Source organism: Luteimonas deserti (genome assembly GCF_013425765.1).
Lineage (GTDB): Bacteria > Pseudomonadota > Gammaproteobacteria > Xanthomonadales > Xanthomonadaceae > Luteimonas > Luteimonas deserti.
On sequence record NZ_JACCJZ010000020.1, the window covers coordinates 164,821 to 222,491 of the forward strand.

The 57,671-nt window shown below is 69.9% G+C and carries 44 protein-coding genes and 1 pseudogene (2 of these 45 only partly in view); 32 read left to right on the plus strand and 13 right to left on the minus strand.

The genetic code is table 11. The annotated features are described in order from the left end of the window. The 4 genes from H0E82_RS13345 to xylA all read left to right on the plus strand — a co-directional run. Window positions 1–280: the 3' end of a non-ribosomal peptide synthetase gene (locus tag H0E82_RS13345; RefSeq protein ID WP_180545946.1), read on the plus strand. 3,641 nt of this gene lie to the left of the window's left edge; only the last 280 of its 3,921 coding nucleotides appear in the window; its start codon lies off the left edge, out of view; the stop codon is at window positions 278–280. Between the two features lie 93 nt (window positions 281–373). After that, complete coding sequence (gene dhbA, locus H0E82_RS13350; protein WP_180545947.1) at window positions 374–1,129, plus strand: 2,3-dihydro-2,3-dihydroxybenzoate dehydrogenase; 756 nt, start codon at window positions 374–376, stop codon at window positions 1,127–1,129. 1,350 nt (window positions 1,130–2,479) lie between these two features. Further along, window positions 2,480–3,991 carry a xylulokinase gene (xylB, locus tag H0E82_RS13355; protein ID WP_180545948.1) on the plus strand — a complete coding sequence of 504 codons (1,512 nt, stop codon included), beginning with the start codon at window positions 2,480–2,482 and terminating at the stop codon, window positions 3,989–3,991. Window positions 3,992–4,074: 83 nt separating this feature from the next. Then, window positions 4,075–5,409 (plus strand): xylose isomerase, encoded by a 1,335-nt coding sequence (xylA, locus tag H0E82_RS13360; protein WP_180545949.1) that lies wholly within the window; start codon window positions 4,075–4,077, stop codon window positions 5,407–5,409. Between the two features lie 83 nt (window positions 5,410–5,492). On the opposite strand, the gene H0E82_RS13365 is transcribed toward xylA, so the two are convergent. Beyond that, window positions 5,493–6,554 carry a LacI family DNA-binding transcriptional regulator gene (locus H0E82_RS13365; protein ID WP_180545950.1) on the minus strand — a complete coding sequence of 354 codons (1,062 nt, stop codon included), beginning with the start codon at window positions 6,552–6,554 and terminating at the stop codon, window positions 5,493–5,495. A gap of 131 nt (window positions 6,555–6,685) precedes the next feature. Between H0E82_RS13365 and H0E82_RS13370 the strand changes: the two genes are divergently transcribed. The 4 genes from H0E82_RS13370 (at window position 6,686) to H0E82_RS16865 (ending at window position 12,983) form a co-directional block, all read left to right on the plus strand. Continuing rightward, window positions 6,686–8,857, plus strand: a complete 2,172-nt coding sequence (locus tag H0E82_RS13370; protein WP_425600353.1) for an alpha-glucuronidase family glycosyl hydrolase — start codon at window positions 6,686–6,688, stop codon at window positions 8,855–8,857. Window positions 8,858–8,919: 62 nt separating this feature from the next. Beyond that, window positions 8,920–10,857: a sialate O-acetylesterase gene (locus tag H0E82_RS13375; protein WP_235974356.1), complete on the plus strand. Its 1,938-nt coding sequence runs from the start codon at window positions 8,920–8,922 to the stop codon at window positions 10,855–10,857. A 99-nt stretch (window positions 10,858–10,956) separates the two neighbouring features. After that, a complete protein-coding gene (locus H0E82_RS13380; protein WP_180546566.1) occupies window positions 10,957–12,678 on the plus strand; it encodes a glycoside hydrolase family 43 protein in 1,722 nt (573 codons plus the stop codon). Beyond that, complete coding sequence (locus H0E82_RS16865; RefSeq protein ID WP_235974314.1) at window positions 12,675–12,983, plus strand: hypothetical protein; 309 nt, start codon at window positions 12,675–12,677, stop codon at window positions 12,981–12,983. The genes H0E82_RS13380 and H0E82_RS16865 overlap by 4 nt, the downstream gene beginning before the upstream one ends. 576 nt (window positions 12,984–13,559) lie before the next feature. Here the strand turns inward: H0E82_RS16865 and H0E82_RS13390 are convergent. Next, window positions 13,560–14,777: an endo-1,4-beta-xylanase gene (locus H0E82_RS13390; protein ID WP_180545952.1), complete on the minus strand. Its 1,218-nt coding sequence runs from the start codon at window positions 14,775–14,777 to the stop codon at window positions 13,560–13,562. Window positions 14,778–15,410: 633 nt separating this feature from the next. Further along, window positions 15,411–16,454, minus strand: a complete 1,044-nt coding sequence (locus H0E82_RS13395; RefSeq protein ID WP_180545953.1) for an endo-1,4-beta-xylanase — start codon at window positions 16,452–16,454, stop codon at window positions 15,411–15,413. Window positions 16,455–17,375: 921 nt separating this feature from the next. On the opposite strand from H0E82_RS13395, the gene H0E82_RS13400 reads away from it, so the two are divergent. From H0E82_RS13400 to H0E82_RS13420, 5 genes are all read left to right on the plus strand, one after another. Continuing rightward, window positions 17,376–17,543 carry a hypothetical protein gene (locus H0E82_RS13400; RefSeq protein ID WP_180545954.1) on the plus strand — a complete coding sequence of 56 codons (168 nt, stop codon included), beginning with the start codon at window positions 17,376–17,378 and terminating at the stop codon, window positions 17,541–17,543. Window positions 17,544–17,744: 201 nt separating this feature from the next. Further along, window positions 17,745–19,244: an MFS transporter gene (locus H0E82_RS13405; RefSeq protein WP_180545955.1), complete on the plus strand. Its 1,500-nt coding sequence runs from the start codon at window positions 17,745–17,747 to the stop codon at window positions 19,242–19,244. Continuing rightward, complete coding sequence (locus H0E82_RS13410) at window positions 19,241–20,290, plus strand: glycoside hydrolase family 43 protein (protein WP_180545956.1); 1,050 nt, start codon at window positions 19,241–19,243, stop codon at window positions 20,288–20,290. Before H0E82_RS13405 ends, H0E82_RS13410 begins: the two co-directional genes overlap by 4 nt. After that, window positions 20,280–21,107: an aldose epimerase family protein gene (locus H0E82_RS13415; protein ID WP_180545957.1), complete on the plus strand. Its 828-nt coding sequence runs from the start codon at window positions 20,280–20,282 to the stop codon at window positions 21,105–21,107. Before H0E82_RS13410 ends, H0E82_RS13415 begins: the two co-directional genes overlap by 11 nt. 240 nt (window positions 21,108–21,347) lie before the next feature. Then, window positions 21,348–22,061 (plus strand): DUF2628 domain-containing protein, encoded by a 714-nt coding sequence (locus tag H0E82_RS13420; protein ID WP_235974315.1) that lies wholly within the window; start codon window positions 21,348–21,350, stop codon window positions 22,059–22,061. A 260-nt stretch (window positions 22,062–22,321) separates the two neighbouring features. Here H0E82_RS13420 and H0E82_RS13425 read toward each other — a convergent pair whose 3' ends face one another. The 4 genes from H0E82_RS13425 to H0E82_RS13440 form a co-directional block, all read right to left on the minus strand. Beyond that, window positions 22,322–22,621, minus strand: a complete 300-nt coding sequence (locus H0E82_RS13425) for a hypothetical protein (protein ID WP_180545958.1) — start codon at window positions 22,619–22,621, stop codon at window positions 22,322–22,324. Then, entirely contained in the window at window positions 22,611–24,962 is a 2,352-nt protein-coding gene (locus tag H0E82_RS13430) for an FdhF/YdeP family oxidoreductase (RefSeq protein ID WP_180545959.1), read from the minus strand. Before H0E82_RS13430 ends, H0E82_RS13425 begins: the two co-directional genes overlap by 11 nt. Next, window positions 24,959–25,846 carry a formate dehydrogenase accessory sulfurtransferase FdhD gene (fdhD, locus tag H0E82_RS13435; protein ID WP_180545960.1) on the minus strand — a complete coding sequence of 296 codons (888 nt, stop codon included), beginning with the start codon at window positions 25,844–25,846 and terminating at the stop codon, window positions 24,959–24,961. Before fdhD ends, H0E82_RS13430 begins: the two co-directional genes overlap by 4 nt. Window positions 25,847–25,930: 84 nt before the next feature. After that, the gene (locus H0E82_RS13440) at window positions 25,931–27,742 is read right to left on the minus strand and encodes a DUF885 domain-containing protein (protein WP_180545961.1); all 1,812 of its coding nucleotides are present in this window, start codon (window positions 27,740–27,742) and stop codon (window positions 25,931–25,933) included. Window positions 27,743–27,974: 232 nt separating this feature from the next. On the opposite strand from H0E82_RS13440, the gene H0E82_RS13445 reads away from it, so the two are divergent. The 10 genes from H0E82_RS13445 (at window position 27,975) to H0E82_RS13490 (ending at window position 42,831) form a co-directional block, all read left to right on the plus strand. Next, entirely contained in the window at window positions 27,975–29,606 is a 1,632-nt protein-coding gene (locus tag H0E82_RS13445; RefSeq protein WP_180545962.1) for a TldD/PmbA family protein, read from the plus strand. 216 nt (window positions 29,607–29,822) lie between these two features. Further along, window positions 29,823–31,457: a TldD/PmbA family protein gene (locus tag H0E82_RS13450; RefSeq protein WP_180545963.1), complete on the plus strand. Its 1,635-nt coding sequence runs from the start codon at window positions 29,823–29,825 to the stop codon at window positions 31,455–31,457. A 12-nt stretch (window positions 31,458–31,469) separates the two neighbouring features. Further along, a complete protein-coding gene (locus tag H0E82_RS13455) occupies window positions 31,470–32,804 on the plus strand; it encodes a TldD/PmbA family protein (RefSeq protein ID WP_180545964.1) in 1,335 nt (444 codons plus the stop codon). Between the two features lie 623 nt (window positions 32,805–33,427). Then, entirely contained in the window at window positions 33,428–34,126 is a 699-nt protein-coding gene (locus H0E82_RS13460) for a DUF4159 domain-containing protein (protein ID WP_180545965.1), read from the plus strand. A 31-nt stretch (window positions 34,127–34,157) separates the two neighbouring features. Next, window positions 34,158–35,159, plus strand: a complete 1,002-nt coding sequence (locus tag H0E82_RS13465; RefSeq protein ID WP_180545966.1) for an AAA family ATPase — start codon at window positions 34,158–34,160, stop codon at window positions 35,157–35,159. Between the two features lie 14 nt (window positions 35,160–35,173). Then, on the plus strand, window positions 35,174–36,070 hold the full coding sequence (locus H0E82_RS13470; protein ID WP_328797074.1) for a DUF58 domain-containing protein: 897 nt from the start codon (window positions 35,174–35,176) through the stop codon (window positions 36,068–36,070). A 3-nt stretch (window positions 36,071–36,073) separates the two neighbouring features. After that, entirely contained in the window at window positions 36,074–37,255 is a 1,182-nt protein-coding gene (locus tag H0E82_RS13475) for a BatA domain-containing protein (protein ID WP_180545967.1), read from the plus strand. Next, window positions 37,252–39,528: a DUF4175 domain-containing protein gene (locus tag H0E82_RS13480; RefSeq protein ID WP_235974316.1), complete on the plus strand. Its 2,277-nt coding sequence runs from the start codon at window positions 37,252–37,254 to the stop codon at window positions 39,526–39,528. Before H0E82_RS13475 ends, H0E82_RS13480 begins: the two co-directional genes overlap by 4 nt. Then, on the plus strand, window positions 39,525–41,336 hold the full coding sequence (locus H0E82_RS13485) for a carboxypeptidase regulatory-like domain-containing protein (protein WP_180545968.1): 1,812 nt from the start codon (window positions 39,525–39,527) through the stop codon (window positions 41,334–41,336). The genes H0E82_RS13480 and H0E82_RS13485 overlap by 4 nt, the downstream gene beginning before the upstream one ends. Before the next feature lie 547 nt (window positions 41,337–41,883). After that, entirely contained in the window at window positions 41,884–42,831 is a 948-nt protein-coding gene (locus tag H0E82_RS13490) for an aldo/keto reductase (RefSeq protein ID WP_180545969.1), read from the plus strand. Window positions 42,832–43,247: 416 nt separating this feature from the next. Here the strand turns inward: H0E82_RS13490 and H0E82_RS16870 are convergent. The 3 genes and pseudogenes from H0E82_RS16870 to H0E82_RS13500 all read right to left on the minus strand — a co-directional run. Beyond that, window positions 43,248–43,865: pseudogene (locus tag H0E82_RS16870) on the minus strand (MBL fold metallo-hydrolase); the annotation flags it as partial. Continuing rightward, on the minus strand, window positions 43,828–44,124 hold the full coding sequence (locus H0E82_RS16715) for a hypothetical protein (RefSeq protein ID WP_219338548.1): 297 nt from the start codon (window positions 44,122–44,124) through the stop codon (window positions 43,828–43,830). The pseudogene H0E82_RS16870 and the gene H0E82_RS16715, both read right to left, overlap by 38 nt. 228 nt (window positions 44,125–44,352) lie before the next feature. Beyond that, complete coding sequence (locus H0E82_RS13500; RefSeq protein WP_235974317.1) at window positions 44,353–45,303, minus strand: peptidylprolyl isomerase; 951 nt, start codon at window positions 45,301–45,303, stop codon at window positions 44,353–44,355. Between the two features lie 122 nt (window positions 45,304–45,425). Here H0E82_RS13500 and H0E82_RS13505 point away from each other — a divergent pair, with 122 nt between their 5' ends. Beyond that, complete coding sequence (locus tag H0E82_RS13505; RefSeq protein WP_180545971.1) at window positions 45,426–45,797, plus strand: PadR family transcriptional regulator; 372 nt, start codon at window positions 45,426–45,428, stop codon at window positions 45,795–45,797. Further along, window positions 45,794–46,735, plus strand: a complete 942-nt coding sequence (locus H0E82_RS13510; RefSeq protein WP_180545972.1) for a sensor domain-containing protein — start codon at window positions 45,794–45,796, stop codon at window positions 46,733–46,735. The genes H0E82_RS13505 and H0E82_RS13510 overlap by 4 nt, the downstream gene beginning before the upstream one ends. A gap of 101 nt (window positions 46,736–46,836) precedes the next feature. Here the strand turns inward: H0E82_RS13510 and H0E82_RS13515 are convergent, their stop codons facing one another. After that, entirely contained in the window at window positions 46,837–47,490 is a 654-nt protein-coding gene (locus H0E82_RS13515) for a C40 family peptidase (protein WP_180546569.1), read from the minus strand. A gap of 138 nt (window positions 47,491–47,628) precedes the next feature. Next, window positions 47,629–48,177: a C40 family peptidase gene (locus H0E82_RS13520; protein ID WP_180545973.1), complete on the minus strand. Its 549-nt coding sequence runs from the start codon at window positions 48,175–48,177 to the stop codon at window positions 47,629–47,631. Between the two features lie 87 nt (window positions 48,178–48,264). On the opposite strand from H0E82_RS13520, the gene H0E82_RS13525 reads away from it, so the two are divergent. The 5 genes from H0E82_RS13525 to hutG all read left to right on the plus strand — a co-directional run bounded on the left by H0E82_RS13525 (window position 48,265) and on the right by hutG (window position 53,534). Beyond that, window positions 48,265–48,744 carry an FKBP-type peptidyl-prolyl cis-trans isomerase gene (locus H0E82_RS13525; protein ID WP_180545974.1) on the plus strand — a complete coding sequence of 160 codons (480 nt, stop codon included), beginning with the start codon at window positions 48,265–48,267 and terminating at the stop codon, window positions 48,742–48,744. Between the two features lie 73 nt (window positions 48,745–48,817). Then, window positions 48,818–50,056, plus strand: coding sequence for a DUF418 domain-containing protein (locus H0E82_RS13530; protein ID WP_180545975.1), 1,239 nt, complete (start codon window positions 48,818–48,820; stop codon window positions 50,054–50,056). A 13-nt stretch (window positions 50,057–50,069) separates the two neighbouring features. After that, on the plus strand, window positions 50,070–51,317 hold the full coding sequence (locus H0E82_RS13535) for an NAD(P)/FAD-dependent oxidoreductase (RefSeq protein ID WP_328797038.1): 1,248 nt from the start codon (window positions 50,070–50,072) through the stop codon (window positions 51,315–51,317). Further along, window positions 51,314–52,696: a glutathione-disulfide reductase gene (gene gorA, locus H0E82_RS13540; protein ID WP_180545977.1), complete on the plus strand. Its 1,383-nt coding sequence runs from the start codon at window positions 51,314–51,316 to the stop codon at window positions 52,694–52,696. The genes H0E82_RS13535 and gorA overlap by 4 nt, the downstream gene beginning before the upstream one ends. 31 nt (window positions 52,697–52,727) lie before the next feature. Beyond that, window positions 52,728–53,534 carry an N-formylglutamate deformylase gene (hutG, locus tag H0E82_RS13545; RefSeq protein WP_425600346.1) on the plus strand — a complete coding sequence of 269 codons (807 nt, stop codon included), beginning with the start codon at window positions 52,728–52,730 and terminating at the stop codon, window positions 53,532–53,534. Window positions 53,535–53,612: 78 nt separating this feature from the next. Here hutG and parE read toward each other — a convergent pair whose 3' ends face one another. After that, entirely contained in the window at window positions 53,613–55,502 is a 1,890-nt protein-coding gene (gene parE, locus H0E82_RS13550) for a DNA topoisomerase IV subunit B (RefSeq protein ID WP_180545979.1), read from the minus strand. 300 nt (window positions 55,503–55,802) lie between these two features. Between parE and H0E82_RS13555 the strand changes: the two genes are divergently transcribed. Together H0E82_RS13555 and pyrG are read left to right on the plus strand one after the other, a co-directional pair. Further along, window positions 55,803–56,099 carry a hypothetical protein gene (locus H0E82_RS13555; RefSeq protein ID WP_180545980.1) on the plus strand — a complete coding sequence of 99 codons (297 nt, stop codon included), beginning with the start codon at window positions 55,803–55,805 and terminating at the stop codon, window positions 56,097–56,099. A gap of 137 nt (window positions 56,100–56,236) precedes the next feature. Further along, window positions 56,237–57,671: the 5' portion of a CTP synthase gene (pyrG, locus tag H0E82_RS13560; RefSeq protein ID WP_180545981.1), read on the plus strand. The gene runs 269 nt beyond the window's last position; the window shows 1,435 of its 1,704 coding nt (coding positions 1–1,435); the start codon lies at window positions 56,237–56,239; its stop codon lies off the right edge, out of view.

The window sequence follows — 57,671 nt, forward strand, 5'->3', positions numbered from 1 at the left end:
CGGGGCCGTGCTCGACGGCGTGGTGCGGGCGGTCACCGACACCAACCGGCTCGTGCGCCTGCATCACCATGGATATTTCGACGGCGCTCTGCTGCATGTCCGCGCCGGACGCGACCACGCCGACCAGCCGCAACTGCAGTCGGCGCTGTGGGCGCCGCATGCGGCGCAGGTCGATTCGATCGAACTGCCGTTCCTGCATGCCGAGCTGACCGGCCGCGATGCGACCGCGCGCATTGCGCCGTTGCTCGATGTCCGGCTGGCGATGTTCGACCCCATGTAGGAGCGCGCTCCTACAATCGCGGTGGGGCAGGCGCATCGCGAGACCGGGCGTGCCTCCCACTCCCCACCGCCATCACCGATCCGGGACATCCGCATGCAACTCACAGGCTTCGACGGAAAGATCGCCCTCGTCACCGGCGCCGCCGGTGGCATCGGTGCAGCGGTGGTGCGGGCCTTGCGTGACAGTGGCGCGGTGGTCGTTGCGAGCGATCGCGTCGCGCCGTCGTCCGAGCACGGCGAGCATTCGTTCGTGCTCGACGTCACCGACGCGGCCGCGGTCGATGCCCTGGTGGCGCATGTCGAAGCGGACCTGGGGCCCATCGATGTCGCCGTCAACGTGGCCGGCGTGCTGTCGACCGCACCGGTGCTGGAGCTCACGACCGACGAATGGCGCCGCACGTTCGCGGTCAACACCGACGGCGTGTTCCATGTCTCCCAGGCGCTGGCCCGGGTGATGGCGCCACGGCGCCGCGGTGCGATGGTCACCGTCGGCTCGAACGCCGCGGGCGTCCCGCGCCAGAACATGGCGGCCTACGCGGCATCCAAGGCCGCGGCGGCGATGTTCGTGCGCTGTCTCGGCCTGGAACTGGCACCGCTCGGGATCCGTTGCAACATCGTCGCACCGGGCTCGACACGCACGCCGATGCAGACCGGCATGTGGACCGACACCGGGGGCGAGGCGCGCACGATCGCCGGCACGCTCGAAACCTTCAAGAGCGGCATCCCGCTGGGCAAGCTGGCCGAACCCGGGGACATCGCGAACGCGGTGATGTTCCTGCTGTCGGACCAGGCAGGCCACATCGCGATGAGCGATCTCTACGTCGACGGCGGCGCCACGCTGCGGGCTTGAAGCGCGCCGGGCGCCTGGCTCCGTGCCCGGACACGGCTCGCGAGCGGCCATCGTCCGCTGAGTGAGCAGTCCGCGCGGGCGGATCGGCCGGCAACGGTGATGCCGCCAGTGACCCATGGCATCGGCCGCAGTCTTCGACAGCACCCGGGGCGTCCGCCTCCGCGAACAGGCGCTTGCCCGGTGCAGCCCCGATGCGGATCCCGCAGAACTGGCCCTCGACCTGGGCGCTCGGCCTGATCCTGTGTGCGGCCCGCCGCACTGGCGGGGAGGGGATCGGAGACTCGCCACGGAGCAGCGGCATGCGGCGAGCCCCTGCCTCGAATTGCGCGACCTTGGCGCGGAGCGGGTGCGCAATTGCCAGCCCAGCGCTCGGCACACGGGGGATCCTGCGTGGCGAACCCGGCCGTTGGCGCCGCGGGACTCAGCGCCCCCGACGCCGCCCGACGCGCCACAGGCATTGCGACGTGAGCATCGCCTGGCGACCGCGCGTCGTGATCCTCCGCTTCCCCTGTCTGCTTGCATGCGGGTGTCCGTATCGACCACCGCATGGAGGCGGGTGACGGTTCGCGCCGGGTCACGTCGGATGGATACTCCAGGCGGGGCTTCGCGACGATCAGGCTGCGCGCGTGCGCGAGGCATGTCCGGGCTGCAGCGTCGGAGGGCGGCCGCCGCCGCGGTACGTTGCCTGCTGCACCGTCGCTTGTCCGGCGCCTGGCCGGAGACGACACACATGCGAGGGCGGCCTCGCCGAACCGGGTGCGGCGGGCCCGATGGATGCTGCCGCCTCCCGTCCGTGTCCAGACGCGCTGCCTGCGCCAGTGGTCTGCGCGCGAGCAAAGTTCGCCGTCATCGGACGGGCCGTGCGCCCACGCTGCGCACCCGTTGCGGTCGCGCACGACACATCCGGGTGCGCGGATCAAGCGCTGGTTTCAGGGCCGATGCGGGGCGTGGCGATTTCCTGACCACGCGTCGCGACGCCGCTGCTGGCGCGGCATGCCCGCGCTTATCCACACCTTTGTCATCACGCCATCCACAGTGCATGTGGACAGCGGGATGCAGCAATGTGCAGCGTCTGGCGTCAAGTGTCGTGCCGCGGCCGGGTGTCCGCGCCGCGGATACGATGGGCGCACATGGCTTTGCGCATTTCCGGGCGAGGGTCGGCACGTCGATGCAACGCGTTCGGGCTTGGAGATTCCGCACCGCAGCAAGCATCTTCCGACGTAGCTGCTAGAGTGCGGAGACTGTCTTTTTCGTCCCGCATCGCGCCATGTCGCCAGTCGTCCTTCCGCAGTCTCTTTTTTTTGTGTCGCGAAATGTTAGCGCTAACTTTTCCGTGTCCGGGGGCTGCGCATGACGGTGGTCGCGGGGCTCGATGCGGGCACCCAGAGCGTCAAGCTGGTCATCTACGACGCGCAGGCGCGCTCGGTGATCGCGGGCGCGAGTGCGCCGCTCGAGCTGGCCAGCCGCGACGACGGCAGCCGGGAGCAGCATCCCGCGGCGTGGGTCAATGCGATGCGCGCCTGCTTCGGGGCGATCGATGCGGGCGTGCGGCGCCGGATCGTCGCGATCGGGGTGTCGGGCCAGCAGCACGGCTTCGTGCCGGTGGACGCTGCCGGTGACGTGCTTGCGCCGGCCAAGCTCTGGTGCGACACCAGCACCAGCGCCGAGTGCGAGCAGATCATGCAGGCGGCAGGCGGCGCGGCAAATTGCATCGCGGAGGCGGGCAATCCGATTCTCGCGGGCTATACGGCGTCCAAGCTGCCGTGGACGCGCCGGCATCGGCCGGACGTGTACGCCCGGCTCGCGACCATCCTGCTGCCCCACGATTATCTGAATTTCGTGCTGACCGGCGAGCGCTACTGCGAACACGGGGACGCATCGGGCACCGGCTGGCTGGACGTGCGCACGCGTGCCTGGTCGGCGGCCATGCTCGCGGCAACGGATGCGGAGCGTGACCTCGGCGCCTGCCTGCCGCCGCTGGTGGAGGCGGATGCCAGCTTCCCGATCACCGCGGCCATGGCCAGCGCGCTCGGGCTGTCTCCACAGGTGCGCATCTCGGCCGGCGGCGGCGACAACATGATGGCCGCGATCGGCACCGGCTGCGTCGCGGAGGGACGGCTGACGATGAGTCTCGGCACCTCGGGCACGCTGTTCGCCTACGCCGACCGGCCGATCGTCGACGACGCCGGCGCGTGGGCCGCGTTCTGTTCGTCCAGCGGCGGCTGGCTGCCGCTGATCTGCACGATGAACTGCACCGTGGTGACCGAACACGTCGCGCGCATGTTCGGCTTCAGCACGCGCGACGGCGATGCACGTGTCGAGGCGACACCGCCCGGCGCCGACGGCCTGACCTTCCTTCCGTTCCTCAATGGCGAACGCACCCCCGATCTGCCCCTGGGCAAGGGCGTGCTGGCGGGGCTCGCCGCGCACAACATGCACGAGGCCCACCTCTATCGCGCGGCGATGGAAGGCGCCACCTTCAGCTTGCGCTACGGCTACGACGCGTTCGTCGGCGCGGGGATGGGCTTCGAACGCATCGCGCTCACCGGCGGCGGTGCCAACAGTGCCGCATGGCGGCAGATGGTGGCCGACGTGTTCGACTTGCCGGTCGACGTGCCGGCGCAGGTCGAGAGTGCCGCCTTCGGCGCGGCGCTGCAGGCGCTGTGGTCCCTGCAGCGTGCACAGGGGGATTCGAACACGTTGGCCGAGGTCGCCGCCGCGCACGTCGCGGTCGATCCGGCGCTGGCCTCCACGCCGGATCCGGAGCGCGTGCGCAGGTACGCACCGGCATACCGGCGGTTCCTGCGCCATCTCGATGCAGCACGCCCGGTGTACGCCGCAGCAGCGGCATCCTCCGCGTAGCCGACCGTCCGTCCCGGCACCGTGGACATGCCCGACCACGCAGCCGTATTCCGCATTCATTCTAGGCCCACACGAGACCCGACATGAGCAAGCACCCTTTCATTGGCGCCCGGGAATACTTCCCCGGCATCGGCAGCATCCCCTTCGAGGGCCGCGGCTCCGACAATCCGCTGGCCTTCAAGGTCTACGAGGGCGATCGCCGCGTCGGCGGCAAGACCATGGCCGAGCACCTGCGGTTCGCCGTCTGCTACTGGCATACGTTCTGCAACTCGGGCCAGGATCCGTTCGGCCCCGGCACGCGCCGGTTCCCCTGGGAGACGGGCGCTCCGCTCGCAGCCGCCGAAGCCAAGCTCGACGCCGCGTTCGAGTTCTTCACCAAGCTCGGTGTGCCGTACTGGTGCTTCCACGACATCGACCTGGCGCCGGATGCGGACGACATCGGCGAGTACGAGGCGAACCTCAGACACATGGTGGCACTGGCAAAGGAACGCCAGCAGGCCACGGGCATGCGCCTGCTCTGGGGCACGGCGAACCTGTTCTCGCATCCGCGCTACATGAACGGTGCATCGACCAATCCGGACTTCGCCGTCGTCGCGCGCGCGGCCGTGCAGGTCAAGGCCGCGCTCGAGGCGACGGTGGAACTGGGCGGCGACCACTACGTGTTCTGGGGTGGCCGCGAAGGCTATGCCAGCCTGCACAACACCGACATGAAGCGCGAACTCGCGCACATGGCGCGTTTCCTCACCATGGCACGCGACTACGGCCGCAGCATCGGACTTAAGGGCAATTTCCTGATCGAGCCCAAGCCGATGGAGCCGATGAAGCACCAGTACGATTTCGACAGCGCGACAGTCGCCGGCTTCCTCAAGGAGCACGGGCTGGAGAAGGATTTCAAGCTCAACATCGAGGCCAACCACGCGACGCTGTCGGGGCACACCTTCGAGCACGATCTGCAGGTCGCCAGCGATCACGGGCTGCTCGGCAGCATCGACGCCAACCGCGGCAATCCGCAGAACGGATGGGATACCGACCAGTTCCCGACCGATCTCTACGACACCGTCGGCGCGATGCTGGTGGTGCTGCGCCAGGGTGGCCTGGAAGGCGGCCTGAACTTCGACGCCAAGCCGCGCCGAGAATCCACCGACATGGAGGACATCTTCATCGCGCACATCGGCGGTATGGATGCGTTCGCGCGCGGTCTCGAAGTGGCGCACGCGTTGCTCGAAAGTTCGCCGTGGGAGCAGTGGCGCAAGGAGCGCTACGCGAGCTTCGATTCCGGTGACGGCCAGGTCTTCGAGCAGGGCGGCCTGTCACTGGCCGATCTGCACGGGATCGCCGCGAAGGCCGGTGAGCCGCAGCAGCGCAGTGGCCGCCAGGAGGCCTTCGAGAACCTGCTCAATCAGCACCTGCTGCGCTGAGCGACACTATGCCGGTCCGGGTCGCCGACGCAGCAGCCCGGGAACGGCCCGCGACGTCGGCGGGCCGGCCCGGCGGGCAGCGACTACTTCGTCGCGGACGGACGCGCGACCGAGGCGCGCGCGATCAGGCGGTGTGCGATCACGTGGTCGGACAGGATCCGCGTGGTGCTGTCGTTGCGGCGGATGCCGCGCACCAGCACTTCGATCGCGGTGTTGGTCATCGCCTCGATCGGCTGGTTGATCGTGGTCAGCTCGGGCCAGACCGTGGTCGCGGCCGAGCTGTCGTCGAATCCGACGACCGACAGGTCGCGCGGCACATCGAGGCCGCGCCGGTGGGCGACCGAAATCGCCGCGGCGGCCATGTCGTCGTTGCTGGCGAAGATCGCGGTCGGCGGCTTGCGCAGTGCGAGCAGCGTCTCGGTGGCGGCCAGCCCGGAGCGGTAGGTGTAGTCGCCCTGCTGGACGAGGCCTGCGTCGAGCGGGATGCCGGCCTCGGTCAGCGCCGCCTTGAAGCCCTCGAAACGCCGCGCGGTGGCGCTGAGGTAGGTGCCGCCCTTGATGCAGGCGATACGGGTGTGGCCGTGCTCGATCAGATGCCCGGTGATTTCCTTCGCGGCGCGGAACTCGTCGACGCGCACGCAGGAGATGTCGTCGCTGAAGCGTCCCGACGCGATGGCGACCACCGGCACGCCCGCGCGCACGAATTCGGTCACCGCCGCCTTGGATTCGCACAACGGCGGCGGCAGGATCACGCCGTCGACGCGCTTGGCGAGCGCGCGCGCGGCCTTGCGCTCGGCATCGGCGTCGAGTTCGTCCCAGTAGTCGATGACCAGCTGGATGGCCGTGCCCGAGGCCACGCGCAGCAGACCCAGCAGCAGTTCGCGCAGATACGCGCCGCTGGGGTTGGTGTACACCAGCGCGATACGCGTGTGCTGGGCGGCAGCGAGCGAACTGGCCGCGAGGTTCGGCGTGTAATTGAGTTCGCGCACCGCGCGCATCACGCGCTCGCGCGTGCTCTCGCGCACCTTGCCCTGTCCGTTGATCACCCGCGAGATGGTCATCGGCGACACGCCGGCGAGCTCTGCGACTTCGGCGATGGTGACGCCGCGGGTCTTGCGGCGCACCGATTTCTTGGTCTTCTCCAACGTCCGTTCCTTCACTCGCCAGGCGATGGGCCATGCCCGTGGTACGCGGCGGGCCCATGCGCATGAAAGCCGGTTCCGGGGAAGGAATCCATATGCCGAAGATGTTACCGCTAACTCCTGCGACCGGCGAGATGCGCCGGCCGCGCGCCGTCCGGTTCGCGCTGTCGTTGCTGTTTGGGATCACGTTGCTCGCCGGCGCGCCCGCGCTGCAGGCCGAGGACGGCTACCAGCTGTGGCTGCGTTACGCGGCGCCCGGCGCCGCATCCGCGACGGCGTCACCCGGCATCTCGCAACTGGTGGCCATCGCCGATTCGCCGGTGCAGAAGGCGACGCAACACGAGCTGCAGCGTGGGCTCCAGGCCCTCTCGGGGGCCGCGCCGGTCGGCGCGAAGACGGTCACGCGCGCCGGTGGACTGCTGGTCGGAACGCCGGCCTCGTCACCGCAGATCGCGCGCCTGGGGCTCGATCTCGACGGGCTGGGGCGCGAGGGTTATCGCATTCGCAGCGCGGTCGTCGACGGTCATGCAACGACCGTCGTGGCTGCGAACGAGGATGTCGGGGCATTGTACGGTGCGTTTCACGTTCTGCGCCTGTTGCAGACCGGACAGCCGCTGCGCGATCTCGACATCCACGAAACGCCGCGCATCGCGGTGCGCGTGCTCAACCACTGGGACAACCTCGACCGCTACGTCGAACGCGGCTACGCCGGCCAGTCGATCTGGGACTGGCACCGCCTGCCGGGCTGGCTCGACCCGCGCTACACCGACTACGCGCGTGCCAACGCGTCGATCGGCATCAACGGCACCGTGCTCAACAACGTCAACGCCAATGCCGAGGTGCTGACGCCGATGTACCTCGACAAGGTCGCGGCGATCGCCGGCATGCTGCGGCCCTACGGCATGAAGGTCTATCTGAGCGCGCGTTTCAGCGCGCCGATGGAGATCGGCGGCCTCGCGACGGCCGATCCGCTCGATGCCGGCGTGCAGCGCTGGTGGAAGACGAAGGCCGACGAGGTCTACGCGCTGAATCCCGATTTCGGCGGCTTCCTGGTCAAGGCCAATTCCGAAGGCCAGCCGGGGCCGCAGGACTACGGCCGCAGCCACGCCGACGGCGCCAACATGCTGGCCGATGCGGTGGCGCCGCACGGCGGCATCGTAATGTGGCGCGCGTTCGTCTATTCCGACGAAGAGCCCGTGGACCGCGCCAAGCAGGCCTACAACGAGTTCGTGCCGCTCGATGGCACGTTCCGCGACAACGTGCTGGTGCAGGTCAAGAACGGCGCGATCGATTTCCAGCCGCGCGAGCCCTTCCATCCGCTGTTCGGCGCAATGCCGAAGACGCCGCTGATGATGGAGTTCCAGATCACCAAGGAATATCTCGGCTTCTCGACCCATCTGGCCTACAAGGCACCGCTGTACGAAGAGGTGCTGGACGCCGACACGGAGGTGCAGGGGCCGGGTTCGACCGTCGCGCGCGTGATCGACGGCTCGCTCGACGGCCACGCACTGACCGGCATCGCCGGCGTCGCCAACATCGGCAGCGACCGCAACTGGAGCGGCTCGCACTTCGACCAGGCCAACTGGTACGCGTTCGGGCGCCTGGCGTGGAATCCGGATCTGGCGTCGCGCGATATCGCGGCCGAATGGACGCGGATGACGTTCTCCAACGATCCGGCCGTCGTCGAGCCGGTGGTCGGCATGATGATGGCCTCGCGCGAGGCGGTGGTGGATTACACCGGCGCGCTGGGCCTGCACCACGTGATGGGCCGCGGCCACCACTACGGGCCCGGGCCGTGGGTGGAAGGCGGTCCGCGCGCGGACTGGACGTCGGTGTATTTCCACCGCGCCGACGCCAACGGTATCGGCTTCGACCGCACGCGGCGCGGCAGCGATGCGGTGTCGCAGTACGCGCCGCCGGTGGCCGAGATCTTCGACGACGTCGCGCGCACGCCCGAGGAATTCCTGCTGTGGTTCCACCACGTGCCATGGAACCATCCGATGCGCAGCGGGCGTCCGCTGTGGGACGAGCTGGTGCTGCGCTACGACCGTGGCGTGGGCACGGTGCGCGACATGCGCGCGACCTGGGCCGGTCTCGACGGCCGCATCGATGCCGAGCGGCATGCGCAGGTCGCCGCATTCCTCGCGATCCAGCAGGACGAGGCGCAATGGTGGCGCGATGCCAGCATCGCGTATTTCCAGTCGATCTCCGGCCTGCCGCTGCCCGCGGGCGTGGCGCCGCCGCCGCATCCGCTCGGGTACTACAAGGCGCTGGAGTTTCCGCATGCGCCGGGGGACACGCAGTGAATCGCGCGTCTGCCGGTGTCCCGCGTCGGCCGGCCGGTGCACATGCCCCCATCGGACTGGCGATGCTGCTGCTCGGCCTCGCAGCGTTCGCACCGGCGATGGCCGACGACGCCGAAGCGGCACTGCTGCATCCGCTGTTCCAGGATCAGGCCGTACTCCAGCGCGACCAGCCGATCCGCATCTGGGGCGAGGCGGCGCCCGGTGCGACCGTGCAGGTCGCACTGGCGCGCCATCGTCGCAGTGCACGCGCGGACGCCGCGGGGCAATGGTCCGTTGAACTGCCGGCGCTTCCTGCCGGCGGGCCGCACACGCTGACCGCACGCGCCGGCGAGGCGTCCCGCACCGTCGCCGATGTGCTGATCGGCGATGTCTGGCTGTGCTCCGGACAATCGAACATGGAGCTGCAGGTCTGGCGCTCGCTCGATGCGCGCGCGGAGATCGCCGGCGCGGACAGCGACACGATCCGTCTGCTGACCGTGCCGCAGGCCGGACACCCGGCGCCGCAGGCGCGGTTCGGCGCCGAGACGCGCTGGCACACCGTGACCCCCGATTCGATCCGGGATTTCTCGGCGGCCTGTTACTACTTCGCGCGCGAGTTGCAGAAGACCGTCGACGTGCCGATGGGCCTGGTCAACGCGGCGTGGGGCGGCTCGCGCATCCAGGCCTGGACCAGTGCCGACGCACTGCGTGCCGGCGGCGGGCTCGACGCCGAACTCGACGTGCTGGCGCTGTATGCCGACGCGCCCGACGCCGCCGTCGCGCGCTGGGGGCAGGTGTGGACCGGCTGGTGGCGACAGCGCCCGGGCATCGCCGCCGATGACCGTCCCTGGGCGGGCGACGCCAGCGGCGCGGACTGGCGCGATGCACCGCGCGATCTCGGCGCCTGGGAACGCTGGGGCGTGCCGGAGCTCGCCGCGTTCGACGGCATGCTGTGGTATCGCACGCAGGTGTCGCTGACCGGGGAGCAGGCCGCGCAGCCGGCGATCCTCGTGCTCGGGCCGGCCGACGAGATGGACACCACCTGGGTCAACGGCCAGGCCGTCGGCAGCACCTACGGCGCCGGCACGCCGCGCACCTACGCACTGCCTGACGGCCTGCTGCGCGCCGGCGACAACCCCATCGTCGTCAACGTGCTCGACACCTATCGCGAGGGCGGGCTGGCCGGGCCGGCGTCCGCGCATGCGTTGAACTTCGCCGACGGCAGCACGGTGCCGCTCGATGGCGGCTGGCGCTATCGCGTGGTGCCGAACGCGGTCGGCTCGCCGCCGCGCGCGCCGTGGCAGTCGGCGTCCGGACTGTCGACGCTGTACAACGGCATGATCGCGCCGCTGTCGGGCATGCGCCTGCGCGGCATGCTCTGGTACCAGGGCGAATCCAATACCTTCGAGGCCGGAGCCTACGCCGGCCTGCTGCGCGGCCTGCGCGACGACTGGCGCGGGCGCTTCGGGAATCCCGAGCTGCCATTTCTCGTCGTCCAGCTTGCCAATTACGGCACGCCTGCCGACACGCCCGGCGACAGCGACTGGGCGGCCTTGCGCGAGGCGCAACGCGTCGTGGCCACCGATCCGCACAGCGCGCTCGCGGTGACGATCGACATCGGCGACCGCTACGACATCCATCCCGCCAACAAGCAGGTGCTCGGCACGCGCCTGGCGCGTGCCGCGCGGCAGGCGGTCTACGGCGAGCGAATCGCGCCGTCCGGTCCCGTGCCGCAGCAGGCGCGCCGCGAGGGCGACGACGTGGTGGTGACGTTCGCCGATGTCGAGGGCGCCCTGGTCGCGTACGGCGCGGCCGGGCCTGTCGGCTTCGAGCTGTGCGGGGCGGCGGCCGGCAGCTGCCGGTTCGTCGATGCGCGGGTGGACGGTCGCCGGGTGCGCTTGCACACCGGCGACGGCCCGGTGCCGATGCGCGTGCGCCACGCCTGGGCCGATGCGCCGCTGGTCAACCTGTTCGATGCCGCCGACCAGCCCGCGGGCCCGTTCGAGATCGAGATCCGCTGAAAATCCCGCCTGCCGCAGGCAGGTCCAGTCCATGGAGATGCGACGATGAAACGATCCGACACTGCAGCGACACCGGTCCCGACCGTGGAGCGCCGCGCCATGAGGTTCCGCAGCACGCTGCTCTGCGCGCTCGTGGTCTTGGCCGCGGCCGGCGCGAGCAGCAGCGTCATCGCCCGAACGCCGGCGGACCCCGCGCCCGCGGTAACCGGCACGGCCGCCCCCGTCCTGTTCGACTGGTTCGAATACACCGGCCGCGATCGCGCGTTCGAGTTGCCGCTGCCCGAGGGGCATTTCCGCAGTCCGATCCTCGCCGGCTTCCACTCCGATCCGAGCATCGTCGCCGCGCGCGGCAAGTTCTACATGGTGCATTCCACGTTCACCTATTTCCCCGGCATCCCGGTGTTCGAGAGCGAGGACCTGGTGCACTGGACGCAGGTGGGCAGTGCGATCCATCGCCCCGGCCAGCTGGATTTCGACGGCCTCGGCCTGTCGCGCGGCGTGTTCGCACCGACGATCGAATACAACGACGGCACCTTCTACGTGGTCAATACCTCGGTCGACGGCGGCGGCAACTTCATCGTCACCGCGACCGATCCTGCCGGGCCCTGGTCGGACCCGGTGTGGCTGCCGGGCATCGGCGGCATTGATCCCTCGCTGTTCTTCGACGATGACGGTCGCGCCTACATCCTCAACAACGACGAGCCCGAGGTGCCGGTGCGCTACGACGGCCACCGCGCGATCTGGATGCAGGCGATCGACATCGACACGCTGACGCCCTTCGGCCCGCGCAAGGTGCTGATCGACGGCGGCGTGAAGCCGGAAGAGAACCCGATCTGGATCGAAGGCCCGCACATCTATAAGGTCGACGGCTGGTACGTGCTGTCGAATGCGGAGGGCGGCACCGGGCCGCAGCATTCGCAGGTCGTGCTGCGCAGCCGCGATGTCTGGGGACCCTACGTTCCCTACGAACACAACCCGATCCTCACCCAGCGTGACCTGCCGCCCGATCGCGACCTGCCGATCACCAACGCCGGCCACGTCGACATGGTCGAAGGCCCGGACGGCAGCTGGTGGGCGGTGTTCCTGGCCAGCCGCAACTACGACGTGCGCCAGTACAACACCGGCCGCGAGACCTTTCTGCTGCCGGTGACCTGGAACGACGGCTGGCCGACCATCCTGCCGCTGGGCGAAACCATCCCGTACACGCTGCCGGCGCCGTCGTGGATGACGCGGACGGCCGATCAGGCGCCGATGTCGGGCAACTTCACCGTGCGCGACGAGTTCGACACGCCGCAACTCGGACGCGAATGGATGTTCGTGCGCGTGCCCAAGCGCGACTGGGCGGATCTGGCCTTGCACCCCGGCCGGCTCGCGATCCATCCGCTGCGCGAGGGTCTCGACACGCTCGGCAACCCGTCCTTCCTCGCGCGTCGCCAGCAGCATCTGGTGTTCGAGGCCAGTGCCGCGCTCGTGCCGCCGACCGCGGGCGTGGCCGCGGGCCTCGCGGCCTTTCAGAGCGGCAACCACTGGTACGTCGTCGGTGCACGCCGCGATGCCGACGACGCGCTGCAGCTGTTCGTCGAGCGCGCCAAGGGCGAGGGCGCGACCGTCGAGGTGCTGGCCACGCGCACGGTCGCGACCGCGGACGCGCTGCGCCTGCGGATCGCGGGCGACGAGGGCGCGATCGCATTCGCATACGCAGCCGACGACGGTGACTGGCAGACGCTGTTGGAGGGCGCGGACGCGACCATGCTCAGTACCGACGATGCCGGCGGCTTCGTCGGCGTGACGCTGGGCCCGTACGCACGCGACGAGCGATGAGGCCACCGCCGTCGGACGCCTGCGTCGCCGCGCTCCCCACGGTCGCGCGATCCGCGTACTCGCGCACGCGCACCTGCGCGCGCACCCGCACCCGCATCGGCATCGGCATCGGCATCGTCCACCTGGGCGTAGGCGAATTCCATTGGGCGCATCACGCGGTCTACGTGGACGATGTCCTGGCCGGAGACCCGGGCTGGACGATCTGCAGTGTGTCGCTGCGCAGTCCCGACATGCGCGATGCACTGCGCCCGCAGGACAGGGCCGTACACGCTGGCCCAGCTGGGCGGGGGCATGTCTGCGGGTGATCGGCGCGCTGCGCGGGGTGCTGTGCGCGGCGACGCACGTGACGCCGGGCTCGAGCGGCTCGCCCATCCCGATGGGCGCCTGGTGATGCTCACGGTCCGCGAAGAAGGCGATCGCCTCTCGGCGCATGGCGTGGAGTTGGCGCGACGGGACATCGTCCGTGACCCCGCCGCGCCGGAATTGCCGTCGAGTGCAGTCGGCGTCGGTGTCGCCGGACTGCGTCGCGGCGCTCGCCGCGGACACGCCGGATCCCGTGGCCGGGGCCTGGCCGCGGCGTGGGCCGCGATTGCCCGGATCGCCAGCCCGGTCTGGTGGCGTAGACGCTGCTACGCGGGTGCCGGCAGGTACTCGCGTGGGGAAACACCGGTCTCGGCGGGCTTACAGATACAGGCAGGCAGTGGCCTCGGTTCGTGCCCGCGCGGTTACTGGATTCCCGCCTGTGCGGAATGACGGGATGCTCAGGACGCCCGCCGGATCAGCTGCGACAGCATCCGACTGTAGAAAGCACGCCGACACGCCTGCGCAGGCGGGAATCATTGCCTTCGAGCCAGACGGTTTCGCGAGAGCCGGATGCCCGGTCAGCGTGCGCCTGCCTCCGCAGGCACCGCCAGCACCGCCCCCAGCGCCGGCTTCGGCTGGCGCTCGCGATCGAACAGCAGGGTGTAGTTGGTCCGGTTCGGGATCGGATAGTCGTTCTTCCACGACATGCCGTCCTCGACGCCCCAGACGCTGACGCGGTCGATGACGTCGCGCTTGCGGTGGAACAGGCGGAACAGCTCGGCGTAGCGATCGGCCAGCTGCTGCTGCACGTCGGCCGGCAGCCCGTCGCGGTAGGAATCGAGATAGCGCTTGAACTCGGGCAGCTGGAACTGCGGGTGCAGCATGCCGGTGCCGATGATCTGGCCTTCGCGGGTCAGCGGCAGCACGTCGACGTCCAGTTCGGTGATCATCACCTTGACCCCGAGCGCGGCATAGGCGTCGATCGAGGCTTCGATGTCGTCGAGCGACGGATAGTTCAGGCCCCAGTGGCCCTGCATGCCGATGCCGTCGATGCGGATGCCGGCGTCCTGGAGCATGCGCACCATTCGCACGATGCCGGCGCGTTTCTCCGGCCGCCAGGCATTGAAGTCGTTGTAGTACAGCGCGGTATCGGGCGCATGCTGGCTGGCAGCCTCGAACGCCAGGCGCACCACCGCGTCACCGTCGCCGCCGAAGGCGCGCGTCCAGACGGTGTCGCGGTAGTCGCCGTCTTCACCGATGATTTCGTTGACCACGTCCCAGGCATCGACGCGACCGGCGTAGCGGCCTGCGACGACTTCGATGTAGCTGCGCAGGCGCTCGGCCATTACCTCGGGCCCGGCAGGCGTGCCGTCGTCGGCTTCGAAGAACCACGCCGGCGTCTGGTTGTGCCACACCAGGGTGTGGCCGATCAGGTACATGCCGTGGCGTTCGCCATAGGCGACGAACGCATCGGCCGGCCCGAAATCCCAGACGCCGGGTTGCGGATGCAGCACCTCGGCCTTCATCACGTCCTCGGCGGTCAATGCATTGAAATGCCGGGGCACCAGCGCTTCGCTGCGCGGATCGCGGCCGGCGACGATGTCGTCATTGACGGCGGTGCCGAGCAGGAAGGCGCCGCGGTAGGCGTCCTTGAGCGTCGATGCCGATTCGCCTGCGGTGGTGGTGGTCTGGTCGCGGCCCGGGCTGCGCGACGCTGCCGTTGCGGGCGCGGAGAACACGAGGCCACAGAGCAGGCCGACCGCGAGTGCAGGTGCAAGACAGGTGCGTCGGGTCATGCAATCTCCGTGGGGTCGAAGGTGGCGATCACGCCGGCCCTGTTGCCACAGCCTGCGAGCGGGTGAGGCCGGGCCTGCGGTGTGTTCGATCCGGCTTGCGGCCCGCCGCCCACCGCGTGGTGCGCGCGCGTTCGCCCCCGCAACGCGTTGCGTGTGTCCGAAGGTGCCGGTGGCGCGACACGTCTGCGCACCCGAAGCGCGCCCGGTCGCCGCGCATCCCTCCCCGCGCCCTCGCGCCCCCAGGTCCGCCTCGACGAGCGGCGCACGAGACCGGTCGCGATGGCGGTCGCCTCGGGCTCGTCGATGCGGCGACCAGCCGGCCGGAGCGTGCGCTGTCCGCACGGCCGGCCACGTTGTGCCAGGCCGGCTTCGACAGGAACGCGCAGGTGCGGTGGTTGAAGCCGACGTGGGCGTGGCGCCCGGGGTGCTCCGACTGCGCGCCGGACGGTCCCATGTTTTCCCGCGCATCGACGCGCCACCACGCCGGCCCGAGGAACAGGCGGATGGCTCGACCGGCGGGAGGCGCGCATTTCCATGGGCCGGCAGACGGCGGCGCAATGCAGCCGGCGCAGTCCGTGCGATGCGCCCGGGCCGAGGTCTGCCACCGAGATGCAGGCCTGCCGCGGACCGCCGTCATCGCTCCGCCTCGCCGCGCACGTAGCGGCGCAGCCACCCGAGCGCCGGCCGCTCGCTGCCGTCCTCGCGGATCAGATAGGCGCCCTGTTCGTCGCGCCAGAGACCGCGGCGGAACCCCCACAGCGTCATGCCCCCGACCGCCGGATGCTCCCAGAACACCGGGAAGACGCGCTGGTAGCTGGCCAGTTGCACCGCGTCGTCCACGCCGTCGATGTCAAACTCGGTCACGTGCACCGGCAGCCCGGTCGCGCCGAGTGCATCGAGATTGGCGCGGTGCACGTCCATCGGGGTTTCCTCGGTGGTCGCGAACGCATGCCCCTGCACACCGATCACGTCGATCAGGTCCTCTGCCTGCAGCAGCCGCACGATCTCGAGATAGCGCTGGGTGGCATCCTCGCTGTTGGTCACGCTGTATTCGTTGAGCATCAGCTTCGACCCCGGGAAATGCTGGCGTGCGAGGCGGAATGATTCGAGGATCCAGTCCCAGCCGGTTTCGCCATCACCGCCCAGCGCCCTGGCGTAGTTCCCGCCGTCCTCGTCATCCTTCGACGGTGGATCGTTGAGCGGCTCGTTGACCACTTCCACGATGTCGATGCCCGGATAGCGCGCCGCCACGGCCGCGAACCATTCCTCGATTTCCGCACGCTGCTCGTCGGGCGGCAGGGTGCGGATCCATTCGGGCTGCTGGTTGCCCCAGACCATCACGTGCATCTGGAAGGGCAGCCCGTTGTCCTTGGCCACGCGCCAGGCCGCATCGAGCTCGTCCCAGTTCATGACGTCGCGCTCGGCCTCGACCTCACCCCACTTGCCGCCGTTCTCGGGAGTGACCTTGTTCCAGTACTCGGCAAAGCCTTCGGCCTGCGGCGCGCTGTGTGCGCTGCCGAGGAACTTGTCCTGTCCAGCGGCCAGGGCGGTGGACGCAGGCGCGGCAGGCTGCACGCTGTCCGCTCCGGACTGCGTCGGATCCTGCGCGCCACAGGCCGACAGGAGCAGCGGAAGCAGAATGGACGCAGCGGTCGGGGCGGTACGGGAGCGGTGCATGGGCGGCAGGCCTCCTGGTGTCGGTGGTTGCGGTTGGTCAGCGGTCACGGCCTGGGGAGCGCGGTTGCGGGATGCCCGGGGTGTAAGTGGCGCAAGGCACAGCGAAACGCACTGGCCAGGCCCGCCAGCGCATTCGCGACCGTGGCGAACGCCCCTGATCGTCGGGGCTGCTGCGGCCCAGGCCCGGGCTGCACCCGTCGATGACCCTCTGGCGAAGGGGATGTCGATGGAGTGCGCGGACGGGCGACACGCTGATCGCGCTGTCGTCCCCATCGCGCCAGTCGAACCCCGTACAGGGCGAGGGACCCGAGCATCGCGCGGTCGACATGACCGGGCGCGGTGACCCCAGGCAGCGCGCAGGCTCTCCGGCGAGAGCGAGCCGCTACGATCGCCGGGCTCAGCTCCGGAGACGAAGTCATCGGAAGATGCCGAAAACGCTGGACCCGGCTCTCGGCAGAAGCAGTAGCGTCAGCATGGAATGCCTCTAAGTGATAGCGCTATCACTAACACAGGTCACCGACGTGTGCGTTCTGCGGCGCATCATCCGTGGTTGGGCCGTCACTGCCAGTTGCGCAAAACCGCGAAAAAAAAGCCGCATTCTCCGATCGACGAGTGCCTCGGCGGCCCATGCTGCTGCGCAGCGTGACGACAGCGTAATGATAGCGCTACCTTCAAGTCCGCGTCCGGTCGGCGGGATTGGCCGGCAACGCGGGGGTCGAAGAACACGCTGCTGACGCGCCCTCGCAATCGGGCGGTCAGTGCGCAGAACCGGAAGGGGAGTGCGTTGCAGGCACAAGGGAGAACACCGTCGCCACGCTGCGCATGTCCTGCACCCGGCAGAACGGGATGCTGGCGCCGGCGCGGACCGGCGGGGCTTGATGCAGGCGCGGATCTTCAGAGGCGACCGCGACCGGTCCGCCCTTGCAACGAGCCCCGCTGTTCGATGCCGGGTCGCGGCTGCAGACCACCCTCGACCTCAGCGACCTCACCGGCCAAGCACGGCGCGCCGACTTCTGGGGCGCCAATGCAGTCCGCGATCCCTGCGTTGCAGGCCGCGCCGGCCGCATCGGCACCCGGGGCGCCGTCTGATCGGCCTGCAATCGTCTCCCCACGGTCTGTCCCGGCGCTCCGGCGTCGGGGCGGGCCGTGTTCCAGCCACCGGCGTCGAATGCATACCGGTATCGTCTGCGCCCGGGCGGTGCACGGGATATGGCTATGTGATCGCGCGCCATGCGTCATCCGCCGTATCCACGACCGCGGCCACGTCAACCCCACGGGTGCCTCCCCGCAATGAATCCCGCGTCCTCGTTCCACGCCACCGAAATCCTGTCCGTCCGCGAGAAGCTGGGTTACAGCCTCGGCGATCTCGCCGCCAATCTGATCTTCCAGACGCTGGTCACCTACCTCGCGTTCTTCTACACCGACGTCTATGCACTGCCGGCCGCGACCGCGGCGACGATCATCTTCGTCGTCGGCCTGCTGGGCGCATTCGTGTTCACCCCGATCATCGGCATCCTCGCCGACCGCACGCATACGCGGTGGGGCAAGTTCCGGCCGTGGATCCTGTGGACCGCGATCCCCTTCGGCGTGCTGTCGCTGCTGGCCTTCAGCACGCCGGATCTCGGCGAGCGGGGCAAGGTGGTGTATGCGCTGGTCACCTATACGCTGCTGGTGCTGGTGTACGGCGCCAACAACCTGCCGTACTCGGCGCTCAGCGGCGTGCTCACCGGCAATATGGCCCAACGCAACAGCCTGTCGTCCTACCGTTTCGTCGCGGTCATGGTGGCGCAGTTCGTGATCCAGGTGCTGCTGCTGCCGATGGTGCTGATCCTCGGCGACGGCGACCGGGTGCGCGGCTTCGAGCAGGTGATGACAATCTTCGCCGTGGTCGGCACGGTGTTCTTCCTGATCACCTTCCTCACCACGCGCGAGCGCATCGTCCCCGCGCAGACGCAGTCCTCCGGAGTGATGCAGGACCTGGGCGATCTCGCCCGCAACCGCCCGTGGATGATCATGCTTGCCCTGACGGTGCTGGTGTTCATCACCCTGGCGCTGAAGGGTGGCATGACCATCTACTACTTCCAGTACTACCTCGACGAGACGGCGCTGGCGGCGTTCTTGCAGAACACCGGCTTCAACGGCTTCATCGGCGGGCTCAACGCCATGCTCACCGGCGCCGGCCTGGCCGGCTTCCAGTGGCCGGAGGACGCCCCCACGTCGGCCTTCAGCCTGTTCAACGCCGGCGGCATCATCTTCATGATCCTCGGCATCGGACTGTCGCGGCCGCTGGCCGACCGCTTCGGCAAGCGCGACGTGTTCGGCGGCGCGCTGTTCGTCTCGACCCTCTTCGTGCTTGCGTTCTACCTCTACCCGCCGGACGCGATCTGGCTGGTGTTCGGCTCGCAGATCCTGCACGGCTTCTTCTACGGCATCACCATCCCGCTGCTGTGGGCGATGATCGCCGACGTCGCCGACTACTCGGAATGGAAGAATCATCGCCGTGCGACGGCGATCATCTTCTCGGCGATGCTGTGCGGCCTGAAAGTTGGCCTGAGCATCGGCGGTGCACTGGTGGCGGCGATCCTCGCGCGCTACGGCTACGAGACCGGTGGCGGCGCGCAGTCCGCGACGGTAGTGGACGGTATCCGGCTCGCGATCAGCGTGTACTGCTCGCTCCCGTTCCTGCTCGCGGTCGGCCTGCTGTTCCTCTATCGCATCGACAAGACCATGGAGTCGCAGCTGGAACGCGACCTGGCCGAACGCCGCATGCAGTCGGGAGTGACGGCATGAGCGCACATCCCGCCGCGCCTGTCGGCGCGACCGCAGGGGACGAGGCGCTGTCGGCCGAGCTCGACCTGCTCACGTCCCGCGCCATCTCGCAGCCGCTGGTCACCCACATGTACACCGCCGATCCCTCGGCGCACGTGTTCGAAGGCCGTCTCTACATCTACCCCTCGCACGACATCGATGCCGGCACCCCCTTCGACGACGAGGGCGGCCACTTCGGCATGCAGGACTACCACGTACTGCGCATGGACTCGCCGCATGCCGAGGCGGTGGATTGCGGCCTCGCGCTGCACGTATGCGACGTGCCGTGGGCGAAACGCCAGATGTGGGCGCCCGATGCCGCCTGTCGCAATGGTCGCTACTACTTCTACTTCCCCGCCAAGGACGCGCAGGACGTGTTCCGTATCGGTGTCGCGGTCGGCGACCGGCCGGAAGGCCCGTTCACCGCGCGGCCCGAACCGATGACCGGTGCCTACTCGATCGACCCCGCCGTGTTCGACGACGGCGACGCCCACTACCTGTACTTCGGCGGCATCTGGGGCGGGCAGCTGCAGAAATACCGCGACAATGTCTACGCGCCGGAGCATGCCGAACCGCTCGGCGCTGAAGCTGCGCTGGGCGCGCGCGTCGCGCGCCTGCGCGACGACATGCTGGAACTCGCCGAGCCCACGCGCGAGGTCGTCGTGCTCGACGAACACGGCGCCCCGCTGCGCGCCGACGACCATGCCCGGCGCTTCTTCGAAGGACCGTGGGTGCACAGGCATGCGGGCCGGTATTACTTCTCGTATTCCACCGGCAACACCCACCTGCTGTGTTACGCCGTAGGCGACAGTCCCTATGGACCGTTCACCTACCAGGGCGTGATCCTCGAGCCCGTGGTCGGCTGGACCACGCACCATTCCATCGTCGAGTTCGAGGGGCGCTGGTGGCTGTACTACCACGACGCACTGCTGTCGGGCGGCGTGACCCACCTGCGCTCGCTCAAGGTCACCGAGCTGCATCACGACGACGACGGGCGAATCCGCACCATCGATCCCTATGGCGGATAGGCAGGTCGACGGCGCACTGGCGCCGAGACCCTCCGGCCCGCTGCGCAGGATCGAATGCGGTGCGCTCTCGGCAAGCGTCGCGCCGCGGGCAGGGGGGCGCATCGCGCAGATCACCTTCGCCGGCGAGCCGCTGCTCGTCGGACCCGCCGATGGCCATCCGGAAACCATCGCCTGGGGCTGCTACCCGATGGTGCCGTGGGCCGGCCGCCTGCGTGCCGGACGCTTCCGCTTCGACGGCGCGGACCACGTGCTGGCCACCAACCTGGGGCCGCATGCCATCCATGGCCTGGGGTTCTCGATGCCGTGGCAGGTGCAGCTGCACACCGTCGACTGCGTCGTGCTGTCGCTGCAGCTGCCGCGCGATGCGCGCTGGCCGTTCGGCGGCACCGTGCGTCAGACGGTGCGGGTCACCCCCCGGCGCCTGCGCCTGACGATGACACTGCACGCACAGGTCCTGGCCATGCCGGCAGTCATCGGCTGGCACCCGTGGTTCCGCAAGCCCGAGCGGCTGGAGTTCGCCCCGACCGGCGTCTATCCGCGCGATGCCGATGGCATCGGCACCCTCCCGCTGGCCGCGCCGCCGCCCCCGCCCTGGGACGACTGCTTCACCGGGGCCGACGGCGCCGTACTCCACCGGGGCGGACAGCGGATCATGCTCGCATCCGACTGCAGCCACTGGGTGGTGTACGACGCGCCTGCCCATGCCACCTGCGTCGAACCGCAGACCGGACCTGCGGACGCCTTCAATCTGGAACCCCAGCGGCTGGAGCCGGGACAGGGCATGACGCGCTGGTTCGAGATGGTCTGGGGCCGCTGAGGCCGGCGCCCGGCGGGGGGTGCGCCGTCGCGGCGCGATGTCCGGGCGCGACGCGCGATGCGTGCGCACCGCACAGCCCCGGTGCGGGACGACGTCTGGCGCAAGGCCGGGACACCCGCCAGGGTGTGGGCGCGGCACGTGCATGTCGTCCGATACGCCGATCAGACGCTTCCATATCGAAACGACTCGCCTTAAGCGATCCCTGCGATTCCTGCAGCGCCTCCCCGCAGTGCGCTTCGTATGCTCCGTTGGCGGCCACGTGGACGCGGCCGGCCGACAGGATCGCGCGGCTTTCCGTTTCAGAGGCGGGAAACGCCGGTTCCGTCCGATCGAGAAGGCAGCGGGCTCCCGGAGCTTCCGGGCGTCCGCCGACTGCCGGCCGGCGAGCGCTTCGGCCTCGACTTCAACGTCCCGGCCTTCTTCTTCGGCCCCATCCATCTTCTGGTCGAGGGTCTCTGGCGCCAGGCTGTGGTCCAGCTGTTCAGCGCCATCGCCATGGTGATCAGCGTCGGACCGATGGGCCCGGGACGCCTCGACCGTGGCGTTGGGCCACGGCCTCGCCGCCGTCTGCGCGATGCGGGTGAACGTCGGCTGCGACCGCAGGATGATCCTGGGGACGCCCCCTGGTTCCGACGGCGTTTTTGCAGGCGGGCGGCGATCTGCTGTCGGTCCATCGTCGGCGAGTCCGGTCCGCTCGGGACCGCTGCCGCATTGCAGGGCATGCCGCAGGTGGACATGTTCGGATGTCCGGCGATGGATTGCGGCCGGAGGTCGGGCAGCGCGAAACAGCGGTTCCCTCGCATCGGCGGGCGCCGGTCTCGGCGTGAACCGCGCCGCAGCAGGGCGTCGATACCGGCCGCGGCCCGGCGGCATCGTCCGGTCGTTCGGGCGGCTGGTGCCTCCGAGCGCGGTCGTCGGGTGCGACAAGCCTCGCCCGGCACCCGCCCGGGGTGATGCCGCTGTGCATCGCGCATGTGGCGCGCGGCCCGGGGCAGGCGCACCTGCGACATCGACGACGTGGCCGACGTCCCGCTGCGCGGCCGATGCGCGGGCCGAGCAGGTGCCGTCACCCACCGGAGGAGTGTGGTGAAGGATTGACCAGGACACTCGCGCCGCGTCACCGGGGGCGTCGGACGGGTTATCCACATCTTTGTCATCGAAGCATCCACACCGGTTGTGGACAAGCGCGGAACGCGCCGCCTGTGTCGCCACGGTCAGGTGTCGGCGTCCCGTCCGCGTCCGTCCGCGCCGCCTGCGCGCTCATCGAGCGATGCGGCCATCGCGTGCCCTACGTCGGTCAGGCGTGCGTGTCTGCGCGCACCGATGTCGACGAGCTCCACCCAGCCCGGGCCACGCCGGCCTCCGAGCGATGCCTCACCGAGGTAGGCGAGGGTGCGGAGCAACACGCTCATGCGGATGTCGAGCTGTTTGCAGAGTCTCGGCAGCGAGACGCCATCAGGCGCCGCGGCGAGCGTCACCAGCAGCGCGCGAAGTGTCTGCGCCTCAGCGGACACCGGCCGGAATGTCGCGCTGGCGCGGACGCACCGGAGCGGCGTGCGGCGCGTGCGGGGTGACGACGACGGGCACCGATTTCGAGGTCGGCGTGCGCGAGCCCTCGGCCATGCTCGACAGCGGCACCAGCACATTGGTCTCGGGGTAGTACGCGGCCAGGCAGCCGCGCGGGATGTCGTAGGGCACCAGCATGAAGCGCGGGGCCTGCCGTTGCACGCCATCCTCGCCGGCACTGTGCAGGTCGACCCAATCGCCCGGCGCGAGACCGAGCGCGGCGATGTCCTGCGCGTGCGCGAACACCACGCGCCGCTCGCCGTAGACGCCGCGGTAGCGGTCGTCGAGCCCGTAGACCGTGGTGTTGTACTGGTCGTGTGCGCGGATCGTCGCCAGCGTGAACACCATTTGCGCACCGTGGGCCAGACGTACCCGGGAGGCCGGGGTGTCGATCGGGACCGGGCAGGGGACGAACACGGCCTTGCCGGCAGGATTCGTCCACCGGCGCTCGCGTGCCGGATTGGGCAGGCGGAAGCCGCCCGGCACGCGGACGCGGGCATTGAAGTCGTGGAAATCATCGAAGGTGCGCGCAATGAGATCGCGGATGCGGTCGTAGTCCTCCACCAGCCACGCCCAGTCGATGCCACTGCGCGGGCCCAGCGTGGCCTGTGCGAGACGCGCCACGATCGCGGGCTCGGACAGCAGCAGCCCGGACGCGGGCGGATTGATGCCCGCCGACAGGTGCACCATGCTCATCGAATCCTCGACGGTCACGCCCTGCGGTCCGCCGGCCTGGATGTCGATCTCGGTGCGGCCGAGGCACGGCAGGATCAGCGCCTCCCGCCCGTGGACGAGGTGGCTGCGGTTGAGCTTGGTGGCCACGTGTACGGTGAGGTCGCAGCGGCGCAGAGCACGCGCCGTCGCGTCGGTATCCGGCGTGGCGGCCGCGAAGTTGCCGCCCATCGCGAAGAACACCCGTGCGCGGCCTGCGAGCATCGCTTCGATCGCCCCCACGGTATCCAGTCCCGGCCCGCGCGGTGGCTCGAAGCCGAACACGTCGCGCAGGCGGTCGAGGAAGTCGGCCGGTGGACGCTCCCAGATCATCATCGTGCGGTCGCCCTGCACGTTGCTGTGCCCGCGCACCGGGCACACGCCGGCGCCCGGCCGTCCGAGATGGCCACGGAGCAGCAGCAGGTTGACCAGCATGTGGACCGTCGCCACCGAGTGCAGGTGCTGGGTGATGCCCATGCCCCAGCAGACGATCACCCGCTCGCAGGCGAGATACAGGTCGCCGGCCTGGCGGATCCGCGCCTCGGCGAGTCCGGATGCCTCGACGATCGTCGCCCACGGCTCGGCCAGCGCATCGGCCGCGAAGGCTTCGAAGCCGGTGGTGTGCGCGTCGATGAAGGCGCGGTCCAGAAGCGAGGGCGCGCCGCGCGCGACCGCTTCGCGGTCCCGTTCGAGTACGTGGCGGACCATGCCTTTCACGACCGCCAGATCGCCGCCGATCCTGGGCTGGAAGTAATCGGATGCGATCCGGGTCGCGCCGCCGGTCGCCATCTCGAGCGCGTCCTGGGGATCGGCGAAGCGCTCGAGGCCGCGCTCGCGCAGCGGATTGAAGGCGACGATCGTCGCGCCGCGCCGGGCGGCCGCCCGCAGCTCGCCGAGCATGCGCGGATGATTGGTGCCCGGGTTCTGGCCGAAGACGAAGATCCCGTCCGCGTGCTCGAAATCCTCGAGCGATACCGTGCCCTTGCCGACGCCGATCTGCGTCTTCAACGCCGTCCCGGACGATTCGTGGCACATGTTCGAACAGTCGGGAAAGTTGTTGGTGCCGTAAGCGCGCACGAACAACTGGTACAGGAACGCGGCCTCGTTCGAGGTGCGGCCCGATGTGTAGAAGATCGCCTCGTCGGGCGAGGGCAAGGCATTGAGGTGGCCCGCGATCAGCGCGAAGGCCGCGTCCCAGCCCACCGGCTCGTAGTGGTCGGTGGCCGCGTCGTAGCGCATCGGCGTGGTCAGCCGGCCCTGCTGTTCGAGCCAGTGGTCGCTGTACTCGGCCAGCTGCGCGACGGTGTACTCGGCGAACAGCTCAGGGCCTGCTCGGAACTTCGTCGCCTCGGCGGCGACGGCCTTGGCGCCGTTCTCGCAGAACTCGAACGTCGAGGTGTGGTCCCGGTCCGGCCAGGCGCAACCGGGACAGTCGAAACCGTCGGGCTGGTTCACCCGCAGGAGGGTTTTCGCGCCGCTGATCGCGATCTTCTGCTCGCCCAGATGGCGCGCCACGCTGCGCAGCGCGCCCCATCCGCCGGCGGGGCCGTCATAGGGACGGAGGGTGTCCTTGCTCATGGCACGACCGGACCTTCCGCATGCGCCGGCGCCACCGGGCTTTGCGGCGGGTGGACCAGGCGATGTGCGTGGCTGTAGACCGCCTGGCCGTCGTCGCGGGCGAACCCGACCAGCGTGAGGCGGGCACGATCGGCCAGTGAGATCGCCAGCGCCGTCGGCGCCGAGATCGCCGCCATCAGGGCGATGCCGACGCTCGCGGCCTTCATCGCCATCTCGTAGCTGGCCCGGCTGGTGACGACGAGAAAGCCGTCGGCCACGTCCAGGCCCCCGGCATGCACCGCGCCGATGAGCTTGTCGAGGGCGTTGTGTCGTCCCACATCTTCGCGCACCAGGCGCAGCCCGCCATCGAGCGCTGCCCAGCCGGCGGCATGGGTCGCGCCGGTCAGCGCGTTGATCGCCTGCGCCGCGCGCAACTCGGCCAGGGCCCGGCGCAGCGCCCCGATCTCCACGCGCACGTCGTGGGTGACCGGCGCGGGATACCGCAGCGCGGTCTCGAGCAGCTCGCTGCCGCAAACGCCGCAGCCGCTGCGCCCGCTCATGCTGCGCCGGCGCAGCGCCAGTGCGTCGGCGCGTTCGCCGGGGATCCGCAGCCGGACTTCGATTCCCTCGATCAGATGCTCGACCGATTCGATCGCCACGTCCGCTGCAGCCTCGACGATGCCCTCGCTGAGCGCGAAACCGCGCGCGAAATCCTCGATGTCCGCGGGCGTGGCCATCATCACCGCGAACGGCGCGTCGTTGTACACGAAGGCGACGGGTACTTCCTCGGCCACATGGTCGCCGAGATGACGCACCCGCCCGCCGCGCCAGCGCTCGACGGGGCGCAGCACGGCGCCGCGGGGCAGCGGCGTGGGCGATCGGCTCTTCGGGATTGTCCGGCTCATGCGCAGAGGGTAGCCGCAGTCAATGCGCAGCGGCGCCCTCGCCCCGCCAGTCGTGAAGCGACGTCGCCATGGAGGGGGCAGGATTCACTCGATCGCTTCACCCAGCATCAGCTGCCGCGCGAAGCGCACCGGCGGCGCGCCCTGGGCGAGCATGGCGTCGTGGTACTGCTTGAGGTTGAAGGCCTCGCCGGCCTTGGCCTCGGCCGCCTTGCGCGCGTCGAAGTGTTCCTGGGCGCCGACGAAATACGTGGCGAGCTGGGTCGACGACAGCTGCGCGCGGATCCACTTGCCCTCGGCCTCGCTCTGCTGCTGGAAGGTCTGGCGGACCATCAGGTCCATCGCCTGTTCCTTGGTCCAGTTGTCCACGTGGATGCCCTGGTCGAGGATCGCGTTAGCCACTGCGCGCGCGTAGAACTTGAGCTGCATCAGGCGGAACAGCGGATCGCCGTCGGCATAGCCGGCGTCGGCCATCATCCGCTCGGTATAGACGGCCCAGCCCTCGGCGAACGGGCCGGAGCGGAACACCGCGCGCAGCGTCGAGGGGTGGTTCGCCGAGTGCGCGCCCTCGAGGTAATGGCCGGGCATCGCTTCGTGGATCGTCAGCACGTGGATCATGTGCTTGTTGTATTCGCGCAGGAACGAATCCACCTGGCCATCGTCCCAGTCGTCGGGGATCGGCGAGATCGCGTAGTAGGTATCGAGGCCCTTGTCGAGCGGGCCGGGTGAATCACAGTAAGCCACGGCCACACCGCGCTGGAATTCCGGCATCAGGATGATCTTGACCGGGTCGTCCGGCACGGTGACCAGGTCGTGCTGGCGGGTGAACTCGGTCGCGACCTCCAGCGTGTGCCTGGCGAAGTCGACGACCTCGTCGCGGCCCGGCTTGTCGGCGTAGGCGACTTCCATCGCCGCCTCGATCGCCGCCTGGCGCTGGTCTTCGCTCGGCTGCGCGGGGGTCTCCGGCGCACCGGCGCGATCCTTCAGCACGGCCTGGGCGACGACGTACATCTCGTCGCGGATGCGCACGAGTTCGGCTTCCGCGCGCTGGCGGATGTCCTGGCGGCTGAGCGAGGAATTGAGCGCGAACTTCAGCTTGCGGTCGTAGGTGTCGGCACCGATGCGGAAGTCGCCCTTGGCGTTGGGCACCAGCGTGCCGTCGAGCCAGGCCTGGTGTTCGTCGACGGCGGTGCGCAGTGTGGCGACCGCGGCGTCGAGGCGCGTGCGGTCCTCGCCCTGCAGCTGGCCGGCGTTGGGCGTGATGAAGGTGTCGATCAGCGCGATCACACCGCGGTTCTGCGCCGCGACGGTGCGCGCGTGGGTCGGCGGCACGCGCGCCGGATCGAGGTTCTCGCGGGCCTGGGCGAGCAGGGCGGGGATCTTCTCCAAGCGCGCGGTCGCCGAGACCAGGCGTTCGGGCATCGGTGCGAACTCGCGCGCCATCAGCCCGTAGATCGCGCCACCGGCGAGTCCGCTGTAGATCTGCGGGTCCCACACCGCGCTCTGCAGCGTCTCGGCGTCCCAGATGCCGTATTCGAGCGTGTTCTTCAGGATCAGTGCGTCGACGTGATTCTCGCGCGAGAGTGCGGCGAACTCGATCGCGTCGAGTTCGGCGAGGATGCGCCGGTAGAACGCGGTCGAGGCCTCGCGCCCGGCGGCGGATAGGTCGTCGACCTCGGCATCGAAGCGGTGGTCGCCGATCTGCGTGGCCGAGATCGGCGAGTACCGCATGGCCTCGTCGAGGTAACGCTCCGACAGCGCGGCGAACGCCGCGTCGGCGTGGGACGGTGCGGTGGCGGCCGCGCCGGCTTGCGCGGTGGCGGGCGTCGTCGGCGCCTCGCGGTTGCAGCCGGCGAGGGCGGCGGTGAGCACGGCAACGGCGAGCAGGGAATGGCGCATGCGGAAGCTTCCGGCAGTCGGGACAGCGGGCAAGCATAGGCGTGCGGCTGCGGCCGTGCATGTGCCGATCGTGCCGGCTTCCCTCGTAGGACCGCGCTCGCGCGCGATGAGGCTTGACCGGTAGGGCCCTGTTCGCGCGCCAGCGCGCTTCTAAACGAATCGGATTTGACGCATGCACCATGCACAACCAAGAATCGGACGATGCGCGGCGATCGCCGCAGGGGAGAGTGCAATGCGGCGTCGCGACTTCATGGCCCTCGGCGGAATCGGCATGGGCAGCCTGCTGTTGCCCGGCGGCATCGGACGCGCGATCGCGGCCGAGGAGCTGGCCAGCACGCTCGATCCGGCGCTGAAGAAACGTCTGGCCGACGTGGCGCTGCAGGCTTCGCGCGACGGCGGTGGCAGCTATTGCGATGTGCGCATCGGCCGCTATCTGCGCCAGTACGTGATGACCCGCGAAACGCGCGTCGAAAACGTCGTCAACGAGGAATCGACCGGCGTCGGCATCCGCGTGATCGCCAACGGCGCCTGGGGGTTCGCCGCCACGCGCGCGCTGGATCCCGACAGCATCGCCGAGGCCACGCGCCAGGCGCTGGCAATCGCGAAGGCCAATGCGCGCATCCAGAGCGAGCCGGTGCGGCTGGCGCCGGTACGCGGCGTGGGCGAGGTGACCTGGGCGACGCCGATCCGCCGCAACGGAATGGCCGTGCCGCTGGAGGAGAAGGTGTCGCTGCTGATGGACGTCAACGCCGCAGCGACCGCGGCAGGCGCGGATTTCGTGAGCTCGCGGCTGTTTCTGATCAACGAGCAGAAATACTTCGCCAGCACCGACGGCTCCTATATCGACCAGGACGTGCACCGGATCTGGGCGCCGTTCACGGTCACCGCCATCGACAAGGCCAGCGGCAAGTTCCGCACCCGCGACGGGCTGTCGGCGCCGATGGGCCTGGGCTACGAGTACCTCACGCCCGATTCCGCGCAGCGTTTCGAACTGCCCGGCGGCGTCACCGCCTACGGCCAGGCCTACGACATGCGCGCCGACGCCGAAGCCGCCGCGCGCCAGGCCCGCGAAAAACTGTCGGCGCCGTCCGTGCGGCCTGGGCGCTACGACCTGGTGCTGGATCCCTCCAACCTGTTTCTCACCATCCACGAGAACGTCGGCCATCCGCTCGAGCTCGACCGCGTGCTCGGCTACGAGGCCAACTACGCCGGCACCAGCTTCGCGACGCTCGACAAGCGCGACGAGGGCTACCGCTGGGGCAGCGATATCGTCAATTTCTTCGCCGACAAGACCCAGCCGGGCAGCCTCGGCGCCGTGGGCTTCGACGACGAGGGCGTGCCCACGAAACGCTGGGATCTGGTCAAGGACGGCATCCTCGTCGACTACCAGACCACGCGCGACCAGGCGCATATCCTCGGCAAGACCGAATCGGACGGTTGTAGCTACGCCGATTCCTGGGCGAGCGTGCAGTTCCAGCGCATGCCCAACGTCTCGCTCGCTCCCGGCAGGACGCCGATGACCGTCGAGGCGATGATCGCCGGAGTCGAGCGCGGCCTGTACATCCACGGACGCGGTTCGTACTCGATCGACCAGCAGCGCTACAACGCGCAGTTCGGCGGCCAGCTCTACTACGAGATCAGGAACGGCGAGATCGCCGGCATGGTCGAGGACGCGGCCTACCAGATCCGCACGCCGGAGTTCTGGAACGCCTGCAGCGCGATCTGCGACGAACGCGACTTCCGCCTCGGCGGCTCGTTCTTCGACGGCAAAGGCCAGCCGAGCCAGGTCTCGGCGGTGTCGCACGGCTCGGCGACCACGCGTTTCGACGGCATCAACATCATCAACACCGCGCGGAACCTGTGACGCGCTGAGCTGAACACGCTCGGCGCCGTCGCGAACCTGGGCCCGCCCGGCTCGACGACGCGACGCCGAAACGCGGACGGGGCACCCGTATGCCAAAAGTCACTGGACGTCGCCGGGGTGCGGCGTCAAGAATCGGGAAGGCTCCGCAGGATGCGTCGCCGCCTTCGCCAACCCGTTCGCAGCGCATCGCCGCGGACACGTTCCGGGAGAGCTCCCTTGCATAGACGCGACTTCCTCGCCCTCGCTGGTGTCGGCGCGGGCGGTGTTCTGCTGCCCGCCGTCTTCGGCCGGGTCATCGCCGCCGAACAGCTGGTGTCCACGCTGGACATCGGATTCAAGAAGCGGCTGGCCGATGCGGGGCTCAACGCCGCCACGTCCGCCGGCGCCACCTACTGCGATGTGCGCGTGGGTCGTTACCTGCGCCAGTTCGTCATGACGCGCGAGGACAAGGTGCAGAACGTGGTCAGCACCGAGTCGATCGGCGCGGGCGTGCGCGTGATCGCCGGCGGGGCCTGGGGCTTCGCGGCGACCAACACCCTGACCGAGCAGGGCGTGGCCGACGCCGCGCGCCAGGCCACGGCCATCGCCATGGCGAACGCGAAGGTGCAGACCGCGCCCGTGCAGCTGGCGCCGGTGCGCGGCGTGGGCGAGGTGTCGTGGCGTACGCCGATCACCAAGAACGGCATGGAAGTGCCGGTCGCCGAGAAGGTCGAGCTGCTGCTCGGCGTCAACGCCGCCGCGATCGGCGCCGGTGCGAGCTTCGTCAACTCGACGCTGTTCCTGGTCAACGAGCAGAAGTACTTCGCCAGCACCGACGGTTCCTACATCGACCAGGACGTCCACCGCATCTGGGCGCCGATGACGGTCACCGCGATCGACAAGGCCAGCGGCAAGTTCCGCACCCGCAGCGGCCTGTCCTCGCCTATGGGGCTGGGCTACGAGTATCTCGACGGCGACGCCTCGCAGAAGTTCGTCTCGCCCAACGGCGTGGTGAACTACGGCCGGTCCTACGACATGCGCGAGGACGCGATCGCCGCGGCGCGCCAGGCCCAGGAAAAGCTGCGGGCGCCGTCGGTCAAGCCGGGTCGCTACGACGTGGTCCTCGATCCGTCGAACCTCTGGCTGACCATCCACGAGAACGTGGGCCATCCGCTCGAGCTCGACCGCGTGCTCGGCTACGAGGCCAATTACGCCGGCACCAGTTTCGCCAATCTCGATCGCCGCGCCGAGCGGTTCCAGTACGGCAGCGACATCGTCACCCTGTTCGCGGACAAGACGCAGCAGGGCAGCCTCGGCGCCGTGGGGTACGACGACGAAGGCGTGGCGACCAAGCGCTGGGATCTGATCACCAACGGCCGCCTGGTGGATTTCCAGACCATCCGCGACCAGGCGCACATCCTCGGCAAGACCGAATCCGACGGCTGCTGCTACGCCGACTCCTGGTCCAGCGTGCAGTTCCAGCGCATGCCCAACGTCTCGCTGGCGCCGGGCAGGACGACGCTGAGCGTCGCCGACATGATCAAGGACGTCGAGAACGGCATCTACATCATCGGCGACGGTTCGTTCTCGATCGACCAGCAGCGCTACAACGCGCAGTTCGGCGGCCAGCTGTTCTACGAGATCAAGGACGGCGCGATCACCGGCATGGTCGAGGACGTGGCCTACCAGATCCGCACGCCGGAATTCTGGAACGCCTGCAGCGCGATCTGCGACGAGAGCGATTACCGCCTCGGCGGCTCGTTCTTCGACGGCAAGGGCCAGCCGAGCCAGGTCTCGGCGGTGTCGCACGGCTCGTCCACCGCCCGCTTCGACGGCATCAACGTCATCAACACCGCGCGTTCGCTCGGCTAAGGAGCTCCGACCATGACCATCTTCACCGAAGCCCAGGCACGCGAGATCCTCGAAAAGACCGTCGCCCTGTCCACCGCCGACGAGTGCACGGCCACGCTGGCCGGCTCGGTCGCCGGCAACATCCGCTTCGCGCTCAACAACGTCTCCACCAGCGGCATCGTCACCAATGCCGAGCTGGCCGTGCAGGTCGCCTTCGGCAAGCGCGTCGGCACGGCCAGCATCAACGCCTTCGACGATGCGTCGCTCGCGAGCGTGGTCAAGCGCGCGGAAGATCTCGCGCGGCTTGCGCCGGAGAATCCGGAGTTTCTGCCTGCCATCGGCAAGCAGGACTACCGGCCCAGCCCGACCTTCAGCGAGTCGACCGCCGCGATCACGCCGGAGTTCCGTGCCGACGTGGCGGCCGGCTCCATCGCGCCGTGCCGCGCAGAGCAGCTGGTCGCCGCCGGCTTCCTCGACGACGGCAAGAGCTTCGTCGCCTTCGCCAACAGCAACGGCAACTTCGGCTACCAGCAGGCGACCAACTTCAACTACACCTGCACCGTGCGCACCGAGGACGGCCGCGGTTCGGGCTGGGTGGGGCGAAACCTCAAGGACGCCAGCGCGTTCAACGCCGAGCGAGACGTGCGCGTGGCGATGCGCAAGGCCAGCGATTCGGCCGAGGCCCAGGCGCTGGAACCGGGCAAGTACACGGTGATCCTGGAGCCCGCCGCAGCCGCGGGCCTGATCAGCTTCATGATGCGCTTCTTCGATGCGCGCACCGCGGACGAGGGCCGGAGCTTCCTGTCCAAGCGCGGCGGCGGCAACAAGCTCGGCGAGCAGGTCTACGACCCGCGCGTGAACATCATCGCCGACCCCTGGCACCCCGAAGCGGCGGTGATGCCGTGGGACGGCGAGGGCCTGCCGCGCGAGCGCATGCCGATCATCGAGAACGGCAAGATCGCCAACCTCGACTACTCGCGCTTCTGGGCCCAGCAGCAGGGCAAGCGCGCGGTCGGGCGTCCGGGCAACCTGCTGATGTCGGGCGGCGAGGGCACCACGGCCGATCTGATCCGCGGCACCGACCGCGGCATCCTGGTCACGCGCACCTGGTACATCCGCATGGTCGATCCGCAGACCGTGCTGCTGACCGGCCTCACCCGCGACGGCACGTTCTACATCGAGAACGGCGAGATCAAGTACCCGCTGAAGAACTTCCGCTTCAACGAATCGCCGGTGATCATGCTCAACAACATCGACGAGCTGGGTCGACCGGTGCGGGTGGGCGGCGACGAGTCGTCGATGGTGATGATGCTGCCGCCGATGCGGCTGCGGGACTTCACGTTTACGTCGTTGTCGGATGCGGTCTGAGGCGACGCGCTGACGTTGCCAGGTAGCACGAGGTTTTTGCTTGCCGTGACGCACACAGTGCTGTCTGCAGACCCAAAGGGCGCCGGCCATGGATGGCCGGCGTTTTCCGACCGAGGCAGGATGCCGAGTCGGAAAATCCCGGAACGAACGACTGGCCGGGTTAGCCTCGTCGGGAAGGCCCTTTCTTTTGGTTACTTTTCTTTGGGCCAGCAAAGAAAAGTGACCCGCTCGCTGGCAGGCGAGAGGAAGCTTTGCTTCTGCAGTTGGCCGCCGCAGGCGATGCCAAAGCAACGTCAAACGCTTTCGTCCGCTGACGCGGCCGAGTTCATTTCTTTTGCCAAGCGGCAAAAGAAACGGAACCAAAGAAAAACGCTTCCCCGACGAAGCACATCCGGTGCGTCATTCGTTCCGGGATTTTTCGACTCGCCCTCCATGGCTCGGTCGAAAAACGCCGCACATCCATGTGCGGCGCCCTCCGGGTCTGCGGTCTGCAATGGCCATTCGTTCGCGAGCCGAAGCCAAAGCCAGAGCCAAAAACGGAGTCTGGGCCGAAATGGAAGCCGACGGGGCGTCGAGGGTTGTGCGGATCGGATGACTACGGAAGGGACAAGGGCCTGCAAGCAATGAACCGCCGCCAGTCCCTGCAACTGCTGCTCGGCGCCGCCGCCGGCCTGGCGCTGTCGCCGCTCGCCGCGCAGTCGGCGCGCTACGACTTCTGGTTCACCCGCCTGCGCTACGAGTCGGGCAACTGGGACGTGGATCAGCGCATGCCGTCCAACGTCATCACCTCGCTGATCGACTACACCAATCTGCGCGTGGATCCGGAGGAGCACGTCGTCGCGCTGTCCGATCCGAAGATGCTGGCGTCGCCGTTCTGCTACCTGGCCGGGCACAAGCTGGTCGAGTTCAGCCCGGCGGAGCGGCGCAATTTCGAACGCTACGTGCGCAGCGGCGGCTTCGTGTTCGTCGACGACTGCAACCACGACATCGATGGCCTGTTCGCGAAGTCCTTCGAGGCGCAGATGGCCGCGATCTTCGGTCGCGCGGCGCTGAAGAAGCTGCCGAACTCGCATGCGCTGTACCGCAGCTTCTTCCAGTTCCCCGACGGACCGCCGGCCACCAGTTTCGAGCTCAACGGCTGGGGCGACGATCTGGTGCACGACTATCTCAAGGGCATCGAGATCGACGGGCGGCTGGGCGTGCTCTACAGCAACAAGGACTACGGCTGCGAGTGGGACTACGACTGGCGCAACAAGCGGTTCTTGGCCGAGGACAACACCAAGTTCGCGGTCAATATCGTGATGTACGCATTGACCGCATGACCCGTTCTTCTCCTGCCACCTGGACCTCCGCATGACGTCTCCCGCACCGACCGAAGCCGATCTCGCCGCCTGGCGCACGAAGCTCGATGCCCTGCGCGCCGCGATCGGCCGCGCCATCGTCGGCCAGACCGACGTGGTCGAGCAGCTGCTGGTCGCCCTGCTCGCGGGCGGCCATGCGCTGCTCGAGGGGGTCCCCGGTCTCGGCAAGACACTGCTGGTCCGCACGCTCGGCCAGGCGCTCGACCTCGACTTCCGGCGTATCCAGTTCACGCCCGACCTGATGCCGGGTGACATTCTCGGCACCGAGCTGCTGGAGGAGGAGCACGGGACCGGGCGGCGCCAGTTCCGCTTCCAGGAGGGGCCAGTGTTCACCCATCTGCTGCTCGCCGACGAGCTCAACCGCACGCCGCCGCGCACCCAGGCCGCATTGCTCGAAGCGATGCAGGAACGCACCGTCAGCCATGCCGGCGTCACCCGGGCACTGCCGGCGCCGTTCTTCGTACTGGCCACCCAGAACCCCATCGAACAGGCCGGCACCTGGCCCCTGCCGGAGGCCCAGCTGGACCGCTTCCTGCTTCACGTCATGCTGGACTATCCCGGCGAAGCCGAGGAGCTGGCCATTCTCGCCCAGACCACCGGTGCGCCCGGCGCCGCCGTACCGCAGGTGATGAATGCCTCGGACCTGATCGCCCTGCAGGCACTGGTGCGTGAGGTGCACGTCGGCGATGCGCTGCTGCGCTGGATCAACCGCCTGGTGCGCGCCACTCGGTCCGGCGACGAAGCACCGGAGATCGTGCGCGAGAACGTGCGCTGGGGGGCCGGCCCTCGGGCAGGCCAGTCGCTGGTGCTCACCGCGAAGGCGCGTGCGCTGATGCACGGCCGCCTCGCCGCGACCCGCGAGGACGTCGCCGCACTGGCGGCGCCCGTGCTGCGTCATCGTCTGGTGCTGTCGTTCGCGGCCGAGTCGGCGCGCATCGGCGCCGATGCGGTGGTCGCGGGGCTGCTACGCGCGATTCCCGCGCCCGAACGCTGAGCCTCGTGGGCCCGGTGCTGGATTCGGCGGATGGGCTGGCGCCCGCGCTGCGCGCGCGGCTGCGCGGGCTGCGCATCCTGCCGCGTCGGGCGATGGGCGGCCACGGCATCGGCCTGCACGCCAGCCGCAGTCGCGGCGTCGGGGTCGAGTTCGCCCAGTACCGGCCCTACGAACAGGGTGACGAGCCGCGCCGCATCGACTGGAAGCTCTACGCGCGCAGCGACCGCCTGTTCGTGCGCGAGGCCGAGCGCGAGAGCCCGCTGCGGATCTGGGTGCTGCTCGACACCAGCGCATCGATGGCCCAGGCCGACGAAGCGCGCCCGGCGTGGACGCGGCTGGATGCGGCGCGCGAGCTGGCGCTGTGCGTGGTCGAGATCGCCCTGGCCCAGGGCGATGCCTGTGGGCTGCTGCTGTGTCCCGCGCCCGGTGCGGCGCCGGTGGAGCCGGCCGCCGGACCACGCCAGCGCGGGCGCTTGCGCCATGCGCTGCAGGCGGTGTCGGCCGCGGGAGCATGGCCGGAGCGGGCAGAGCGGGCGCCGGAGTGGGCGCGCATTGCGCGCGGCGACCTCGTCATCGCACTCGGCGACTGGTTCGACGTCGCAGCGGTCGACGCGGTGGAGCGGTTGGCATCCACCGGGCGCGAGGTGATCGCCCTGCAGGTGCTGACGGTCGAAGAACGCGAGTTTCCGTTCCGCGACGGGCGCCGGTTCGTGGATCCGGAGACCGGCGAGGCCGTGCTCGGCGACGGTCCGGCGCTGCGCCGCGACTACCTCGCCCGGTTCGACGCGGCGCTGCGCATGCTCGATGCGCGGCTCGAGGGCGCCGGCATCCGGCACGCGCGGCACGTGCTCGACGCGGCGCCCGATGCGGTGCTGCGCCGTCTGTTCGACACCCGCGTGGCCGGGGCCTGATCGATGGGGCTTGGCCTGCTCCTGCCCGCCGCGCTCGCGGCCCTGGCGGCCTGGGCGCTGCCGCTGCTGCTGCATCTGGCGCGGCGCAGCGAGCAGCGCCCCACCCCCTTCGCCGCCCTGCGCTGGCTGCGGCAGCGCCCGCGTCCGCGGCAGCGCTTGCGCCTCGAAGACTGGCCCCTGCTGCTGGCGCGGGTTCTGCTGCTGGGCTTGCTCGCGCTCTGGCTCGCGCAACCGGTCTGGCGTGACGGCACCCTGCCGGATCGCGTGCTCGTGGTTGCACCCGGGCTCGATCCGGCGCAGCTGTCCGGGTTCGACGCGGGCAGCGAACGCCGCTGGCTGGTGGCCGGGTTTCCGGCGATCGGGGACGCCGGGCATCCACCTCGAATGGCGGATACCGCGATCCCGTTGTCCAGCCTGCTGCGCGAGCTGGACGCCGATCTGCCCGGGGGCGTCGCGCTGACGGTTGCAGTGCCGCCGGTACTCGCGCCGGTCGATGCCCAGCGCATCGTGCTCGGTCGTCCGGTCGAGTGGCGGGTGGTGACGCAGGACATGCCGGCATCCGATGCGCCGGTGACGCATCCGCCCGTGACCGCTGCATTGGCGATCCGCCACGACGGAGCCGATCCAGCCGCACTCGCCATCCTGCGCGCCGTCGCGCTGGCCTGGCAGCAGGACGCGCTGCCCTCGACCCCGGACATCACGTCCGACCAGAGTCTGCCCGCTGCCGGCAGCGTCCTCGCCTGGTGGCATGCCGGGCCCCTGCCGCCGGACGTACATGCATGGGTCGCCGCCGGCGGCGCGCTGCTGCTGCCACCGGACACGGAGGTGGAGGGGGCGCAGTGGGCGCGGCGTTGGCACGACGTGGATGGCCGCGCGCTGCTGTCGGTCGCGCGGCTCGGCGCCGGTCGCGTCCTCCGCTTCGACCGCCCGCTCTCGCCCACGACGCTGCCGGACACGCTGGATGGGGGATTCGCGCGACGCCTGCGCGCTGCGGTGAGCCCGCCGCCTGTGCCGATGCGCGTCGACGCCGCGAGCCACGCGCCGCAGCAGGCCGCGCTCGCCCGCGGTGCGCCGCGCGACACCGGCGTGCACGCGTTGCAGCCGTGGCTGGCGCTGCTGCTCGCCCTGGTCTTCGTGATCGAACGTTGGCTCGCGGCCGCGCCGCACCGGTGCGCACGCGCATGAGTGCGGGGACGCGACTGCAGCATGCGCTGCGCGCTGCACGTCTGCGCGCGGGCCTGCAGGACCTGGCGCTCGGAATGCCGCTCGTGGTCGCCGCCTGCGCGATCGCCGTACGCGTCGCGGGCGTGGCCGGCGCCGTCGCGGTCGGCGTGGCCGGCCTCGTGACGGCAGTGTTCGCGGCCCTGTGGCGCGTGCGCCGCTACGACGAGGCCTGGCTGGCACGCGCGCTCGACGCCGCGCGCTCCGACATGGAGGACAGTGCCGCGCTGCTGTTCGCAGACCCGCAGGGCCTGGCACCGCTGCACGGCCTGCAGCGGAGCCGCCTCACCGCGCGCATCACAGACCATCCGACGATGCCACCGGGGCCCGCATGGCCGAAGCGCCGCCTGGTGCTGGCCTGCTCGGTCGGCGCGGCGCTCGCGCTGGCCGCCCTGGTCTGGCCTGCGTCGCCGCCCGCAGATGACACGCGCGCGACGGTGGAGGCGGAACCCGTGGCCGGGCGCAACGCACCGGTCCTCCTCGGCCACACGCTGCGGATCGAGCCGCCAGGCTACACCGGCCTGCCGGCGCAGACGCTGGACACCCTCGATGCGCAGGCGCCGGAAGGCGCTGTCCTGGTCTGGAGCCTGCAGTTCGCGCCGCATCCCGCCACGGTCGCGCTCGAAGGCCTCGACGGCACCCGGCTCGTCTTCGCGCGGAGCGGCGACGTCTGGACGGCGCGCAGCCGGCTGAGCGCGTCGATGCTCTACCGGATCGCGGTCGATGGCGACGTCGAGGGTGCTGCGGCGCGCGCACGGCCCTACCGCATCGACGCGGTGCCGGATCGGCCGCCGCGCGTGCGGGTGGTCGAGCCCGCCGGCACGCTGACCCTGACGCCCGACGGACGCCGCCCCTGGCGGCTGGTGTTCGAGGCCGAGGACGACTACGGCGTGGCGGCCGATGCCCAGTTGCGGCTCACCTTGACCCGCGGCACCGGCGAGAACGTCACCTTCGAAGACAGCACGCGGACGCTGCGCGGACAGGGGGCGACCCGCACACGCCGCTTCGAGACGACACTCGATCCGGGGGCACTCGGACTGCAGCCGGGCGGCGACCTGATCGCGCAGTTGCGCGTGCTCGATACCCGCGCGCCGGAGCCGCAGGCCGCAACCGGGCCCAGCCTGATCCTGCGCTGGCCGCTGCCCGAGCCCCCGGATGCGGACGGACTCGAGGGGCTGGCGCGCGACGTGCTTCCTGCCTATTTCCGCAGCCAGCGCCAGATCATCATCGACGCCGAGGCGCTGATCGCGCAGCGCGCGGCGCTGGCGACGGACACGTTCGCCACGCGCTCGGACACCATCGGCGTCGATCAGCGCCTGTTGCGGCTGCGCTACGGCCAGTTTCTCGGCGAGGAAAGCGAGGGTGCACCGCGACGCCCGCTGCCGACCGCAGACGCCGAACCGGCGCCGCCGCCGCGGCGCCCGCTGCCGATCGACGACTTCGGCCAGCAGGACGCGCCGTCCGTCGCGGCGGCGGCCGGGCACGGCGAACACGACGGTCACGATGACGATCACGACCACGGTACCCACGACCACGACGGGCCGCCCGGGGCCGCGGCCGGACACGACCATGATCACGACGGGCACGACCACGCCCCGCGTGACGCCACCACGTTCGGCCGGGCCGAGGACGTGCTGGAGACCTTTGGCCACACCCACGACCTCCCCGAAGCCGCCACGCTGCTCGATCCGAAGACCCGCGAGCTGCTGCGCGGCGCCCTGCGCGAGATGTGGCAGTCCGAACTGCACCTACGCCAGGCCGAACCGCAGCGGGCGCTGGCCCCCGCCAATCGCGCCCTCGAACTGATCAAGCAGGTGCAGCAGGCCGATCGCATCTATCTCGCCCGGGTCGGCAGCCGGTTGCCGCCGGTGGACATGGGCCGGCGCCTGGGCGGGGATCGCGACGGTATCGCGCCGCGGGCGGCGCCCCGTCCCGGTGCGCGTGAACCCGACGCGCCGGCCGCCGCCTGGCGTGCCCTGGCCTGGAACGAGGCGCCGGATCTCGCTGCGCTGGTGACCTGGGCGCAGACGCATCCCCGCCAGCTCGACGATCCCCTCGCGCTGCTGGCCGCGGTCGATGCGCTGCAGCGCGATCCGGCCTGCGGCGAGTGCCGCCAGGCCCTGCGCGGCCAGCTGTGGCAGGCCCTGCAGCGGCCGCTGCCTGCTCCGCCGCGCCGTGAACGGCTCGATGCGATGGGCACGCGTTATCTCGACGCGCTGGGCGGGGAGGTGCCATGAGCGGCGGATACTGGCTGATCGCGTTGCTGCTTGCCGGCGTCGGGGGCTCGCTCGTGCGCCTGGTGCTCGGCCATGTCCGCGCGCCGCGCGCACTGCGCCCGGCGGCCTGGCGCACCTGGGCACTTGCCGCTCTGACGATCGGCTCGGCGGGCCTGCTGTACCGCGTGCTGATGCCACCGCCGGTCGCGCTCGCACGCGACACACTCGTCGTATTGACCGCGGGCGCGGATCTCGCCTCGCTGCCGCCTGCGAAGCGGGTGGTCGCGTTGCCTGAAGCCGCGGACCTTCCGCCCGGCGCACACCGCGCCCCGGACCTCGCGACGGCCCTGCGCCGCCATCCCGACGTGCGCGCGCTGCAGGTGTTCGGCGCCGGGCTGGAGGCGCGGGACCGCGATGCGGTCGGCGCGCGCGCGCTGGCCTACGTACCGGCCGCGCTGCCTGCCGGCATCGTCGAGCTGGCGCCGCCGGTCACGCTCGCACCCGGCGCACGCTTCGAGGTGCGGGGGCGGGTCGAGGGCATCGCGGACGCGCGCCTGTCGCTGCTGGATCCGGCAGGGCGCACGGTCGACGTGACGGAGGCGGACGAGACCGGCCGCTTCCTGCTTGCCGGCACGGCGCGCGAATCCGGCGCCGCCACGTTCGTCGTCGCGGTGCAGGACATGGACCCGACCTCCGCCACCCGGGTCCCGGTGCCGGTGGTCGTCGAAGCCGCCGCGCCGGTGCGCCTGCTGCTGCTTGCCGCGGCACCCAATCCGGACGTGCGCGCGCTGCGGCGCTGGGCCGAGGACGCGGGACTCTCCCTGCGCTGGCGGGTCATGCTCGGCGGCGGCACCGCCGCAGGCGATGCGCCTCCGCTCGATGCGGCGAGCCTGGCCGGGCAGGACCTGGTGCTGTTGGAGGCCCGTGCCTGGGACGCGCTGGGTGCCGGTGCGCGCGCGGCGCTGCGCACTGCCGTGAACGACGGTCTCGGACTGCTCGTGCACGCTCCGCAACCACCGTCGGATGCATTGCGGAGCTGGCTGCGCGAAGCCGGTCTTGCCGTCGAGGTGGGTCGCACACGCGACTGGCGTGTCGACGCCGGGCCGGGCGACAGCGCACGGCTGCGCGCGTGGCTCGGCCCCGGTCGCGACGACGCGCCCTTCGATCCTGCGCTCGCCGACGAGACGCTGCCCGCCCTTGGTGTACTGCCGATCGCCAGCGGTCAGCCCGGTGCGACTGCCGGTGGGTCCGAGACGATGCGTTGGGACGCCGTGGGTCGCGGCAGGATCGGGCTCGTCACCGTGGCCGACAGCTGGCAACTGGCGCTCGCCGGTCGCGCCGACCTGCATGCGGCGCTGTGGAGCGGCTGGGCAGGGACGCTGGCCCGGCCGGGAGGCGCACGCAGTCCCGCGTTCGAGGACGAACTGCGCGTCGACAGGCGCTGGGTGGTTTGCGACCTGGGCGACGACGCGACGTTGCTGGATGCGGACGGACGGCCCGTGCCGCTGCTCCCCGATGCATCGGGCGGCGGCTGCGCCGGCGTCTGGCCGGCGCGTGCCGGCTGGCATCGTCTGCTGGACGGGGAAACGTCGTGGCCCGTCTACATCCGCGACGCGGACGAAGCCTCCGGCCTGCATGCGGCGCGGCTGCGCGCGGAGACGCAGGCCCTGGTCCGCGCACACCCTGAAATGACCGGCACGCAGCAGATGCGCGCCGGCAGCAGCTGGCCCTGGTTCTTCGCCTGGCTGGTGGTGACCGCGCTGGCATGGGCACTGGGCCGCGCGCGGGTCGGGCGCAGCGTCGTGTCGGACCGGTCGGCAGCCGGCTAACGCCGCGGCCCCTGCACACCGCCGGAGACCCACGATCCGTCGATCGCGGCAGCCCGGGACTCGACGGCACTGCGGCCTGGGAAGCCATGGTGTGCAGCCACAGGCGCGCGGTCGTGGCAAACGCGTTGGGCGGCGGTCACGCGACTTCCACCTGCGCGACGCGACCCGATGAGCGCCCCGCGCGCATGGGGCGGTGCACATCACGGCCTCCCAGCGCCGCACCGTCGATCGAGCGGCCCCGCGATGGCGCATGCGCCTGATGTGCAGCGGGTTCCTGCTTGCGCCGCGCGAATCGGGCATCCGCGCTCGAGGCGCGTAACTCGGCCCGGCCGCGCCACCGCGCCGAGCGGGGGCCGGGATCCGTCGTGGCCGGGCGCGCGCGGATTCGTCCGCCGACACGGGGGCGGAATGCCGTCCGGCCCGCGGTTGCCTGGGGCCGGGGGCTGCTGCAGACTCGGGGCGCCGCAGACACCTGCCGGCATTCAATGCGCGCCCCGGCGCCATGCCGGTGCAGGCGTTGCCTGTGCACCCCGATACGGAGAACGTCATGGTCACCCGTCGCGATGCCCTGAAACTGTCCCTCGGTGCCGGTCTGGCACTCGCCTCGCCCAAGTTCCTGTTCGCCGCGCCCGCGGGCGCGGCCATCACCCGCGCGATCCCGTCGAGCGGCGAACGTCTGCCGGTGATCGGCCTCGGCAGCTCGGCGACGTTCTCGCGCGCGGCCGGCGACGACGCGGCATCCTTGTCCGAGGTGCTGCGCACCCTGATCAGCGAGGGCGGCAAGGTCTTCGATACCGCGCCGAGCTACGGCGAGTCCGAAGCCGTGGCCGGCCGCGCCGTGCAGGAACTCGGCATCGCCGACGACGTGTTCTGGGCGACCAAGGTCAACGTCGCCGGCCGCGAGGCCGACGCCACGGCCGATCCCGACCGCGCCCGCGCGCAGCTCGACACCTCGTTCGAACGCCTGGGCCGCACGTCGATCGATCTGATCCAGGTGCACAACCTCGGCGACATTCCCACCCAGCTCGGCCTGCTCAAGGCGCTGAAGGCCGAGAAGCGCGTGCGCTACATCGGGGTTACGTCCACCAGCAAGCCGGCCTATCCCAAGCTGATCGAGACCATGCGCAACGAGCCGCTGGATTTCATCGGCGTCGACTACGCGGTCGACAACCGTGACGTCGAGGAGACCATCCTGCCGCTGGCCGCCGAGCGCGGTATCGGCGTGCTGGTCTATGCGCCGTTCGGCCGCACGCGGTTGTGGCAGCGCGTCGCCGACCGCCCGGTGCCGGACTGGGCGCAGGACTTCGACGCGACCACCTGGGGCCAGTTCTTCCTCAAGTTCGTGGTCTCGCATCCGGCGGTGACCTGCGCGACGCCGGCGACCAGTCGGGTCGCGAATCTGGTCGACAACCTCGGCGCCGGACGCGGGCGCCTGCCCGATGCCGACCAGCGCCGGCGCATGATCGAACTGATCGAGGGCCTGCCCAGCGCCTGAGGCGTGGACACCGGGCCCGCGCGGCATGGGTCGCGTCGGCCCGAAGTCCGGCCACGTTGCCGGGCGGCGCGGGTCCGGCCGGCGCGTCGACGCCGGTCAGCGTGGGGGCGTGAACCGACCGAGCGGAATCCGCAGATAACGGCGGCCGTCGGTCTCCGGGTCGGCAGGCGTCCGCCGCGGATGTTCATCTGCAGCGCGTGCAGCATCAGTGCGGGCAGCGGCAGCGTCGCATCGCGCGCCTCGCGCGTCCGTACGAATGCCGCTTCGTCGACGCCGCCGGCCAAGTGGATGTTGTGCGCACGCTGCTCGGCCACCGTGCTCATGCAGGCCGGCTCGCGGCCGTCCCCGCCGTAGTCGTGACCCACGAATACCGCGGTGTCGCCGGGCAGCGCGAGAATACGCTGCAGCGTGGCATAGAGCTGATGCGCGTCGCCGCCCGGAAAGTCGGCGCGAGACGTGCCGCTGTCGGGCATCATCAGCGTGTCGTGCACGAAGGCGCTGGTGCCGACCATGTAGCTGACCGACGCCATCGTGTGGCCGGGCGAGAACATCACCCGGGCCTCGAGCGCACCGATCTCGAAGCTGTCGCCGTCGGCGAACAGCCGGTCCCACTGTCGGCCGTCGGCGGGCAGATCGGGCAAGCCGTAGACGTCCTTCCACAGCGCCTGCACGCCGGTGACGTGCTCGCCGATCGCCGTCGGTGCACCGAGGCGGTCCTTGAGGTAGGAGGCGGCCGAGACATGATCCGCGTGCGGATGGGTGTCGAGGATCCACACGACCTCGAGGCCTTCGCGTTCGACGTGCGCGAGCAACGCGTCGGCATTGCCGGTCGACACGTGCCCGGCCGTCGCGTCGAAATCGAGCACCGGATCGATGATCGCGGCCCGACGGCTGGCCGGGTCGGCGATGACGTACTGGAAGCTGCCGGTCTTGCGGTCGTACAGCGAGTGGACCAGGGCGTCCTCACGCGCGTGGCGGCGCAGCGACATCGCCGGCTCAGCCTTCCTCTTCGGTCTCGAACTCGACCAGCGCATCGAGATCGAACGCCAGGGCCTCCACGGCCTCGCGGATCTTGCGCTCGGTCGAGGGGTTGCCGACTTCGATCTCGATCTCGTGCATGGACGGGCCGGCGACATCGCTGAGGCCTGCGGAGCTGGAGTCGGCATCGTCCATGTGCGGCATCAGGTCGCTGATTTCCTCGACGTGTTCGACGCCTTCCACGCTCTGCAACAGGTTGATGACGGCGCGGGCCGTGTCGTCGCTGCCGGTCAGTCGGATGCGGAGCATGGGCATGTGGATTCCTTACGTCGAACGGGGGAGCTGCAGGCTAGGAAGCGCTGGGCTAAGCCGGTGTGACGATCCGCACGTCGCCGCGTCGCGCCTGCCGAGCGAGACGGCGCAGCCTGTCCGATGCAGGGTCGGCGCGTGTCGCCGGCATCGGGCGGACGCCCGCAGTCCGCTGCCGGTCGTGCCGTGCGATGGACGGGCGCTGTCGCGCATCCGCGTTCGGGATTCGTCCGCTCAGCCCGCAGGCGGCACCCGCACAGGCACGGTGATGTTGCACAGGTCGATGTGCCCGGCCGGCTGCAGATACCAGTCGTCGCGACGGTTGCGCCGCGATTCGACCACGGCGTCGAACACCGGCGTGTCGGTGCGCAGCACCTGCAGTGGCGTGCGCTCGGCGACCGGGACGTCCGCGGCCAACCGGATCGACCGGATCGGCGTGCGCTGCGCGGGATCGGTGTAGAAGCCGAGCGGTCCCGTGCCCCGTGGCAGCACGCTCAACAGCTCCATGCCCTGGAGCACCCGGCCGACGACGGTGATGTTGCGGTCGAGCTGGCGCGGGGACTGGCCGGTAACGACGTACAGCTCGGTGCCGTTGCTCGAATCGGGTGCCATGCCGCGGCCCGCACCGAGCGCGCCGTAACAGTGGGTCAGCCAGGCGCGTCCGCTGCGCGGATCCCGTGCTGCAGGGAACCCGTCGGCGAACCCGGTCTGCGCGGCCCAGCCGTCGGGATCGGGCAGGGCATGGAACGCGAGACCGGCACTGGGCCGGTCGAACTCGGCCGGGAGCGACGCGCGCGCGGTGCCGAGCGGCCTGCCGGGCGCATCGTCCTCGGTGATGTCACCGAACTGGACGACGAAGTTGTCCTGCGAGCGGTACAGGGTCAGGCCGTCCCAGAACCGTTCGCGCGCCAGGGTGCGCAGATTGGCCACGTGCGCCGGCGCGAATGCCGGGGCGAGTTCGATGATCACCCGGCCGGCTGCGAGGTCCAGATACAGCGTGTCCTCCAGGGCGGGCGTGCGCCAGTCACCGGGCACGGACGCATCGAGGATCGCCTGTGTGCTGCGCACCTCGACCGGGCGTTCGGCCTGCAGCGGCCCGCGGGTCCCGCTGCAGGCGGCGAGGCCGGACAGCAGGGCGGCGACGAGAAGACTCCGGAGTGGACGATTCGGCAGGGGGAGCGGCATGGGCGCGGTTCCGGCGGATGGACGTCGATTGTGCCCAGCCGAAGGGCGGCATGACGAGCGGCACATCCACTATGCAGAACTTCGCACTAGAGTGAACCTCGACACAGTGGAGGGCCGCCCTGGTGGACGAAAGCATCGACGATCCGCCGCTGCGCAAGTTCCATAAGGAACTGAGCGCCGGCACGGTGTCGCTGGCACTGCTGGCGGTGCTGGGGCACAGCGCGGCGCCGATGTACGGCTACCAGATCGCCAAACGCCTGGAGCAGATCGGCGGCGGGGTGCTCAGCGGCAAGCAGAGTGCGCTGTATCCGGTGCTGCGCAATCTCAGCGCCGCCGGCCTGCTCGACAGCCACGTGGAACCCTCGGTGACCGGGCCGCCGCGCCGGTACTACGCCATCACCGATGCCGGGCGGGCCGCGCTGTCGCAATGGGCCACCGCTTGGCGCGCCACCCGCGATTCCGTCGATACCGTCCTTGAGGGGAGCCTTGAATGAACACCGACCGCATGCCGCAGAGCATTTCCGAGTATCTCGACCACCTGCGGCGCGCATTGGCCGGCGCCGATCCTGCCCTGATCCAGGACGCGCTCTACGACGCCGAGGAATACCTGCGATCGGAACTGGCCGAGCAGCCGGGACGCTCCGAGGCCGAGGTCATCGCGTCTGTCGCCTCCAGCTACGGCGCACCGGCCGAGGTCGCCGAGATCTACCGCGACACCGAGGTGACGGTGCAGACCGCGCTGCGGCCGCCCGCACCCGTGCGACGCAGTTCGTTGGCCGGGCGCTTCTTCGGCGTCGCCGCGGATCCGAGGACCTATGCCTCGCTGTTCTACATGGTGCTGTCGCTGGCCACCGGCATCTTCTATTTCACCTGGGTGGTGACCGGCCTCTCGGTGTCGCTGGGGCTCGTCTTCGTGCTGGTCGGAATCCCGCTGCTGATCCTGTTCTTCGGCTCGGTGCGCGTGCTGTCACTGGTGGAGGGCCGGATCGTCGAGGTGATGCTGGGCGAGCGCATGCCACGGCGGCCGCTGTACTCGGCCCGGGGCCGCAGCTGGCTGCAACGCATCGGCGACATGTTCACCGACGTGCGCACCTGGAGCACGCTGCTGTACATGCTGATGATGCTGCCGCTGGGGATCGCCTATTTCACGATCAGCGTCACTGCGTTCTCGTTCTCGCTGAGCATGGTCGCCGCGCCGTTGCTGGTGTGGACCGGTCTGGCCGCAGCGGGCATGGACATGGACGGCTGGATGCTGCTCGGCTGGTCCGACGTGTCCGGGCTGTCGGCCTCGGTCCCGCTCTGGGCGACGCCTCTGGTCCTGCTCGCCGGCGTGCTGGCACTGTTCGTCAGCCTGCACCTGGTGCGCGGCATCGGCCGCGTCCATGGGGCGATCGCCAAGCACCTGCTGGTGCGCTCGGCGCAGTACGCCTGATCCCGGACGGCGGGCGCAGCCGGGAATCGCGTGCACCGGCGCTTGAGGACATACGAAAAAGGCCGCCCGGGGGCGGCCTTCTTCGCGCGACGTGGTTGCCGTCAGACGCCGGCGACCCGGCGGGCGGCGCGGAAGCGCGTGGCCCAGTAGCCGGTATCGAGCTCGGACACCATGACGTCCTTGCCGCTGCGCGGTGCATGCACGAAGCGGCCTTCGCCCAGATAGATGCCGACATGGTCGATGCGGTTGCCGCCGCGGCCGAAGAACACCAGATCACCCGCGGTGAGCGCGGTGCGGTCGATGCGCTCGCCGTTCTGGGCCATGTCGCGGGACACGCGCGGCAGGTCGATGCCGAGGGCCGTACGGAAGACGTAACCGACCAGGCCGCTGCAGTCGAAACCGCTGTCGGGGTTCGAACCGCCCCAGCGGTAGGGCGTGCCGATCAGGGTGAGGGCGCGCTTGAGCAGGGTCTCGACGCGGCCGTCGGCGGCGACCGGCTTGTCGGTCTGCAACGCGATCAGCTGGTTGATGTCGCTGGCCAGCAGCATCTCGGGCTGGGGAAGCTGGACCGGCGGCGCGGTCAGGGTCTGTGCGACCGACGTGGACTGCGCGGCGACCAGCTGGTCGGCGGAGTCGCCGGCGAGGCCCGGGCCGGCGAAGGCGGGGGCGGCAGCGCAGCTCAGAACACTGGCGACAAGGGCATTGCGGAGACGGCGGGCGCGGTGGGCGCGAGCGCCTGGCTGGGCATCTGTCATCGTCACGTGGGTTTCACATTGTCGCGGACCAGCGGGGGAAGCTACCGGACGAGCATGTGAAAATTGTTAAACGAAAATTAATGAATGCGACCAAGTACCCGTTTTTGAACACAATTCAGTGAAGATCGTGTGGAGACGCTACTGGAGGACCCGCTTCGAGCCGGTGTAATTGGCACGCCAGTACGCGCCGTCCAGATGGTCCAGGCGCACGGTGCCACCGGTACTGGGTGCATGCACGAAGCGGCCTTCACCGATGTAGATGCCGACGTGGGACACGCTGCCGCCGCTGCCGAAGAACACCAGGTCGCCGGTGGCCAGACGCCCTGGATCGATCTTCGGGCCCTGGTAGGCGTAGAGCTCGCGCGAGGTGCGCGGCAGGCGCAGATCGAGCATGTCGCGGAAGACGTAGTTGACCAGGCCGCTGCAGTCGAAGCCGCCTTCGGGCGTGTTGCCGCCGAAGCGGTAGGGCGTACCCACCAGACTGATCGCGCGCATCGAGACGGCGTTGGCGGCGGCAGGATCGGCCGGTGTCACCGGCGTCCAGGGGCGCGCGGACGCCGGCGGCGACGCCGGCCGCACGTCCGGCCGACCGCACCCGGCCAGCATGAGCACCGCCGCGAGTCCCAGCGCGCCACACACGATTGGCGCGGACGCGGTGGAGTCCGGATAATGCGGGGTCGGGTGCATGTGGCGCGTCCGTCGGCGATCTGCCGGCATCGTGCCGCAATCCTGCCATTTTCCTCAAGCGGCCTGTCCGCACCACCGGGTATTCCAATGAAGATCGAGAAAGACCGCGTCGTCCGTTTCCACTACAGCGTTGCCGAGGCCGGTCAGGAGCCGGTGGAAACCTCGCGCGGCCGCGAACCGCTGGCCATCCTGTTCGGCCACGGCAACATCATCCCGGGCCTGGAGAAGGCGATGGACGGACGCGAGGCGGGCGAGAGCTTCAAGGCCGACGTGACCGCTGCCGATGCCTACGGCGAGCGCCGCGAGGGCATGAACCAGCGCGTGCCTAAGAAGCATTTCGGCGCGCAGAAGCTCAGTGTCGGCCAGCAGGTCGTGCTCAACACCAGTTTCGGTCCGCGTGCGGTGACCATCGAAAAGGTGGGCATGAGCGTGGTCGACGTGGATCTCAACCATCCGATGGCCGGCAAGGACCTGCAGTTCGATGTCGAGATCGTCGAGGTGCGCGAAGCCTCGCAGGAAGAGATCGACCACGGCCACGTGCACGGCGACGGCGGTCACCAGCACTGAGGTCCGACGCCGGCGCGATGGCGCCGGTCCCGCGCACCGCCCCGGCGGTGCGTGCAGCAACTCCGGGGGCGCGATGCAGACACCCACCACGATGCTCGGTCCGGTGGCGGCGGGCGACCGGCTGTCGGTGATGGACATGTTGCGGGGCGCCGCGCTGCTCGGCGTGTTCGCAATGAACGTCGAGTGGTTCTCCCGGCCGATGCAGGAGATGGGCAGCGGCCTCCCTGCCGGTGCCGAGGGTCTGGATCACGCGGTGGCCTGGGCGGTGCACGTGCTGGTCGCCGGCAAGTTCTGGACGATGTTCTCGCTCCTCTTCGGCATGGGATTCGTGCTCATGGCCGACCGTATCGCCGCGGCAGGGCGCAGCGTCGATCGGGTCTTCGCGCGGCGCATGGCGGCGCTGTTCGTCTTCGGTGTGGTGCACATCACGCTGCTGTGGCCCGGCGACATCCTGCATACCTATGCGATGGCGGGACTGCTGCTGATGGTGATGCGCGCGCTGGCACCGCGCTGGCAACTGCTGGTGGGCCTGGCCCTCTATTTCGGCATGGGCCTGTTCTATCTCGCCAATGCGGGCCTGTTGCTGGTGCTGCCGGCCGAGGTGATGGCGGACATGCGCGCGGGCTTCACCGCGTCGGCGGCCGCGGCCGCGCAGATCTATCCCCAAGGCGGCTTCGGGGCGGTCACGCTGCGCCGTGTCCTCGACTACGCCCAGATCTTCCTGCAAGGACAATTCATCATCGTCCCGATGGCGACGGGCGTGTTTCTGGTCGGCAGCTGGCTGATGCGCGGCGGCTGGCTGCATGCTCCGGCCATGCACCGCCGGTTCTGGTGGCGGCTGCTGGCGGTCGCGCTGCCGCCGGGCGTGGCGCTCACATGGGCGGGCGTGGCCCTCGGCACTTCGTTCACCGACGGTGTCTTCGAGTCGCGCGCGGTCGCGGCAGCCGCCTTGATGTTGCTCGGCGCCCTGCCGTTGTCGCTGAGCTATGTCGCGCTTCTCGTGCTGGCCTGGTCCCACCCGCGCGGTACCCGTGCACTCGGCGTGCTCGCGCCGGCGGGACGCATGGCCCTCACCCATTACCTGGCGCAGTCGCTGATCTGCTCGCTGGTGTTCTACGGTTATGGCCTGGGGCTGTGGGGCGAGCTCGGGCGCGCGGCGCAGACCGGTCTGGTGCTGGCGGTCTTTGCGGCGCAGGTCGCGGTGAGCCATGTCTGGCTGCGCGCCTGCCGGTACGGGCCGGCGGAGTGGCTCTGGCGCTGGGCGACCTACGGGCGACGGCCGCGATGGCGCCGCGCCCCGACGTCCGCATGAGGATGCGCCTGCGGTGACCGGTCGCGACGACGTTCTGATCGTGGGTGGGGGCGTGATCGGTCTGGCCAGCGGCCTGGCGCTGCTCGGGGCGGGCCGCCAGGTGCGCGTGCTCGAAGCGGGCACGGCGGGCTGCGGCAGCTCGCACGGCAACTGCGGCACGATCACCCCCAGTCATGCGGCGCCGCTCGCAGCGCCGGGAACGGTGGCGCGGGCGCTGCGCTGGATGTTGTCGCCCGACGCCCCGCTGCGGGTGAGCCCACGGGTCGATCCGGCGCTGTGGTACTGGATGGCCGGCTTTGCGCGGCGCTGCAACCGTCGCGACTGGTTGCGCGGCATGCAGGCCCGGGCGGCGCTTCTCCAGGCCTCGCGCGCGGCATTCCCGGAGTGGCTCTCAGCGCACGGGATCGAGTGCGAGTTCCTGCCGTCCGGGGTCGACCACGTCTACCGCGATCCGGCGCAGTTCGCGGCCTTCGCCGACGAGGCGACGCACCTGCGCGCGCTGGGCATCCCGGTGGAGATGATCGACGGCGACATCTATCTGCGCGGCGAGCCCGCGCTGCGCGAAGGCGTGGTCGGCGCGGTGCGGTTCGATGGTGACGCGCGCCTGCGTCCCGACCGTTACGTCGCCGGTCTGGCGCGCGCGTTCCAGGCCGCCGGCGGCACGCTGGTCGAGGGCTGCGAGGTGCTCGCGGCCGGCGAGGTGCGCGACGGCGTGCACGTGACCACGTCCCGTGGCGCGTTCGCTGGACGCGATCTGCTGCTCGCGACCGGCGCCTGGTCGCCACGACTCGCCCGCGCGCTGCGCCTGCGCGTGCCGGTGCAACCGGGCAAGGGCTATTCGATCACCTATTCCAGACCCGCGCGCGTGCCGCAGCGGCCGATGGTGCTGCACGAGCGCAGCGTCTGCGTGACGGCATGGGACAGCGGCTTCCGCCTCGGCAGCACGATGGAATTCTCGGGGTACGACCGCTCGCTCAATCGTGTCCGCCTGGACGCGCTGGTGCGCGGCGCACGTGATTACCTGCATGTGCCGGAGGGGCCGGTGCGCGAGGAGGAGTGGTACGGCTGGCGGCCGATGAGCGTGGACGACGTGCCGATTCTCGGCGCCGTTCCCGGAGCCCGTCACCTCTGGCTTGCGACCGGTCATGGCATGCTCGGGGTCAGCATGAGCGTCGCCACCGGACACCTGATGACAGACCTGATCTGCGGCCGCGCGCCGCGCCTCGATCCCGCGCCCTACGCGCCGGACCGGTTCGCATGAGCGCGTCTGCGAGTGGCGAGGCGCTGCAGTTCGACCTGATCGTGCTCGGCGGCGGTTCCGGTGGACTGGCCGCGGCGTTCCGCGCAGCCGAACACGGACAGCGTGTGGCCCTGCTCGAGCCCGGCGCCCTGGGTGGCACCTGCGTCAACGTGGGCTGCGTGCCGAAGAAGGCAATGTGGATGGCGGCCGAACTCGGTGCGCGCATCGCCCAGGCGGGGCAGCTCGGCTTCGACGTGCCGGGCGCGGGACGGGTCGCGTTCGACTGGTCGCGTTTCATCACCGATCGCCAGCGTTACATCCACGGCATCCACGACAGCTATCGCACCCGGCTGGACCGGGACGGCATCGTCGTGCTGCCGGTCCGCGGCCGTCTGGCGGGCCCGCATCAGGTGGAGTGCGAGGACGGCACACGGCTGGGCGCACCGCACATCGTGCTCGCCACCGGATCTTCGCCGCAGCGGCCCCCGGTGACGGGTGCCGGACTCGGCGCGGTATCGGACGATTTCTTCGCATGGTCGTCGGCCCCACACCGCGTGGCGATCATCGGCGGCGGCTACATCGCGATCGAATTCGCCGGGGTGCTGCAGGCGCTCGGCAGCCAGGTCGACATGTACATCCGCGACCAGCGCCTGCTGCGGCAGGCGGACGTCGAGCTGGTGGAACAGTTGCAGGAGAACTACACCCAGCAGGGAATCCACCTGCACTTCGGTTACGACCTCGAGGCCGTGCGCCGGGCCGGTGCGGGACTGCAGCTGCAGGCCATCGACGGCAGCACGCGCGGTGGCTACGACGAGGTGATGTTCGCGACCGGACGTCGTCCAAACACCGGCGGCATCGGGCTCGAGAGCGTCGGCATCACCCCCGATGCCGCGGGCAACATTCCGGTCGATGCATGGCAGGCCACGCCTTCGCCCGGCCTGTACGCCGTGGGCGACATCTGCGGATGTGGTCCGGCGCTGACCCCGGTCGCGATCGCTGCCGCGCGGCGGCTGTGCGACCGCCTGTTCGGAGGACGACCCGATGCCAGGCTCGATGCGGGCAACGTGCCGTCGGTCGTGTTCGCGCACCCGCCGCTGGCGACGGTCGGGCTGACCGAGCTGGAGGCGCGTGCACGCTACGGCGACGACGTCCACATCTGCCGCAGCCGCTTCCGCCCGATGCGCGAGGCGCTTGCCGGGTCCCCGCAGCGCAGTCTCTTCAAGCTGGTCTGCATGGGCGCGGAGCGCAGGGTGGTCGGCATCCACCTGCTCGGCGACGCCGCCGACGAGATCCTGCAGGGGTTCGCGGTCGCGCTGAAACTCGGGGCGACACTGGACGATTTCCACGACACCATCGCGATCCATCCCACCAGCGCCGAGGAAATCGTGCTGATGCGCTGAAGCGCAGGCCCGGCGCCCTACAATGGCCCCCATGCGCGACACCCTGTTCGACCTCCACCGCGGCACAGCGCCGCTGCTGATCAGCATTCCGCACAACGGCACCCGGGTGCCTGACGCGCTCGTCGCGCGGCTGACCGACGAGGCGCGGCGGGTGCCCGATACCGATTGGCACGTTGCCGAGCTCTATGCCTTCGCGCGTACGCTCGGCGCATCGGTGCTGGTGCCCTCGTACTCCCGTTACGTGATCGACCTCAACCGCTCTGAGGACGACCTCTCGCTCTACCCCGGCCAGAACACCACCGGGCTGTGCCCGGTGGTCCGCTTCGACGGGGGGAAGGTCTACCGCGACGGACAGGCACCGGCGCCGGACGAGATCGCGACGCGGGTGGACACCTACTGGCGCCCCTACCACGCCGCGTTGTCGGACGAGCTGGCGCGGCTGCGCGCGCGCCATGGCCGCGTGGTGCTGTGGGAGGCGCACTCGATCCGCGGCACCCTGCCGTTCCTCTTCGATGGACGGCTGCCTGACCTCAACCTCGGCACGGCAGGTGGCGCCAGCTGCAGTCGCGCGCTGCAGGCGCGACTGGTGGGGGTGCTGGAGGCGCAGTCGGGATTCGACGCGGTCGCCAATGGACGCTTCAAGGGGGGCTTCATCACCCGCCACTACGGGCGGCCCGACGCCAGCGTCGAAGCGGTGCAGCTGGAGATCAGCCAGCGCTGCTACATGGACGAGGTCACGTTCGCATGGGACCAGGCCCGTGCGGACGCGTTGATCCCGTTGCTGCACAGAATGCTCGCGGCGGCGATCGACCACGCCGGGGGCGGGCCGCCCGGCTGATCACGCACGGATCCGGGCCCGGGACGTGGCGCCCGGCGTCGGGTGCGTCGCCATGACATCGGGCGCCTGCAGTCGCGCTCAGACCTCCAGTGTCGCGAGATCGCCCTTGGTCTCGAGCCAGGCCTTGCGATCACCGGCGCGCTTCTTCGCCAGCAGCATGTCGACCAGCGAGCGCGTCAACACGTCGTCGTCGACGGTGAGCTGCACCAGACGACGTGTATCGGGATGGATCGCGGACTCGCGCAGCTGCGAGGGATTCATCTCGCCCAGACCCTTGAAGCGGGTCACGTTGACCTGGCCCTTGATCTTCTCGCGCTCGATCTTCTCCAGCAGCAGGCGCTTCTCTTCCTCGTCGAGCGCGTAGAACACCTGCTTGCCCACGTCGACGCGGAACAGCGGCGGCATCGCGACGAAGATGTTGCCGGCTGCGACCAACGCCGGGAAATGCTGCAGGAACAAGGCGCACAGCAGCGTGGCGATGTGCAGGCCGTCGGAGTCGGCGTCGGCCAGGATCACCACCTTGCCGTAGCGCAGGCCGGAGATGTCCTCCTTGCCCGGATCGCAGCCGATCGCGATCGCCAGGTTGTGCACTTCCTCCGACGCGAGCACCGAGGTGCTGGCGACTTCCCAGGTATTGAGGATCTTGCCGCGCAGCGGCAGGATCGCCTGGAAATCCTTGTCGCGGGCCTGCTTGGCGCTGCCGCCGGCCGAGTCGCCCTCGACCAGGAACAGTTCGGTGCGCGAGAGATCCTGGCTGATGCAGTCGGCCAGCTTGCCCGGCAGCGCCGGACCCTGCGTGACCTTCTTGCGGACGATCTGCTTCTCGGTCTTGAGCCGCGCGCTGGCGCGGTCGATCGCGAGCTGGGCGATCTTCTCGCCCAGATCCGTGTGCTGGTTGAGCCACAGGCTGAAGGCGTCGTGCGCGGCGCCTTCGACGAAGCCCGCGGCCTGACGCGACGACAGTCGCTCCTTGGTCTGGCCGGAGAACTGCGGGTCGGTCATCTTCATCGACAGCACGAAGGCGACGCGGTCCCAGACGTCTTCCGGCGCCAGCTTGACGCCGCGCGGCAGCAGGTTGCGGAAGTCGCAGAACTCGCGCAGCGCGTCGGTGAAGCCGGTACGCAGGCCGTTGACGTGGGTGCCGTGCTGCGCGGTCGGGATCAGGTTGACGTAACTCTCCTGCACCAGCTCGCCATCGACCACCCAGGCGACCGCCCAGTCGACGGTCTCGGTGTCTTTCTTCAGCGCACCGACGAACAGCTCCGGCGGCAGCAGTTCGCGCTCGGCCAGTTCGCCCTTAAGGTAATCGCGCAGTCCGTCCTCGAACAGCCACTGGTCGCGCTCGCCGGTGGCTTCGTCGAGCAGGGTGACGGTCAGGCCGGGGCACAGCACGGCCTTGGCGCGCAGCAGGTGGCGCAGGGCGCGCACGCTGAACTTCGGGCTGTCGAAATACTTCGGGTCGGCCCAGAAGCGCACGCGGGTGCCGGTGTTCTTCTTGCCGACGGTGCCGACGACTTCCAGCGGCGTGGCGCGGTCGCCGTTCCGGAAGGTGATGCGGTGCTCGCTGCCGTCGCGCTTGATGTGCACTTCCACCAGCGTCGACAGCGCATTGACCACGCTGACGCCGACGCCGTGCAGGCCGCCGCTGAAGGTGTAGTTCTTGTTGCTGAACTTTCCGCCGGCGTGCAGGCGGGTGAGGATCAGCTCGACGCCCGGGATCTTTTCTTCCGGGTGGATGTCGACCGGCATGCCGCGGCCGTCGTCGGACACCTCGCAGCTGCCGTCCTTGAACAGCGTTACGGCGATCTCGCGGGCGTGCCCGGCCAGCGCTTCGTCGACGGCGTTGTCGATGACTTCCTGCGCCAGATGGTTCGGGCGCGTGGTGTCGGTGTACATGCCGGGGCGGCGCTTGACCGGATCCAGGCCGGAGAGGACTTCGATGTCGGCGGCGTTGTAGCGGGTGTTCATGCGTGCCCGGAGCGGAAAGACCGGCGCATGTTAAAGGAACTGGGTCGCAGGGTCTGATTCGCACCTTCCGGGCACAAAGCGCGCCGCGACAGCATGTAATCGCTTGCAGTTCCGTTAAGCCTCCGTCAGGCCGCCGTAAGAGGGCCGTTGTTCAGTTCGCGGCCGGGGAGAGATGGCTAGGTTCCATCCGTCGGCGGCGGTTTGTCGCTCGATGCAGGACCGGCCCCATCCCCCGACCGGTGGCCGCCTGCCTGATCCCTTGTCGGTCCTGCCGACATCACAGGTTCCATGGAGAGTCCAATGAAGACCCGCAACGTGCTGTTCGCCGCCCTTGTCGCTACTGCATTCGCCGCCCCGGCCATCGCCCAGGATGCCACCACCGAGCAGCAGGTCCGTGCCGCCCAGGCCGCCGCCCAGCAGGCCGAGACCGATGCCCAGACTGCAGAGGCCGCGGCCCAGGCCGCCGAATCGGCTGCGGTCGAGAGCACCTACGCATCCGACGCCCTGAACGAGGCCTACGACGCGCAGGCTGAAGCCGCGCAGCAGGCCGACGAGGCTGAGGAGGATGCGATGCAGGGCGAGGACGATCCCGCCTGACGCCAGCCACCCGGCATGATCGACGGAACGCCCCGGCCCGCCGGGGCGTTCCCGTATCTGCGGCTCCACGCACGGCCCATCGGGCGCACGGCGTCCCCAGCCTGTAGAATGGGGCTTTCCAGCGACCCGCTGTGCCCATGACCCTGCCCAACAGTTCCGTCACTCCGCTCGTGTTCGTCACAGGCGGCGTGGTCTCTTCCCTCGGGAAAGGCATCGCGGCCGCGTCCCTCGCGGCCATTCTCGAAGCCCGCGGCCTTCGGGTGACGATGATGAAGCTCGATCCCTACATCAACGTCGATCCCGGCACGATGAGCCCGTTCCAGCACGGCGAGGTCTATGTGACCGACGACGGCGCGGAAACCGATCTCGATCTCGGCCACTACGAGCGCTTCATCAATGTGCGCCTGTCGGGCAAGAACTCGATCACGACCGGCAAGATCTACGAGAGCGTGATCCGCAAGGAGCGCCGCGGCGACTATCTCGGCGCGACCGTGCAGGTGATCCCGCACATCACCGATGCGATCAAGCGCGCGATCGACGAGGCCACCCAGGGCTTCGACGTGGCGCTGGTCGAGATCGGCGGCACGGTCGGCGACATCGAGTCGCTGCCGTTCCTGGAGGCCATCCGCCAGATCCGCACCGACCGCGACAGCGAGAAGGCGCTCTTCATGCATCTGACCCTGGTGCCCTACATCGCCGCCGCCGGCGAGCTGAAGACCAAGCCCACCCAGCATTCGGTCAAGGAGCTGCGCTCGATCGGCATCCAGCCCGACATCCTGCTGTGTCGCAGCGAGCAGCCCCTCCCCGACAGCGAGCGGCGCAAGATCGCCTCGTTCACCAACGTGTCCGAAAAGGCGGTGATCTCGGCCGTGGACCTCGACAACATCCACAAGATCCCGATGTGGCTGCACGCCCAGGGGCTGGACCAGCTGGTGGTGGAACGCCTGCGCCTCGACGGGCGCGCGGCGCCCCACGCCGACCTGTCGGAATGGCAGGCGGTCGTCGATGCGGTCGAGCATCCGGTCGACGAGGTCGCCATCGCCGTGGTCGGCAAGTACGTCGACCACAAGGACGCCTACAAATCCGTCGGCGAGGCGCTGAAGCATGGCGGCATCCGCCAGCGCACCCGGGTCAAGCTGAAGTGGATCGAGTCGCAGGACATCGAGCGCGACGGGGCCGCCGCGTGGCTCGGCGATGTCGACGGCGTGCTGGTGCCCGGTGGCTTCGGCGACCGCGGCTTCGAGGGCAAGGTGCTGGCCTCGAAGCACGCACGTGAAAGCGGCCTGCCGTATTTCGGTATCTGCTACGGCATGCAGGCGGCGGTCGTCGATGTGGCCCGCCACGTCGCCGGTCTCGAAGGCGCCAACAGCACCGAGAACGACAAGCAGTCGCCGCATCCGGTGATCGGCCTGATCACCGAATGGCGCACGCAGACCGGGGAAGTGGAGCGTCGCGACGAGAAGAGCGACCTCGGCGGCACGATGCGCCTGGGCCTGCAGGAGCAGCGCCTGAAGCCCGGCACGAAGTCGCGCGAGGTGTATGGCCAGGACGTCGTGGGCGAGCGTCACCGAC

Coding starts and splice junctions, on each gene's coding strand:
- dhbA (WP_180545947.1), top strand. CDS start 374: ATGCAACTCACAGGCTTCGACGGAAAGATCGCCCTCGTCACCGGCGCC.
- xylB (WP_180545948.1), top strand. CDS start 2,480: ATGACGGTGGTCGCGGGGCTCGATGCGGGCACCCAGAGCGTCAAGCTG.
- xylA (WP_180545949.1), top strand. CDS start 4,075: ATGAGCAAGCACCCTTTCATTGGCGCCCGGGAATACTTCCCCGGCATC.
- H0E82_RS13370 (WP_425600353.1), top strand. CDS start 6,686: ATGCGCCGGCCGCGCGCCGTCCGGTTCGCGCTGTCGTTGCTGTTTGGG.
- H0E82_RS13375 (WP_235974356.1), top strand. CDS start 8,920: ATGCTGCTGCTCGGCCTCGCAGCGTTCGCACCGGCGATGGCCGACGAC.
- H0E82_RS13380 (WP_180546566.1), top strand. CDS start 10,957: ATGAGGTTCCGCAGCACGCTGCTCTGCGCGCTCGTGGTCTTGGCCGCG.
- H0E82_RS16865 (WP_235974314.1), top strand. CDS start 12,675: ATGAGGCCACCGCCGTCGGACGCCTGCGTCGCCGCGCTCCCCACGGTC.
- H0E82_RS13390 (WP_180545952.1), bottom strand. CDS start 14,777: ATGACCCGACGCACCTGTCTTGCACCTGCACTCGCGGTCGGCCTGCTC.
- H0E82_RS13395 (WP_180545953.1), bottom strand. CDS start 16,454: ATGCACCGCTCCCGTACCGCCCCGACCGCTGCGTCCATTCTGCTTCCG.
- H0E82_RS13405 (WP_180545955.1), top strand. CDS start 17,745: ATGAATCCCGCGTCCTCGTTCCACGCCACCGAAATCCTGTCCGTCCGC.
- H0E82_RS13410 (WP_180545956.1), top strand. CDS start 19,241: ATGAGCGCACATCCCGCCGCGCCTGTCGGCGCGACCGCAGGGGACGAG.
- H0E82_RS13415 (WP_180545957.1), top strand. CDS start 20,280: ATGGCGGATAGGCAGGTCGACGGCGCACTGGCGCCGAGACCCTCCGGC.
- H0E82_RS13420 (WP_235974315.1), top strand. CDS start 21,348: ATGCTCCGTTGGCGGCCACGTGGACGCGGCCGGCCGACAGGATCGCGC.
- H0E82_RS13430 (WP_180545959.1), bottom strand. CDS start 24,962: ATGAGCAAGGACACCCTCCGTCCCTATGACGGCCCCGCCGGCGGATGG.
- fdhD (WP_180545960.1), bottom strand. CDS start 25,846: ATGAGCCGGACAATCCCGAAGAGCCGATCGCCCACGCCGCTGCCCCGC.
- H0E82_RS13440 (WP_180545961.1), bottom strand. CDS start 27,742: ATGCGCCATTCCCTGCTCGCCGTTGCCGTGCTCACCGCCGCCCTCGCC.
- H0E82_RS13445 (WP_180545962.1), top strand. CDS start 27,975: ATGCGGCGTCGCGACTTCATGGCCCTCGGCGGAATCGGCATGGGCAGC.
- H0E82_RS13455 (WP_180545964.1), top strand. CDS start 31,470: ATGACCATCTTCACCGAAGCCCAGGCACGCGAGATCCTCGAAAAGACC.
- H0E82_RS13460 (WP_180545965.1), top strand. CDS start 33,428: ATGAACCGCCGCCAGTCCCTGCAACTGCTGCTCGGCGCCGCCGCCGGC.
- H0E82_RS13465 (WP_180545966.1), top strand. CDS start 34,158: ATGACGTCTCCCGCACCGACCGAAGCCGATCTCGCCGCCTGGCGCACG.
- H0E82_RS13475 (WP_180545967.1), top strand. CDS start 36,074: ATGGGGCTTGGCCTGCTCCTGCCCGCCGCGCTCGCGGCCCTGGCGGCC.
- H0E82_RS13480 (WP_235974316.1), top strand. CDS start 37,252: ATGAGTGCGGGGACGCGACTGCAGCATGCGCTGCGCGCTGCACGTCTG.
- H0E82_RS13485 (WP_180545968.1), top strand. CDS start 39,525: ATGAGCGGCGGATACTGGCTGATCGCGTTGCTGCTTGCCGGCGTCGGG.
- H0E82_RS13490 (WP_180545969.1), top strand. CDS start 41,884: ATGGTCACCCGTCGCGATGCCCTGAAACTGTCCCTCGGTGCCGGTCTG.
- H0E82_RS16715 (WP_219338548.1), bottom strand. CDS start 44,124: ATGCCCATGCTCCGCATCCGACTGACCGGCAGCGACGACACGGCCCGC.
- H0E82_RS13500 (WP_235974317.1), bottom strand. CDS start 45,303: ATGCCGCTCCCCCTGCCGAATCGTCCACTCCGGAGTCTTCTCGTCGCC.
- H0E82_RS13510 (WP_180545972.1), top strand. CDS start 45,794: ATGAACACCGACCGCATGCCGCAGAGCATTTCCGAGTATCTCGACCAC.
- H0E82_RS13515 (WP_180546569.1), bottom strand. CDS start 47,490: ATGACAGATGCCCAGCCAGGCGCTCGCGCCCACCGCGCCCGCCGTCTC.
- H0E82_RS13520 (WP_180545973.1), bottom strand. CDS start 48,177: ATGCACCCGACCCCGCATTATCCGGACTCCACCGCGTCCGCGCCAATC.
- H0E82_RS13525 (WP_180545974.1), top strand. CDS start 48,265: ATGAAGATCGAGAAAGACCGCGTCGTCCGTTTCCACTACAGCGTTGCC.
- H0E82_RS13530 (WP_180545975.1), top strand. CDS start 48,818: ATGCAGACACCCACCACGATGCTCGGTCCGGTGGCGGCGGGCGACCGG.
- gorA (WP_180545977.1), top strand. CDS start 51,314: ATGAGCGCGTCTGCGAGTGGCGAGGCGCTGCAGTTCGACCTGATCGTG.
- hutG (WP_425600346.1), top strand. CDS start 52,728: ATGCGCGACACCCTGTTCGACCTCCACCGCGGCACAGCGCCGCTGCTG.
- parE (WP_180545979.1), bottom strand. CDS start 55,502: ATGAACACCCGCTACAACGCCGCCGACATCGAAGTCCTCTCCGGCCTG.
- H0E82_RS13555 (WP_180545980.1), top strand. CDS start 55,803: ATGAAGACCCGCAACGTGCTGTTCGCCGCCCTTGTCGCTACTGCATTC.